The sequence below is a fragment of the Flavobacterium sp. AJR genome (genome assembly GCF_002156885.1).
GTDB lineage: Bacteria > Bacteroidota > Bacteroidia > Flavobacteriales > Flavobacteriaceae > Flavobacterium.
Genome location: NZ_NCWQ01000044.1, coordinates 1 through 57,048 on the forward strand (window position 1 = coordinate 1; position 57,048 = coordinate 57,048).

Consider the following 57,048-nt stretch of genomic DNA (forward strand, 5'->3'; position numbering starts at 1 on the left):
TTTTATCTGTGTTTTCGCTTTAGCGAATCTGTTTTATCCGCGTTCCTTTTCATCCACAGACTTAAAAAAAAGCTCCGAAATTAAATTTCAGAGCTTTTAGAATGGTATTATATAATTACATTTTTATTTGTCTATTCTAAGGAAATTTCCAAGAGTGTCAAAAATTAAATCTGTATCATTAGAAAGTTCTACTTCAGTATATGTTTTTTCATTATCAATAGATGTTATGAATAAACCTGGATAAGTGGTTGTAACATATGTATTGATTTTTGCAGGAATTAATGCAACAGGAATAGCTTTACTACCTCCGTCTATTTCTGTCCAGTTTCCATTTACATCAAAATCAATTTCAAAATTGTTTGAAAGCGAAACATCATAAACAGTACCGTTTGCATCTGGTTTATTTTGTTTTTCTACCAATCTAATTGTTGCATTTGGAAAATGCGTACTAATTAATGTTTTTGCTGTTTGTGGTAAGTCAGCTGGATTGATAACAACTTCATTGTGATTATCTCCATCATGATCTATTCTCACAAAATCGCCTTGTAGAGTAAAAACTAAATCTACATCATTAGATAATTCTACGTCGTATTTAGTTTTTTCGTTTTCGATTTGTACGATAAACAAACCAGGATAATTTGCAGTAACATAAGCATTAATTTTCTCTGGAATTAAAGCAGTAGGTATTGCTTGGTTACCTCCATCTATTTCAGTCCAGTTTCCGTTAGCATCAAAATCTATTTCGAAACCATTTGCAAGCGAAACATCATAAATAGTTCCATTTAAACTAGGTGTGTTTAATTTTACTGTTGATTTATATACAGGATTAGGAAAATAGGTTTCGGTAAATGTTTTTGCTGTAGTAGGAAGATTAGTTGGCTCGATTACAGTTTTATCCACTGCGACAAGACCGTCATTACTATCGCAAGAGGTTGTTGAAAGCAAAATTGATAAAATTGTAAAACTTGTTAAAAATGTTTTTTTCATGGTAGTAGTATTAAATTGTTATTTTATTATACAGCAATATTATAACCTGAATCTGTAAACATTTAGGAATATTCTTATTTTTTTTGCAAAAGAGATAGTAAGAGGGATTAATCTTTATTGACGATATGTTTTTAAAAAGATTATAGTGATTTATAACGGTTTAATGATTTGTGTAGATTCGTGAGATTTGTGGCGAAAAAAATAACAGCAAAGTTTTAGGAAAAGGTTCTAAGGCGCTGAGGCGCAAAGGCGCAAAGGTTTCTCTGAATGTGCTGAAAAAATCCTTTTATTCTTTTACCCCGATAGCTATCCTGAATGGGTGAATTTTTTCTCACGCAGATTTTAAAAAATTTAAGCCGATGAGCACAGATTTATTTATTACTATTTTTTTTAATTAAATCTGTCGAATCTGCGTGAAAAAAATCATTTTAATCAGTGGCTAAAGAAAGGTACTGAGTTACAAAGGTTCAAAGGTTCAAAGGTTTCCTATTGGAACGTTTATATATTTTGGGAAAACTCTATCCCATTTAAGTTAATCATAAAGTAACCACAAACTTGTCTTTCTGAGGAACGAAGGCACGAGCGATAGCGAACTGGCAAAAGCAATCTCCGCGAGTGGCTCGACAAGATTGTGTTTAGAAAGGTACTGAGTTACAAAGGTTCAAATGTTTCCTATCGATACGCTTATAAATTCGTGTAATTTGTGGCAGAAAAATTTTAAAATCTCCAGCAAAAAAAAGCCCCGAGATTAAATTTCGGAGCTTTTAGAGTATGATGCAGTTTTGTTTTTATTTATCTATTCGAAGAAAATTTCCTTCAAGATCAAAAACTAGTTCCAGATTATTAGAAAGTTCTATTTCTATAAACGTTTTTTCGTTATCGATTGATGTTACAAATTGATCAGGATAATTTGTAGTTACATACGTATTGATTTTTACAGGAATCAAAGCAACCGGAATTGCCTGATGATTTCCATCTATATCAATCCAATTTCCTTTAGCATCAAAATCAATGTCGAAATTATTACTTAGTAAAACATCATAAATTGACCCATCGGCATCAGGAATATTTTGTCTAGTTATAAGCTTATAAGTAGCATCAGGAAAATATGTAGTAACAAATGCAGTTGCCGGTTGAGGTAAATCAGTGGCACTAATTATTGTTTCATGATCATTATCATCATCGCTATCACAAGATGTTGCCGAGAATAAAAGTGTTAAGGCTATAAAACCAGATAAGATTATTTTTTTCATGATTGTTGTATTTAATGTTAATTATCAATTCTTATAAAATTGCCTTTAGAGTTAAACTCTAATTCAAGACCGTTACTTAAATTTACTTCATATCCCCAAGTTCCTTTGTCAATTTTGGTTATTGCCGTATTTGCAAAATTAGTAGTAACGTAAGATGTTATTTTTTTAGGAATTATACTACTTGGGATTGCTTGGTGATTACCATCTACTTCTTCCCAATTTCCTTTACCGTCAAATTCTATTTCTATATAATTTGTAAACTGAACTTTGTAATCTTTAGAGAAGGTTTCTTTATCCTCAATAATATTAACAGGTTCTTGTCCTGGAAAATGAGTTTTTAAAAAAGTCTGTGCATTTGCAGGTAAAGCATTTTTTGTAATTACTGTTTTTTGTGCATTTGCAGAAAGTCCAAATGCTAATCCTGCTATTAGGCATGTAGCCAAGTTTAATTTAGTTTTCATAATTGATGTTTTTAATTCTGGTACAAGTGTATAACCAGAATTTGGAAACAATTAGGAAAATAAATAAAAGACTACTTTTTTGGAAAAATAATTTTGAATTGATGATTTCCGGTGAACAAATATTCGATAGTAATCGAGTAATTATTTATGATAGATTTTACGATAGACAAACCTAAACCAGTAGATTCATTGGTTGTGGTATGGCGATAAAATCTGCCAAAAATAGCTTCAGGATTTAATGGAGAATTATTACCACTATTCGAAATGATGATATCATTCTTGTTTATTACAAAATTTACAAAACCATCGGGATGATTATGAATCAAAGCATTTTTTAATAAATTACTAATTAATGCAATGGCTAATCCTTTGTTCATCATAAAAAACAAAGTATCATTTTCGGTTACCGTGATTTTTATTTTTTTGAATTCTGCTAAGTCTGCATAATCCTCTGTTAATACTAATATGAGTTTATTAAAGTTGACGCTTTCTTCTTCAGAATATTGTTGGTTTTCTATTTTGGATAACATCAATAACGATTTATTCAATCTTGTTAATCGAGTCAGTGTATCTGTTATTTTACCTATCTCCATCATTTGTTCATCAGGGAGAACGCTATTCTCTGCAAATAATTCGAGTTTGTTAATACTAATTGCCAGAGGAGTTTGTAATTCGTGTGAAGCATTCTCTATAAATTGTTTCTGACTAGAATAAATTGTTTCATTACGATTAAGCATTTTCTCTACTTCTTTTGCCAAAATATTAAACTCATCAATAGGAGAATTGATAGGTTTTAATCGGCTGCCAGTTCCTAATTTAATCTCTTTAAGATTTTCTAAAATGATATGAAACGATTTCCAGATTCTTTTTAAGAGCAAATGGTTTACTACTAATATGCTAATAACAAGCATAACATACAAACCTATTAAAGCCAGGAATAGATCTTCGAGTAAGTCATCTTCTTCTACAACAGATGCTTTTATTATTAGTTCATACGAGTTTCCGTTATCATCATTAAAAATAGTTTTTAATGTTCTAATAGGTTCGTTATCGTTATCATATTCCATAAATTCCTCAGAGGTAGAAAATTCGTCTTTTTGAGAATAATGACCTTTGGGAAGTGGCTTTATGGTAAACTTATTGATGCCGAATTCGGGAGAATTTAATAGTTTTTTGTCGGCAAAAGCATGTCGGATAATAATGATTTTAGAGTTTTTTAAATCATCATCAATATTATCATGCACTTCATCTAAAATCAGCATATAAAAAATCCCAGCCCAAATTGGGATTACAATAAGTAGCGTAAGTGCGAGATAGCGAAGTGTATAGTTTTGTAATTTCATTAATTCATTTTATATCCAATTCCGTAAACAGCCTGAATATCAATTTCGGCATCACTGTCTTTTAGTTTCTTGCGTAAATTTTTAATCTGTGAATATACAAAATCCAGATTGTCTGCCTGATCTGTATGGTCACCCCAAACATATTCGGCTATTGCAGTTTTATTAATTAATCGGTTTGGGTTTATTATAAAATAGTAAAGTAAATCAAATTCTTTTCTGTTTAAGATTAGTTCTTTATTGTCTATAGAAACTGTTCGTTGTTCTGGGCAAAGCGTTACGTTTTTCCAAACAATTAAATTGTCTCCATTGTGATTGTTTCTCCGAAGTGCCGATTTAATTCGGGCATGTAATTCTGATAAATGAAAAGGCTTACTTAAATAATCATCGGCACCTAAGTCCAACCCTTTTACTTTATCATCAACAGCATCTTTTGCCGATATAATAATAACTGCACTTTGTTTCTTTTGATTTTTTATTTCCCTCAGTAAGTCCAAACCATTTCCGTTAGGAAGCATAATATCGATTAATATGCAATCATAATCGTATGCGCCTAGTTTGTCTAGTCCGGAAATATAATCATGTGCGGTTTCGACAATATATTTCTCTTTTTCAAGTGATTGTTGCACGACTTCACGTAAACCAGCTTCATCTTCTATTATTAAAATTTTCATGTTATCTGTTTTATGTAATTCAAATGTATGAATACGAATTCAAAATAAAACTTGGTTTCTGGAAACATTTAGGAATTAATGGAATTTGCATTAAATGATTTATTTAAAAAGGCTAAATACAAAAATGATGTATCTAGCCTTTTTTATAATTGGTTATTTTTTTAATATCAAATTGTTGTGATTTTAGAGCTTAATTATCTTCGACCTCTAAAACCTCCACCACCACCTAATCTATTTCCGCCACCTCTTTGAAAGTTTTGAAAATCTCGTGTTTGAGTTTCTCCACGTTGTCTGGCAAAATCCGAATGGTTTAGCCCTTGTATGGTATTATCATGACCTGGTTCTCTAAGAGGTCTGTCTGGCGAGCCAAGCGTTTGGTTCGGTTTCTGTATGTTATTGCGTTCAGTTTCTCCTCCAAGAGATCTGTTAGGAGAGTTAAGCGTTTGGTTTGGTTTCTGAACGTTATCACGCTGGATTTTATCTCCATTATGTTGTGTAGAACCTAGCGTACCAGCTTTAGACCATCCACCGTTGCCATTATTATAATGACTCCAGTTACCGTTATTATCTTTTTTATAAACGTGTCCATCATGTCCGGCATAAAGATTATTGTTGGTGTGTACAGTAGTTCCTCCGCCTCTATGGTGTGTGATTACACCCTCTTTACCACCAGAAGTTTGATAGCCAACTACTGTTCCTTGTCTTGTTGTTACATGACCCGATTGTACCCATTGGCGACCATTGGACGCTGCTGAATGCCCCCATTGCGCATACGCATTATGCCCTTGTTCTGTTCTTCCATAATTTCCTGTCCAAGGGTTGTAACCACCAGCTGCGGTGCGCCCGCCATACCAACCTTGTACACTAGCTGAACGACCATATCTTCCTGTTGCAGGATTGTACCAAGCTGCTGTTCCTACAGATCCGTATGGGCCATATGCAGCTCTTCCTGCTGCCCAACCTCCCGACCACGGATTATAAACTGCTCCAACACCATAAGTACATGGCCACGGGCGATATACAGGATAAATTCCGGGACCATAATAAAGATATGGAGGATAGTAAAAACCAGTTCCATAAGTAAGTACAGATCCTATTACTGCACCTACAATAAAAGCTCCAAAATAACCTGCTGTAGTACTACTCTCTACAGTTGTATCTGTAACATTTGTTTGGGTTACATAGGTAACATTATAAACAGGAGAACTAGGCGGAATAGAATAGATTTCTTTAGGTACAGAATCGGTTACTTTCCAAGGACCATTAGGAGTTGTAGACATAAACCATACTGCCTGAAAACACAGATAATATAAATCTCCAACCTTTATTACTTTTTCTTGTGTGTTGCTTGCGTATTGAAGTGATGTACCCTGAATAGGTTTAAACTGTGGAGTTCCGTCATAAGTAACTTTTGCCTTGGCTTCGGCATCGGCTTTTTTTACAATAGCAGTTGTTGGAACTTGTGATAGCATTACTGCATCCGAGGCTTCTTGTGTTCCGGGAACAGAAGCTAATACATTTGCTCGTGGAGAATCTTTAGGGATTTTTGCAAAATCGGCAGGTAACTTATCAGTTGCATAGCTCCATGGACCAGTAAGCTCTTTAGAGCGAAACCATCTGCCCGATAATAATACATAATATTGCCCGTCACCTTCATCTGCAAAAATATCATTATCAGTATTCTCAATATATATTAATTTAGTTCCGGGTATTTTAACAAATTTGGGAGTTCCGTTTATGGCAATAAGTTCAGCCGGTTTATCACTAAAGAAAACTTGTAAAGAGGTATTGTTTGCTGGTGGAGGAATCATTTTTTTTACTTCATCAAAGTTTTGTCCTGATGGTAAATTGCTCATTTCTTTAGGTAAACTGGTCGTCTTTTCCCATTTGCCTTTTAAATCTGTAGCAGTTAACCAAACATTTTCGACTAACAGATAGTATTTCTTAGCCGATTTATCAAAAAATAAATCCCAATTTGTATTTACAACATAACTCAGATTTGTTTTTTCAATCGGAACCAAAACAGGATCTCCTTGAACCATCAATAATATCGAAGGACTTGTACTATAAAAAATAGGAGGAGGGTCGTTTTTAACCGCTATACCTTTAGGTGGAGTTTTGGTTTTACTTAAATCTGCCATTACACGATCTATAGAAATAGGATCTCCTCCTTTAGGAATTAATTCTTTAAATAGTTTTTCCATTTGCGGAACTAATTTTTCATCGAGAGCAGGAAATCTGATATCGGTAACTTCTACATTTCTAAAAAACACACTTCTGGCATCTTTATCTACCAAGGTTCCAGCTTTTAGAGAAGCTACACCCAGAACCTCTTTACCATCTTTTGAAGTTAAAGCAAATGCAATTCGTGCAGTTATTTCTTTAAAATCTTTCCAGTCATCTACCTGTGGTTGGTAATAAACTAATTTGGCATCATTGTTTGTTACTTCGCGTGGCCAACCATTATCGATTGTTTTTGTAGAATCTGAAGCAGAAGGATTTTCTGCTTGAGCTTTTTTATCTTCTTTGTCTTTTTTACAAGAAAAAGAAATCAAGAGAAAACTAAAGGCTATTGCAATTAAAAATGTCTTTTTCATAATTTTAGAATATATCTCATAAAATTAAGTTTGCATCTATTACAAGCCTAATATTTAATAGTTTAGTCTGTTTCAGATTTTAAAATGATACAAAAAAAATCAACTATTTAAAGTTTGCGAATTGTTTTAAAATTAAACTGTAAAATTGACTCTCTTTTTATTAATAGATTATCTTTCTATTAAAATGCACTCAACATTTTGACGAATGGTCGTATTTCATTGACGTAATTCTCAGATTTGTGATTAAAATCAATTCATTATGCACTATTTTTATATACTTATAAACTCTTGTTAAATAAGTTTTTTTGAAATAATAAGGGGTATTAATTTTCGTTCTAAAAACACAATGAAATCATATTTTTCTTTTTTACTCCTTTTTGCTTTTCCTCTTTTTTGCAATGCGCAAATCGATACGACTTACATTAAACCTTTTGAGAATAAACTTTCACTAAGGACATATATGTCAATGAAACTTATTTCGATGGAAAAAGAAGTAGATGGAAAGGTTAAAAATTTCATGCCCAATAACCCTATGAGCTTAGGATTTGGAGTGTCTATAAATAACACAATAATTAATTTGAGTTATGGATATGGTTTGAGCTTTATGAACGATAAAGAAAAGGGAAGAACCAAAGCATTAGATTTTCAAATTCATAATTATGGGCGAAAGTTTATAATTGACCTTTTTGTACAAAAATATCATGGATTTTATACTGCTGATAATAATGATAAAAACATACAATTATATCCAGATTTAAATATTCAGCAATATGGTGCGTTTGGACAATATGTATTTAATAATAAAAAGTTCTCTTATAAAGCTGCTTTCAATCAGAACGAAAAGCAATTAAAATCGGCAGGGAGTTTTTTATTAGGAGGTGGAGTTTATTTTACAAAAATAGATTCAGATAGTTCTTTTGTGCATAAGGACAAGAATTCCTTGCGTAATTTTCAGTTTGGAGTAAGTGGAGGATATGCCTATACCTGGGCAATAAATAAAAGATGGTTTGCCAGTGGTTCTGTAACTGTAGGCGCTAATTTTGGTACGGAAAGAATAGATGACTTTGGCAAAAAAAAGATAGAGATTTATCCCACATTCTTCCCAAGAACGGCTATAGGGTATAACAAGGAGAAATGGTCCCTAGGCCTGTCCTATGTCAATAATCTGATTTTCTCTTCATTTTCAGATAATAATGATACGGGTAACGTAGGACTGTCTTCGGGAAATTTTCAAATTGCTTATATATGGAGACTTGATTCAAACCCTTTTTGGGGTAAGAAGAAAGCAAAGTAAATAATATGAGTATCTATTGCCTTCTATGTTTGAAGTACTGATTTGATTAATTTCACAGCTCAAAAGAATTATAGTATTGGTAAAATGCATTATATAATTCAATATAATTATTTTAACCATCTAAGTGATTTAAGCAGATATAAGCTTGACTAACAAATTAGCACTTAGCTTAAATGAACTTACATCACTTATATGGTTAACTTTTTGGTTGCAATCTTAGATTTATATAGCTTAATTAGTATTTAATGTTTTCAATCTTTAAGTAATATGATTTGAAGAATTATTTCCCCTTAATAAGGTATTTTGCAATAGCTTCGTAAGCAGGTAAAGAATAAGGATCATTTGCAGAGTTAGCCGCAACAGGATTAGATGCAAAACGCACAATAACCATATCCGCTTTTGGGTCTATATAAATAAGTTGCCCATGTACGCCACGAGCACAAAATGCACCATTATCATTATTAGTTATCCACCACATATTTCGGTAGCTCCATCCTTTTAATAGCGTATAGTTTGCTTTTGCAAATGCTTTTTTGTTTCCGCCCTTTTTTATATCATCAATTGCCGATTTTGGGATAATTTGTTCTCCGTTAGCTTTGCCATTATCTAAGATTAACTGACCAAAACGCGCCATATCTCTTAAACCTAGGTTATAACCTCCACCAGCAAATGGAGTACCTGCAGCATCTACAGAGTAATAACCATCTTGTTCTGTTCCTAGTTTCTTCCATATTTTTTCGGATAAAACTTCGGCAACAGTTTTTCCTGTAACTCTGGCAATAATCCATCCCAAAACATCGGAGTTTACTGTTTTATAGCCAAAGGCATCTCCATGAGTTCCTTTTTTCTTAACTGTTGGTAAGTATTCATAATAGGTTTTAGGTCCAGTATAATCTTTAGGTTTTGGTAGCGGATTACCTGCTGCCGAAAATTTCCATATTTCGGCATTAGGATCAGCATAATCTTCACTAAACTGTAAAGCGGTAGTCATATCCATTACTTGTCTTACAGTTGCATCCCCAAAAGCTGAATTTTGAAGTTCTGGTATATATTCTGAAACTAGTTTGGTAGGATCTATAAGACCTTCTTCGACCAACATAATCCCAAGTGTTCCCGTAAAAGATTTTGTTACAGACATGGCAGCATGTTGTCCATCGGTGGTTAATGCTCCAAGATATTTTTCATATACAACCTTTCCGTGGTGCATGATAATAACACCATCGGCATAGGTTTTTTGCAACGATTCTTCCCAGGAAATTGTTTTTTTCTCGTTTAGAGGTTTGAATTTAATTTGATCAATGTCACTTTTAATATTTGTTTCTAATGGAGTTGAATTTCCTAAACCACGAGAAACATTTACTGTTGGCATAAATTGGCGCATATGTGCTACGCTCCATCGTAGTGCTGGAAATTGAAAAAAACTGCCATCATCAAAACGTACAAGACGGTCAGCAGGTGGCGGAGAACCTACCATCCAGCCCATTTTTACAGGATCACTCTGTTCAGCATTTAGATATTTGGTTTTCTCTTGAGCATTACCAATGTTACTTGATAATAATATTGAACAGGAAAATAATACACTTGAATAAAAATAGGTTTGTTTCATATTGTCTTAATTGATTAGCTAATGGGTAATAGAAAATGGAATGTAGAATGAATTATTTTTCAGCTCGTTTTTGGATGTTGTTTTACTGAAAAAATAAGAATTTACGCTAAGTTAAGAACTTAATTTTGAAATGTTAAATTTTAAAGAATTATAATTTATCTAAAATGGAAATGTGATTATTATTCTAAAGAACTTTTATTGATGAAAAACCTTCTTTTTGTGCTAGAATTAATAAGATTAAAATGATTTTTTTCACGCAGATTCGACAGATTTAATTTAAAAAATCAGGCATAAATAAATCTGCGTTCATCGGCTCAAATCTTTTAAAATCTGCGTGAGAAAAAATTTAATCACTCCATATAGCTATCGGAATAAAAGGATAAAAGGAATTTCAGTGGATCTACAGAATTAGTTTCTTAGTGCCTTTTTAGAAGAATTAAAAAAATAAAAACTCATCAATGCTAAAATCCAGACTCCAAAACCTCCGTACAAAAGGATTAAGTCAAAACCATGTGCAAGCGCTTCGTGTACAATTCGACCTGATGCGTCTAATGAAGCTAGTTCAGGAAAATCTTGATTGAGAGAAGAAAAGTTTCCTGCTGCTATTTTCTCTGCTAATGAACGTAATGTTTCTCGATTTAGAGATTCAGAAAAGGCAGTTGATAAATGAGAAAAGATTCCTTCGACTAGTATAAAACCCATTAATGCAATATTTATAGATAATGAAATCATTCGTGCGCTCATGTCTATTCCCGAAGCCATTCCTGCTCGATTACTCGATACAGAACTAGTTGTAGTATTGGTTACAGGTGTGTTGGTTAAGCCTAAGCCAATACCAGCCAAAAGGGAACCAGGAAGCATGGTGAGCCAACTAGGATTTTCTGCTACGGTACCATATCTCATGATGATAAAGCCTAATCCTAATATAAACAATCCCAAAGGAATTACTATGCCTGAACGATAACGAACGGAAAGATATTCTGCTAACGGAGGTATAATTAGAGTAGGTAGGGTATAGGCAAGTAATGAGAGTCCTACTGTTACAACATCGTAACCCAAACAGCTTTGGAAATAAATAGGTAAGTAAATTATAAACGGCCAAAAACTAAAATTCATACCAATTGAGCCAAAGATAGCGCCAGAGAAATTACGAATTTTAAATACCGAGAAATCAAACATGGGATGAGGGTTTGTTTTTTCGACCTTTATAAAAAGTATTAAACTTATCACCGCAATAAGGATACTTGCTAGGGCAATAGGGCTAGAGAAACCTAAATCTGGACCTTGTGTAATAAAATAAGTAAGCCCAAAAATGGATATAGACAAGGTGAGCATTCCCCAAATGTCTAGTTTTTTGGCTTGAGGATCTTTGGATTCATTTACATTACTATAAACAAGAATAGCTGCTATAATAGCTATTGGAACGTGTATCAGGAATACCCATTCCCAAGATAATAAAGCTGTAATCGAGCCACCAATAATAGGTCCGAATCCTAACCCGACTCCAAGGATTATTCCCCAGATGCTAAAAGCCCTGCTGCGTTCTTTTCCTTCTTGAAATTGATAGGATAAAGTAGCTACTTGGCATATAAGCATTGCACCGCCACTTACTCCCTGAAAGAATCGGCTTATGATTAATACGGTTACATTTTGTGCTAAACCACAGATTAGGGATGAAATACCAAATAGAATTAAAGTGATGATAAGAATGCGTTTTCGACCATAGCGATCGGCCAGAGTTCCAGCTGCCATAAGAACTGCGGTACAACCAATAGTATAAATATTCATTATCCATTGCATATCGCGGAGGTTGGCATTTAAGACTTTTTCGAGAGTTGGGAGTATTACAGGAACACTCGAAATCTCTAGTGAAAACATTAATGTGGCTAGACAAATGGCAATTAAGGCAATTGTATTTTTGGTGAGTTTAAATTTTTGCGTCATTTTTAAGTTTTTATATTTAGCAAAAATAAACTGAGTATGGCTGATATTTCGGTACAATTTTATGATAAAGAGGTATCTTTGCAAGATGAGAAAAGAAAATATGCACCAATCTGTCGAGGTAATTTATAAGAAGGTTAATGAATGTCCTATCGGAAATTCACAATTCAGCTTTTTCCAGATGGTTTATGTTATTTCCGGAAATGGATTTCTTCATATTAACGGAAATTGTATCTCTTATCAAGCAGGTAATTTAATGTTGCTTACGCCAAATGATTATCATACGTTTGAGATCGTTACAACTACAGAGTTTTTATTGGTTAAACTTAATAGTGAATATGTAAGAGATTATAAGTCGAAAAGTATCGATCATATTGAATGTATATTACATTATGCAACTCATTTATCAGGCTGTATTTTAAATCGTAAAGAAGATGAATTCCTTGTTAAATCTATTGTAGAATCTTTGATGCAAACTATAGAGAGCAAGGATGTTTATGATGAGGATTTAATTATTCATTATGTAAATGCATTGATTGTAATTGCTGCAAGAAATATTGATAAAATAAAACCTGTTGGGATAAAGGACAATGCCGATAAAAAAATTCTGGATATCATTAATTACATTCAATCTAATATTTTGTGTCCTCAAAAATTAAAAGCTTCTGCAATAGCAGAGAAATTTGATATATCGGATACGTATTTAGGGAGTTATTTCAAGAATCATTGTGGAGAAACGATTCAGTCTTTTATCTCAAATTATAAAATTAGATTGATAGAGCACCGATTAAGTTTTAGCGATATGCGAATTAATGAGATTGTAGATGAATTTGGTTTTTCTGACGAAAGTCATCTTAATAAATTCTTTAAGAAGCACAGAAACATTAGTTTAACGGGATATCGAAAAGCTAAAGTTTTGTTGAGCCATGATTCTTAATATCTCACTTTAAGTACAGCATAAAAAAAGCCGAAGTATCTCTTCGGCTTTTGTATTTTTATTTACTTCTAAAAGAAATTAAAAAGAAGTCAATGCTTTTAAATCGGCGATTGTTGCTGTTGGGTTTTCAGCTTTAAAAACGAAACTTCCTGCTACAAGAACATCTGCTCCAGCTTCAACTAATTGTTTTGCATTTTTATTAGTTACACCACCATCAATTTCTATAATTGTAGATGCATTTTTTCTGGTAATTAAATCTTTTAGTTTTTTAACTTTTGCGTATGTATTCTCGATAAATGATTGTCCGCCAAAACCAGGATTTACACTCATGATACAAACCAAATCGATGTCGTTTATAACATCTTCTAGTAAATCTATGTTTGTATGTGGATTAATTGCTACTCCAGCTTTCATTCCTTCTGCTTTAATCGCTTGTAAGGTTCTATGAAGATGTGTACAAGCTTCATAATGTACGCTTAATATATTAGCGCCTAAGTCGGCAAAAGTTTTAATATATCTATCTGGATCAACTATCATTAAGTGAACATCGATAGTTTTTTTTGCATGTTTGTTAATTGCTTCTAAAACGGGCATTCCGAAAGAAATGTTTGGAACAAAAACGCCATCCATGATGTCTATATGAAACCAATCGGCTTGACTGTTGTTAATCATCTCGATGTCACGTTGTAAGTTTGCAAAATCGGCAGCAAGAACGGACGGTGCAATAAGTGTATTTTTCATTGTGTAGTTGTGTGTTGTGTTATTTTTGCAAAGATAATTTTTTAAGGGCAAAGTTCGTAAGGATTTATGTAAAGTTCATTAGGGTATTTTATGCTGTTTTTTTAACCGCAAAGAGCACAAGGATTTACGCAAAGTTCACAAAGCTTTGTGTTCTTTGCGGTTAAATTTCAATATAAAGCATGGAAACCTCTGACTACTAAAATGGTCTTGCGTGAGGGATTGAGCAATTGTTTGAGCTCTTTTTTAAATGATGTAACGTAGTGGAATGATTTAAAAAAAGCGAGTGCGAAAGCCTGACCTGTAGTTTTTACGGAAGGGCACGCCCAATTATAAGGTGAAATAGTTGATGGTATAAAAAAATAAAACTCCGGTAATCAGCCGGAGTTTCAATCATCAATCAAAAAACGAACAGTCAATCAAACTGTTGTTTACTGTTTAGTCGAAAGTTAAACGTCTTAAAGCCTAAACTTTTGGACTTTATAAACTTTCTAACTTTAAGGCTAGTTTTAACCTAAATAAGTTTTAAGAATTTTACTTCTTGAAGTATGTTTTAATCTACGGATTGCTTTTTCTTTAATCTGACGTACACGCTCACGAGTTAGGTCGAAAGTTTCTCCAATTTCTTCTAGTGTCATTGGGTGTTGGTCTCCAAGACCAAAATATAAACGAACTACATCTGCCTCTCTTGGAGTTAATGTTTCTAATGAACGTTCGATTTCTGTACGTAATGATTCGTGAATTAACTCTCTGTCAGGATTTGGAGATTCACCAGAACGTAATACATCGTAAAGGTTTGAATCTTCTCCTTCTACAAGAGGTGCATCCATTGATAGGTGACGACCAGAGTTTTTCATAGACTCTTTTACGTCATTTACTGTCATGTCTAGTTCCTTAGCAATTTCTTCAGCAGATGGTGGACGCTCATTAGATTGCTCTAATAATGCATACATCTTGTTGATTTTATTGATAGAACCAATTTTATTTAAAGGTAAACGAACGATACGTGATTGTTCTGCTAATGCTTGAAGAATCGATTGACGAATCCACCAAACTGCGTATGATATAAATTTGAAACCACGCGTTTCATCAAAACGTTGTGCCGCTTTAATCAAACCTAAATTTCCTTCGTTTATTAAATCGGGAAGTGTTAACCCTTGATTTTGATATTGTTTTGCTACCGAAACCACAAAACGTAAGTTGGCTTTTGTTAATTTTTCTAATGCTCTTTGATCACCAGCTTTAATTTTTTGTGCTAACTCTACTTCTTCGTCAGCGGTAATTAGGTCAACTTTTCCAATTTCTTGTAAATATTTGTCTAATGAAGCAGTCTCACGATTGGTTACCTGCTTGGTGATTTTAAGTTGTCTCATGTTTTTGTCTCCTCAATTTTTAAGTGTACAAATGATTATACGTATGAAGTTGCAAAAAAGTTACAAAAATTTAAAAATAATTATTTCACTTCGAAAGTTTCTCTCAATGATACAGGGATTCCTTCTTGTGTAAAGCCTTCTAAATTGATCTCATATTCTCCAGATACATCAGAAGTAAAAAAGGAAATTATGTTCTCTTTGTTTTCCAGCGTTAAGTCTGGTTGCCAAAGTAATTGGTATCTATAATCAGGAATTCTGTTGTATTTATCACCATCAGTATAATCTTGTTTGAAATAGATAGTTTTATTTAAAGGTCTTTGAATTTCAGATTTCAAAATATAGTTTCCAGTTTCTTTACTTACGTAATCATTTCTTTTTGTAGTGAAACTTATGATGCCATTAAATGCTTTTGGACCATAAAAATAAACTCCTGGGACAACACTGATTTTATATATATTATCTGTTTTGTAATCAAATAATTCGTTGACATTCTGGATTAATAATCCGTCGACTAATACTAACGTTGGCTCAGAAAAATATTTTAAATCATAGTTTATGTCTCTCACATTAAGGCTATATTTTTTATCTTCTTCACGGTAATAAACTTCTTTTACCACTTCAGTTATTGTTTCTTTTAAACTCGGAAAGCTTGTGTAGTCCCCAAGAATATACTCTTTCTGTAATGGATTAAAAAATGATACAGCTTTACTATTGGCTTCTACACTATCTTTTTTTATGGAGTAATAAGCGTTTTCTATTTGGTTTGCAATTGATCTTTCTTCAATGCTATTTTTATAATCTGAAGTAAGATTTAACTCATCTGCAAATTTTAACTCTGATAAAGTGTATGGTTTGGTTTTATCAATTTCTATGGTGTAATCATTTTTGTCATCTCCTATTACTTGAGCTACAACATTAGTATAGTTGGGGTTTTTATCTAAAATAAAATTGAATTTACCATTTAGATTAGTCTTAACGATTTTAAAACCAAAATCAGTCCCGGGTATAGATAATGCTACACTTTTGTCATTTATTTGTTTTGAATCTTTACTATTTGTAATTGTACCAGATATTATTTCTCCTCTAAGTTCCGGTATAAATAAGATTGTATCATTTATTGTATTTGCCCATTTATTATTTGAATTATGCTTTACAAATTCATAAGAATTTAAAGGTTTCTTAGAAGGTAAATTATCAATCTTTTTTATGGAAAGAGAATAGTTTCCTTTACTGCTAATAGCGTTTAAGGATTTAATTTTAAGTGAAAGTTGTTCTCTTTTTATTGCACTTATCTTATTTAATTCTATCGCAAAAGTTTGGTCTTTAGTAGGAGATAAGGCTAAATCTGATTTAGTTTCAGAAACCTTTGTTTCGTTTTTTTGAGAGTTGGAATCTTTGATCGAATTGCTTTTTACGCTTTTTAGATAGGGATTAATTATTACAAGATCAATTTCTGATACTTTTGAATCTTTTTTGTTTAACATCCAATTTGTATATGCGATAAGCTTGTAGTTACCAGTGTTAATAGTTGTCGGTATAAAGAAATCACCTTGTCCCTTTCCGTTATCTAAATAGATTTTATTCATGAAAATAAGATTATTTTCACTGTCAATAAGTTCTACATGAGCAATTTTGCTGATGCTGCTTAATTTATTATTTTCAGGGTTTACAGCATATAATTTGCAATGCAACGTTTCTCCAGTAATTAGAGTAGAGGTGCTTAAGTGAGCAAATATATTTTCGCTAGTTGATCTGCTTATAAATCCATTTTTATTTAATGAACTATTTTGTGCAATAGCCAATGTGTGTATTGCTATTAGCATCACTATGCTTATGATTTTTTTTAGTCTATCCAAAATAAAGGTTTAATGTTAGATGAAATTTTTGTGCAGTCGGTACAAGGAGCGGTAATAAATGCAAAGGTATCTTTATCGTTTCCATAATATAAAACATCCATTCCTGACCCTTTAACAATCGAAAGTATTTTATCTCCTCCACATCCTCTATCTTTCCAACAGTTACTGTATAAACTAATTTCACATTTGAAATAATATGGAGGATATGGGTCGTCTATAAAAATATCTCTAAAATTAAAAAATATTCTTTTTGACGAAATTGATGATACTTCAAAAAAGCCAATTATTTTTTCACTTGGATTGTCATTTGATTTTAAATTACCATAGTTAAATCCAGGCTGAACTTGCGAGAAGATGCTTTCGGAAGTAGATAAACTTTTTAATGTTTTGTAATAGGTATAAGATTCTAAGTTCTGAACATATTGGCGTACTATAATACTGTAACGCTCATTAAGAATCGGGTTTTTGATGTCTATAAAACGTATTGGTAAATTAATGCGATCTTCACTTAATCCTACAGTATTCATTAAAAGTAAATCATCAGATTTTTTTGTGGTATAACAAACTCGGGATTCTCCTTCTCTGGGTACAACCAAGAAATCAGGATGACCATCTGTAGTAAATGGTGCTACTATAAGTTTATCAGGTTTCCAATCGGGTGCTATAACCTTATAGGTTTCATCATATTCATATCTGTAATATTTTGATTTAGCATCTGGATCATAACTACTCACAACTATTTGTACTCCTTTTTCTCCCTTAATAGTTTCAATCTTTGGTTCTACCTGAATTTCACTAACAGGCGTTAAAGACTGAACAGATGAAGAGTATGATTTTCCCTCTTTTGTAGTAATGTTTAATTGATATGTTTTTCCTGGAATTGCCTGAAATTCGGTATTTGAAACATATAAGCCAGATATTTTTTCAAGACTAAATGAATAGTTGGTATTGTCACTATCGGTTACATAAACAGTAGCACCTTCTTCGATAGATGGACCATTCTCTTCGAAGCGATACGATCTGGAAATTTTTATTTCTTGTTTTTTATATTCATTTGTAATGTTTGCCTGAACAACAAGTATATTTTCGAATGTACTGGTTTTAAAGGCGTATTGTTCTGTGCAACTACTTATAGTAAAGCAAAAAAGTATAAAAAATAATGTTTTATATAAGCATCTGATATGTTGGATTCTTAATTCCATTTGCTTTGGTTGTTGAAATTTATTACTATGTGTTTTAATCTCATTTTTATTTAATGTAATAACAGCCTATAATTTGTTATCAATTTTAGAATAGTAATTATTTAGTCTCTCCAAAATAAAGGTCTAATATTAGACGAAATTTTGGTACAGTCGCCACAAGGCGCGGTCACAAAATAAAAGTTTCCTTTGGCATCAGCTCCATAATATACTTGCTCAGTTCCGGATCCGTTAACTAGAGATAGTATTTTGTTTCCTCCGCATCCTCTTTCAGTCCAGCAATTACTGTATGGAGTAATAAAACACTCGAAATAATAGGGAGGATATGGATCATCAAAAAAGATATCTCTAAAGTTAAAGAAAATTCTTTTTGATGAAATTGATGATACTTCAAAAAAACCGATTATTTTTTCACTGGGATCATCATTTGATTTTAAATTACCGTAGTTAAATCCAGGCTGAACTTGCGAGAAGATACTTTTGGAAGTTGATAGGCTTTTTAATGTTTCATAATAGGTATAAGACTCTAAGTTCTGGACATATTGGCGCACTATAATGCTGTATCGTTCATTAAGAATCGGACTTTTAATATCTATAAAACGTATAGGGTAATTAATTCGATCTTCACTTAAACCTAATGTATTCAATAAAAATAAATCATCAGATTTTTTTGTAGTGTAACAAATTCTGGTCTCTTCTGTTCTGGGAACAACCAAAAAATCTGGATGACCATCTGTTGTAAATGGAGCTACAATAAGTTTATCAGATGTCCAGCTCGGGGCAATTACCTTATAGGTTTCGTCATATTCATATCTGTAAAACTTTGATTTGGCATTTGGATCATAACTACTCACAACTATTTGTACCCCTTTTTGTCCATCAATAGTAGTAACCTTTGGTTCTACCTGAATTTCACTAGCAGCTGTTAAAGACTGCACATTTGAAGAATATGATTTTCCTTCTTTTGTGATAACGTTTAATTGATATGTTTTTTCTGGAACTGCTTGAAATTCGCTATTTGAAACATATAAACCTGATATTTTTTCAAATCCAAATTGATAGCTATTATTGTCACTATCGGTTACATAAACAGTAGCCCCTTCTTCGTTAGTTGGTCCATTTTCTTCAAAACGATAAGATCTTGAAATTTTTATTTCTTGTTTTTTGTATTCATTCGTAATGTTTGCCTGAATAACAAGTATATTTTCGAATGTACTGGTTTTAAAAGCATACTGCTCTGTACAACTACTTATAGTAAGACAAAGAAGTATAAGAACAAATGACTTGTGTAAGTATCTAATATCTAGGATTCTTAGTTTCATTTGTTTTGTTTGTTAAAATTTAATATTATAAGTTATCGTAGGAATAGGAACAGAAAAAATGGAGGTTTTGTATGCTTTAATTTCTCCATTTGCTGTTACAAAAAAGATAGAATATGGATTATTTCTTCCTAATACATTATAGATAGATATGTTCCAGAAACTATGTGTTAATTTTTTAATTTTATGATTTCCTTCTATATTAAAACCAATATCCAATCGATAATAGTCTGGTATTCTGTATTTATTTCGATCACTATATACGGTATATTCCATCCCGTTGTATATATAACTCCCGATAGGGTAGGTAATTGGTCTTCCTGATTGATATACAAAATTACTTGATACGCTATATCTCTTCGTGAACTTATAATTTAATACAGCACTTATCTCATGAGGTTTATCAAAATTTGTTGGAAAATAATCTCCGTTGTTTACTTTTTCCTCATTAAACTGAGTGTCTAATTTTATAAAAGTACGGGAATAGGTATATCCTAACCAACCATTAAGTTTTCCTGCATTTTTTTTAAGTAACAATTCAATTCCATAAGCTTTCCCTTCACCTTGTAATAATTGTGTTTCTGTGTTTTTGTTTAAGACTAAATCGGCTCCAACTTTATAATCTAGTAAATTGTTAGATTTTTTATAATATCCTTCCAAACTAAGTTCAATATTATCATTATCAAGATTTTTGTAAAAACCTAATGAGAATTGTTGAGCATCTTGTGGAGCAATGTGTAAGCCAGATAACTTCCATGCATCTGTAGGTGATTGAGTCGTATTATTGGTTAATAGGTGAATGTATTGGTACGTTTTGTCATAGCTTGCTTTTACAGAGAAATCATCAGTAAATAAATAACGTACTGCTAGTCTAGGTTCAAATCCGCCATAAGTTTTAATCACTTCATTTTTTTTGTAATATTGGGTGCCAACAACGGTATTATCATTAACAGGAGTATTATCTCCGTAAACTCTTTGTGTTGATTCTCCTAATGCCGAATATGTTGAATAACGCAGCCCCATACTAACTAATATTTTTTCGCTTAGATTATAATTGTCCGAAATGTAAACGGCAGATTCTACTGCTTTTTCGTCAGCTATAGTTATTGGAATTAATGTAGAGTTGGGATTTTTTGGGTTGAGATATCCAGGTTCAACATTATACAGTTTGCTTGAAACTCCATAATTAAAAGCGTGCTTATTATTTGGTGTATAATTACCATTTAATATAACTTGAGTTTCATTTAATTTATAACCGTAATCAAAAGAATTCATTCCTCCATTATCATAGTCGATATTAAATTTGTATTCACTATTTGTAAAAATTAAGTCAGCTTTACTTTTGTTATTAAATGCATGGTTCCATTTTAATGAAATTAGGGCATTACTATATTTATAAACAGAATCTGAAGAGATACTAAAACGATCTTTGCTGTAATACAAGGTAGATTCAATAGTATTGTTGGTATTTATTTTATGATTGTATTTTAGAATACCATCAAAAAATGCAGCTTGGCTATTATTTAAAGATTCATTATCTATTTTTTTCAAAATCCACTCAGAATAAGTAGCTCTTACACCAACTAACAAGCTAGATTTATTTTTTATAACAGGAGTTCCTATAGAAAGATTACTTGTTACAGATCCAATTCCTCCCTCTCCAGAAAATTTTTCCGGATTACCATTTTTTGTTGTAATGTCAAAAACAGAGGATAGTCTGCCTCCAAATCGAGCAGGAATACTTCCTTTATAAATATCCACTTTACTGGTAGTATAAGGATTGACTGCAGAGAAAAATCCTAAAAAATGAGATGTATTATATAAAACGGCATTATCTAAAAGGATAAGATTTTGATCATCTTTACCTCCTCTAACATTGAAACCAGCAGAACCTTCTCCGGTAGTTTTTATTCCCGGTAAAGTTGTAGCTACTCTAAAAATGTCTCTTTCTCCAAGAACTAGAGGAACATTCTTTATTCCTTCTACATCTATAGTAGAAACTCCAGCAATGACATTCTTTACGTTTTTATTTGCGTCTTTCTTTATGATAACTTCATCTAATTCATTTATGTTCTCATAAAGAGTTACGTCTAGTTTTCCATTGCCATAAATCATGACAGTCTCCGTATTTTTTTTGTGACTGATTGACTCTATTTCAATATAATTAAGACCATAGGGAACTTCAATAGTGTAGTATCCTTCATTATTGGTAACTGTGCTTGTGTTTTTATCACGTATTCTAATCGTAACGTTAGAAAGAGGTTTTTTTGTTTTTTCATTTTTTATAAAACCAGAAAGAGTATATGATTTTAATTCTCCTCCCTTTTTTTCTTTACCAATGTAAGTTATGCCAGAATTAATATTGTTGTGTATTATTGTATCATATTGTTGATGAAATATTGGTTTTGCAGAGTCTTTATTCTCAGTTTTATCTATTTGTGGAGTTGATGAAGACCCAAAATAATCGTTGGGTAGCGAATTGTGAATGATGCTGTTTTTTGTTAGAATTATTTTTTTGTCAGAAATAAAATAATTCAGATTAGTCTTCTCAAAAAGATTATCTAATATATCTTCAACCGAAGTATTTACATAATTTTTATTAATTAAGACGGCATCAACAGTATTAAGCCAATTTGTATCAAAATAAAATTTATAATCTGTAGTTTTTTCAATTTTCTCTAATGCAGTTTTTAAATCAACGTTATTAAATTCAATGGATATTTTATTTCCTTTTTCTTGACTAAATGATAACGCATGAAAAGTTAATAAAAATAGGGTTAGTATAATTTTTCTCATTTTTTAATTGAATACATTAGTTAGAGGGAGTACTGTTGATTTCTTTTATTAGATTTTCAATGAAAATTTTCTTATCCGATTCCTCTAACTGAGAATAGTTATTGTAATAATTTTTTATTTTACTTTTAGACTCGGGAAATATTTTGATAATATCACTTTTGGAACTTATTTTATAATAGTTGCCTTTGTGTTTTAGGATAAAATCATTCTTCTCAATAAATTCATCAAATGTATTTTGGTTAGCTACATCAGAAATTCTTTTATTATCAATAATCTTTCCTCTGTTTTTATGATGTTTAATATAAAGAACATCATCTGGAGAATAAATAATTTCTTGATAATAACCATTCATGTAGTCTGGACATGTAGGATTGTTGTAGTTTACATTAATAAAATTCTTATTATTAATGCTAAAACTAGCTGTTTTTTCTTTTATAACATTAATTCCTAGGTAGTCAAATTCGCCAGTGGCTTTTAAGACCAGAACATCATTATTAACATCGTATTTAAGATCAAGGTTATTATAGTCTTGACCTTCATAGTTAAGATTTCCAATACTAAAGTTATTTGAAAAATAATAACTATGGCTGTTATCTATTGTTCTGTAATAGTTCACATGGCGTGAGCCATTGTATATTGCTAAATTTTCTTTACCTATGGCTTTATCAAACAAATTATGTATAGAAGTTTCTTTGTTTGTTTGAGAATGTAAAGCATTAATGCTTATGATAACGCCAAGTAATAGTAATGTTAGTTTGTTTTGGGAATTTTTCAACTGTATCTTTTGATATAAAGTTAATTTCTTGCTTAATTTCAAAAGTATTAAAAAAATGTTATAAATATCACGTAAATGTGTTAAATAGTAATAAAATAACTACTCCAAAAACTAAAAAAAATGATTATTCCTTTAAAACAGTAGGTCTACCTGAGAATTTATTTTCTCGACATAATAATCTATTTTTCGATTGGCTCGATTGTAGAATGAATTTTGCTCTTTGATTCCCGAAGCGCCTAAAGACTTTGAGTTGATAATTTGCTGCTTAAAGAATTGATGTACGTTTTTGCAACTATCTACATTATCAGTAATAAAATAACCGAGTAAGGTATAAGGAACAAACATGGTTAGTTTTTCTTCGGTTTCTATGAGCATATTATTGTTTAATAATATTAACTCGTTGTAGTATATAGTGAAATTAGAATTTGGTTTATTGCCTTTTTCCTGAATAGAATTAATGATCCTTTTTAAGTCTTTACATAGTGCATTTGCATTTTTAAGATTAAGTAAACCAGCTTCATAAAAATATAAAATTTGCTGCAGACTACTGTTTATCGTGGTGTCATTCCATATCTCATTTACAATAGCATTTTCATAAACATTTTTCAATTTTTGCATGTATTCGGTAAAGGATTCTTCGATTACAAAATTTTCAAAAGTAACTTTCTTCTGTTTAGTATTTAAAAGATTCAGCCATACAAAAGCTTTGAATTTTGATAAGATAGTTCCTTCCATAAAATAGAATAACGGAATATCCTTGGCGGAATAAAAAAGAGTAGTTTTTGGATTTTTGGTTAAAAATTCAATTTGTTCTGCCGAAGTTTTGAAATACTGAAGCATATCTTTTAATGTCTCTATTTCAATTGTTTTTTCAACAATAACTTTTTCTTTTTTTGAAAATAAATTATCTAACGAAATATTAAAATGATCTGCAAGTTTGATGGTTTCGTCTATCGAAAATTTACTTTTTTCGGATATTCTTCGGTGCGATGCATCATAGCTAATCTCTAAAACAGAGGCGACTTCATCTATTAAAGAGGCTGACTTAGAAACTTTACTTCTAATTGCTTTTAGAAATGATTCTTGATATTTCATAATTTGCGATAATCACAAATATAAGAAATAGTTTTATTGATTTAAGCAAATTTATATGTGATTATTGCGATAGGTTTGTCCTGTAATTTTAAAATAATGATTTATGAAAACATCAATTTTGGTATCCTTATTATTTGGTTTTGGAGGAATATATGCTCAGGATACAATTAGAATTCAGACTATTGATTCTATTGCGCAGCACTCGAAAATTTTTAGCCTATCTCCAATTTCTAAAAAAGTAAATAAAGTAAACGGATTAGCTCTTGGGGTTGGACATGTTGAAAATAGACATATAAAGTCTCAAACAATTAATGGGATAAATATAGAAGCAAACCCAGCGCCAGCTGCTGGAGCTTTATATGCTTTTATGTGTTTAATGTATATTGATAAAGTAATCGAAAATCATAAAAAAGAAGATGCTTTAAAATCTACTGAAGAAGATTATAAAATTAAAAACATGAATTATACGCCTTATTTAAAATTGAATGGTTTGAATGTTAGTTCCGGATGTTTTTTTACAACCACCAGTATGAATGGATTAAATATTTCTGCAGGAAACAAATTCAATAATTTTAACGGACTTTCGGTTACTGTTTTGGGTACAATTGCAGATAATCAGAATGGAATTTCAATAGGATTGTATAGTGCAAATAATAATTTAGCAGGTTCTGCGATTGGCGTTTACAACAAATCATATCAGTTGAACGGATTGCATGTTGGAGTTTTTAATAAGGCTAAAATTAATAAAGGGTTACAGATAGGTGTTTTTAATAAATCAAATTCTAAAGGTTTTCAGTTAGGGCTTTGGAATGTGAATGATAAAAGGACAATGCCTTTTTTAAATTGGTAGAATCATGAAAAAAGTTCGTTTTTTGCTTATTATGACTCGATTAATGTTGGGTTTTGTAATGATTGCAATAGCAAACAATTATTTTGCTTATGTTAGATTGGTTTTAGTCTTGTTGATGATATTGGGCTTGTTGACAGATATTTTTGATGGTATAATTGCTCGTAAAGTGGGTGTTTCGTCAGAAAAATTACGCCGCATGGATAGTCAGGTAGATTTAGTTTTTTGGCTCTGTGTGGGTTGGTGTACTTGGTTATTAAATCCAGAAATAATCCGTGACCATAAATATGCTATTATTTCAATTTTTGTAATGGAAGGTTTAACGTATGTTTTTAGTATTCTAAAATTCGGAAAAGAAACATGTACACATGCTATTTTATCTAAATTATGGGGAGTAACATTATTAGTTGCATTTGTCTCTATGATTGGTTTTGGTCATGCTGGAATTCCTTTTTTTCTTGCAGTATTTTTTGGGATAGTAGGGCATATTGATGTTTACCTGATCATTTATTTTTTACCTAAATGGACGCATGATGTTCCGAGTTCTTATCATGCTTATTTAATTCGGGAAGGAAAAACAATTAAAAGGCACAGATGGTTTAATGGGTAATTGTTTAAAATGGATTGCAGGATGAGTTTTGTGTAATATTTAGATGTGTTAAATTAAAACGAAAAACCCCAATTCAAGCAAATGAATTGGGGTTTTCTATGAATAAACCTTTAGTAAACTAAGATCTGATTACTCTTTTTTCTCCTCACGTGGAGGTCTTGGAAGAAGTGCTTTTCTTGACACTTTTTCTTTTCTTGTTTTAGGATCAAGTCCAAGGTATTTAACTTGAAAAACGTCTCCCATGTTAACTACATCAGTAACATTTTCAGTACGTTCCCAAGCTAGCTCTGATACGTGAAGTAAAACTTCGTTTCCTGGTGCAGCAGTATATTCTACTACAGCTCCAAAATCAAGCATTTTAATTACTTTAACTTCGTAAGCTTCGCCCATTTGAGGTTTGAAAGTAATAGATTGAATTTTAGCTAAAACAGCTTCAATTCCTGCAGGATCTGTACCTAAGATTTCGATAACACCTTGTTCATCAACTTCATTGATTACAATAGTTGTTCCAGTAGCTTTTTGTAATTCTTGAATTACTTTTCCTCCAGGTCCAATTAATGCTCCAATAAAGTTTCCAGGAATAGTTCTAGTGATGATTTTTGGAGAATGCGCTTTAACGTCTGCTCTTGGAGCAGCAATAGTTTCAGTTAGTTTTCCTAAAATGTGTAAACGTCCTTCACGTGCTTGCCCTAAAGCTTGCTCCATGATATCATAACGTAAACCATCAATTTTAATATCCATCTGGCAAGCTGTAATACCGTCAGCAGTTCCAGTTACTTTAAAGTCCATGTCTCCTAAGTGATCTTCATCACCTAAAATGTCAGACAATACAGCAAATTTATCACCGTCAGTAATTAATCCCATAGCAATTCCAGAAACTGGTTTTACCATTTGAACTCCAGCATCCATCAAAGCCATTGTTCCAGCACAAACTGTAGCCATAGAAGAAGAACCGTTAGATTCTAAAACCTCAGATACAATACGGATAGTGTAAGGACAATCAGCAGGGATCATGTTTTTTAAAGCTCTTTGAGCTAAGTTACCGTGACCAACTTCTCTTCTTGAAGTTCCTCTTAGAGGTTTTGCTTCACCAGTCGAGAAAGGAGGGAAGTTATAGTGTAAGTAGAATTTCTCTTCACCTTGTTCAGATGGAGAATCAATTTGGTTAGCTTCTCTAGAAGTTCCTAAAGTTACTGTAGCCAATGCTTGAGTTTCTCCACGTGTAAATAAAGAAGAACCGTGAACTCTTGGTAAATAATCAATTTCACACCAGATTGGTCTGATATCTGTAGTTTTTCTACCATCTAAACGAACACCTAATTCTAATACTACGTTACGAACAGCTTCTTTGTTTGTTTTGTAGAAATATTTAGAAACTAAATCTCCATCAGCAGCTAATTCTTCTTCAGTAAATAAAGCTTTTACTTCTTCTTTTACTTCAGCAAATGCAGCAGTTCTTTCGTGTTTAGCCGAACCAACTTTTGCAATAGCATAAATTTTATCGTATGCTGCGGCTTTTACTTTTTTATAAATTTCTTCGTTTTCTTTCTCACCTTCGTAAGTACGAATTTCTTTTTTACCAAAAGCAGCTTGCAAACGTAATTGTGCTTGGATTTGAACTTTAATAGCTTCGTGAGCAAATTTAATTGCTTCTACCATTTCAGCTTCTGAAATTTCTTTCATCTCTCCTTCAACCATCGCAACTGAGTCCATAGAAGCTCCAATCATCATGTCGATGTCAGATTTTGCTAAGTCTTCTCTACTTGGGTTAATTACAAATTTTCCGTCAATACGTGCAACACGTACTTCAGAAATTAAGTTGTAAAAAGGAATATCTGAAACTGCTAATGCTGCAGATGCAGCTAAACCAGCTAAAGCATCAGGCATAACAGTTTCGTCATGAGACATTAATTGAATCATAACTTGTGTTTCAGCATGGTAATCATCTGGGAAAAGCGGACGTAAAACACGGTCAACTAATCTCATTGTTAATACCTCGCTATCGCTTGGACGAGCTTCTCTCTTGAAGAAACCTCCTGGGAAACGACCAGCTGCTGCAAATTTTTCGCGATAATCTACCGTTAATGGTAAAAAATCAACATTTGGGTTAGCGCTACGTGCAGATACTGCTGTTGCAAGTATCATCGTATCGCCCATTCTTACTACTACAGAACCATCAGCTTGTTTAGCTAAACGTCCTGTCTCGATTGTGATGCTTCTGCCATCACCTAAATCGATTTTTTCTACAAATAATTGTGGAATCATAAATTTTTCCTTATTGGTTATACAATGGGTTTTAGTTGTGTTGTAGTTGTTGTTGTGCGTAGTTAATGCCTAAAACCCAATGAAAAACCAAACTTTTTTTCTTTGTTTGTGTAAAAACAAAAAGAGGCACTCTCGCACCTCTTTTTTATATTGATTATTTTCTGATATTCAATACTTTGATAATCTCACGATATCTGTTGATTTCTTTTTTCTTCAAGTAATCTAACAAAGCTCTTCTTTTACCTACTAAAAGTACAAGTGAACGCTCAGTGTTATAATCGTGACGATTTTTTTTCAAGTGTTCAGTTAAGTGTGAAATTCTGTAAGTGAACAATGCGATTTGACCTTCAGCTTTTCCAGTGTTTGTAACATCACCGTGTTGTGCAAAAATCTCTTCCTTTTTTTCTTTAGTTAAATACATTCCAATATTATTTAATGATTTTTATGTATGTCATACAACTTTTGTAAGACGGGTGCAAAAATAGTACTTTTTTCTCTAAAAATAAATTTTATTGAGTATTTTTTCTAATTGTTATAGGTAATGTGTACAGAACTCTTATGGGAATTCCTCTTTTAGTCCCCGGATTCCAATTTTTAGCGTGTTTAATCACGCTAATTGCGTTTTCGTCTAATCCGTAACCAATTCCTTTTAGGATTCGAGGTTCAACTAATTTTCCTTCTTTGTCTACTATAAAGGATAAATATATTTTTCCCGAAACTTTATTTCTAGCTTCATTAGGGATGTACATTGCTTTTGCAACATAACTATAAAAAGAATTAATTCCTTTTTTAGGTGCTGGAGCTTGAAATATAATAGTGTATGGATGTTCAATGTTTAAAGAGTCAGTACTTACTCCCGAAATTAATTTACCATTTTCATAGTTCTCGACAAAAGTATATTTGCTTTTTTTACTTTTCCCTTTCCAGGTTCCATCAGGGAATCCATTTTTTACTTTTCCGCTTTCTTCATTTCCATTGTCGTCGATATCTTCATAATCGCCATTTCCTTCTGATACTTTTTGTTCTTTTTGAAGATTCCAATAGTTGTTAATTTTAAACTCAACAATTTTTTCTTTGTTTTCGAAATATTCGATTTCAGATTTTAAATTTCCGTTATCGTACCAATTGTATTCTTTTCCAGTTTTTTTTCCATCAGAATAGCTAACAGATGTTTCTCTGTTTCCATTTTCATAATAATAAACAGATTGTCCTTCTTTTCTTATTATGTCTTTATCAGATGAAGTACTAATCATCTTTATAGCTTTCGATTTATAGAAATCCTTAAAAATATAAGCTTTTTTATCCGAATAATATTCTTCAATAAGTCTTACATATTTGTGGTTTCCTTCTGAGGTTTCTGCCCACATAGAATCTAAGTAAACTAATTTGCTTACTGGTGTTGGAGCTTGAGCTAATAGTTTTGTAGTTACTAATAAGAATAATGCAATCGTAAAATAATAATAGGAAAGACCAGATTTCATTTGTATTTGGTTTTTAAGAATAAAAAACAAATATAATAGTATTTTTAATACAATTTCGCAACTTCCAAATTTACAAACTCTAAAAATATTTCGTCAGCTTCTGTAAAAGGGTCAATAACATGACTATCAATATCAATTTGACCAATATTTACTCCGTCAACAAATAAAGGAACCACGATTTCAGATTTTACGGTAAAACTACAAGCAATATAATTGTCTTGAGCGGCAACATCTGGAACTACAAAATTAGCATTGCTTTCAGCAACTTGTCCGCAGATTCCTTTTCCAAAAGGAATTACAGTATGATCAGTTTCAGCTCCTACGTACGGTCCTAAATGCAATGTTTTATTTTCGTGATTGGCAAAATAAAATCCAACCCAGTTATAATAGTCAACATTGTCGCTTAATAATTGACAAATGTTTAATAGTTTTTCGTCTCTAGACTGATTTGTATCTGCTACAATTGCAGTTATTTTTGGTTGTAATTCCTGAAAAGTCATCTTATTTAGTTTTTATACAAAAGTATTTAAAGCCAAATTCAAAAAATACATAAATTTGTTAAAAATTTCTCTTGAAAAAATATTTAATCCAGTACAAGCCTTTTCTTCTTTTTATAGGTACATTTTTTGGGACTTATATTCTATTGACATTAGTTTATCAATTCTATTTGGGTAGTTTTGAGAATGATAAAATAGATGGAATAACAAAATTAGTAGGCAAGCATACCGAGTGGTTATTACAATTATTTAATAATGATGCTAGGGTTGATGAAATTCCCTCAGAGCCATATTTACAGATATTCTACAATCGGGAAGTAGTTGCTGTAATTGTAGAAGGTTGTAATGCGATTAGCGTGATTATTTTGTTTGTCGCTTTTATAGTCGCTTTTTCAGGTAAATTAAAGCCGACATTGTTTTATATTCTGGGAGGAAGTTTTTTTATTTATATTCTTAATATTTGCCGAATCGCTTCATTAGCAGGATTGTTATATTATTTTCCAGAGAAAACACATCTCTTACATGGTGTGCTTTTTCCATTGGTTATTTATGGAGTAGTTTTTATTTTGTGGATTATTTGGGTAAGTAAATTTTCAAAATATGCTAAATAATATTCTTCAAAATAAATCAAGAATTTTTCTCTTAATTGTGTTTGTGTTTCTTCTGGCAGGCATAAGAGCATACGAAAATCAATTATTTTATGATCCTTTTCTCGTTTATTTCGAGAGGGATTATAAAGAACTTCCTTTGCCTGAATTCAATTCGATTCAATTGTTTTTGGGATTGTTATTTAGGTATTTCTTAAATACGATTATATCATTAGGAATAATTTATGTTATTTTTAGAGAAACAGAACTGGTTAAGTTTGCTTCGGTTTTATATGTTCTGTTTTTTCTTATCCTCATTATTGCTTTCTATTGTATTATTTATTTTTATGGCAACCATAATAATTTGATTCTTTTTTATGTACGTCGTTTTTTAATTCAACCTATTCTTATACTGTTGTTTATTCCTGGATTTTATTATCAAAAAATAAATAAATAGCCCTTTTTTCGTACCTTTATTAGTCGATTTGTATTTGTTTAATTTTCAAATCAAAAAATAAATGAAAGTTGTAAAAAAATCAGGAGATACTGTTGTTTTTGATAGAAAGAAATTAGAGAAATCTCTTTTGAATTCTGGTGCAAATCAATCAGTTGTTCAGGATGTTTTACAAATGATAGAGAAAGAAATGTACGAGGGGATTTCGACCAAGAGAATCTATAAGATGGCTTTTAAGTTGTTAAGAAAAATATCCCATTCGCATGCGGCACGTTATAACCTAAAAGAAGCCATTCAGTTATTAGGACCTGCTGGTTTTTACTTCGAAAAATATATTGCCAGACTTTTTTCTAAAGAAAATTATGAAACAAAGACTAATTTGACTTTGCAAGGTAAATGTGTTACTCATGAAATAGATGTCCTGATAAAAAAGAATGATGTCATTGCAATGGTAGAATGTAAGTTTCATATGGGAAAAGAAGCATCTACAGATGTAAAAGTGCCAATGTATATTCTATCCCGATTTAATGATATTAAAGAAAGGAAACATCCTGTTTTTACAGACAAAGATGTTATCTCAGAGTGTTGGATAGTTACCAATAATCGATTTACATTGGATGCGATGACTTTTGGAGCGTGTTCAGGATTAAATTTATTAAGTTGGGATTATCCTGCGAACAATAACTTGAGAACAAAGAATGAGAATAATAATCTATATCCTATAACTTGTTTAACCACACTTGCCTTGGCCGAAAAGGATAAATTATTGGCTTTGGATGTGATTTTGGTTAAAGAATTGTTGAATAACCGCAGTTGTTTAGAAGAAATTGGATTGAGTTCTCAAAGAATAAAAAGTGTTACAAAAGAGGCCTCAGAATTATGTAGGTATTCTTGAAAGTATTGCTTTTTGTTGTCGGTGTAATTTAAATTCAAATAAAATGAAAGTCAAATTCATTGGAGGTGCGGGAACAGTAACAGGTTCAAAAACGTTGATTGAGAGTAATGGGGTTAGAATTTTAATTGATTGTGGGCAGTTTCAGGGGATAAAACCTTTGCGGGAACTCAACTGGGAACCTTTGCCTATTTTACCTTCAACTATAGATTTTGTGTTGCTTACACATGGGCATTTAGATCATTGTGGTTGGTTGCCGAGATTGGTATACCAGGGATTTAAAGGGAAAATATATTGTTCTGGTCCTACAAAAGAAATAGCCAAGCTTATTCTTCTGGATAGTGCTAAGATTCAGGAAGAAGAAGCTAATAAAGCTAACGAAGAGCAATATTCTAAACATGAAATAGCAGAACCACTTTATACAGTGGAACAAGCCAGGAAAGTCTTCCCGCTTTTTAGAGTGGTAACAGTAAATGAACCATTTCTTTTAGAAGCAGATATTTCAGCAGTTTTTTTTACTGCGGGACATATTATGGGAGCTTGTAGCATTGCATTAATAGTTGAGAAAAAAACACTAGTTTTTTCGGGAGATATCGGTCGTGATAATGATGTACTGTTATATCCTCCAGAAAAACCTAAAACTGCTGATTATATATTTTTAGAAAGTACTTACGGAAACCGATTGCATCCAGATATCGATGCTAAAGATGAACTGGAAAAATACATCAATGCTACATTTCAGAAAAAGGGAACAGTTATCATTCCTAGTTTTGCTGTAGAGCGAGCACAAAGTGTAATGTATTTGTTGTGGCAGCTTAAGAAAGAAGGTAGGATCCCGAATATTCCTTATATTATTGATACACCAATGGGAATTAGTGCCTTAGAAATCTTTATGAATAATAGAGAATGGCATAAATTAACGATGGAAGAATGTACAGGTATGGCCAAAATGTTTTCTCTAGTTTCGGATTATCAGGAAACGATGGATATTATTTATAATAAAAGTACAAAGGTTATTATTGCGGCAAGCGGAATGGCAACAGGAGGAAGGGTTCTAAATTATTTTGAACATTATATCGGATTGCGTGAAACAACGGTAATTATTGTTGGTTATCAAGCCGAAGGAACTCGTGGTAGAAAGTTATTAGAAGGTGATAATGAAATTAAAATTAGAGGTAAATATTTCCCAGTTAAAGCTAAGATTTTAGAAATAGCGGGACTTTCTGCTCATGGCGATCAGGATGATTTGCTCCTTTGGCTTTCGGCATTAGAAAATAAGCCTAAAAAAGTTTTTCTGGTTCATGGAGAAAATGTTCCTGCAGATGCGCTTCGTATAAAAATTAAAGAGAAATACGGTTTTAATTGCTCTATTCCTTTAATGGGGCAGGAGTTTGACTTGTAAAAGGTACTTTTTGAAATTTTTAACAAGAATTTGATTTTAAGAATTGATTATAATGCTAATTTTGCAGACGATATGAATATAAAAAAATGCACTAGTTTATTTTTAGCATTTCTACTATTGGTTTGCAATGTAGGGCTAGCTTTTGATGTGCATTATTGTGGCGACAAATTAGCTTCAATTTCATTAAACAAAACTGTAGAGGCTCCACCAACAAAAACATGTTGTGGAATTACTTCCGAAAAAAAATCATCCTGCTGTAAAGATAAAGTAGTCCATTTTGAGAAAAAGTCAGATACAGCTACGATTAAAACATTCTTGTTTCAGTTTGATTTTCCTTTTACACTACAAGAATTTAAAACTGTTGCTTTTTTCTCTATTCCGAGTTTTAAAAACAAACAGATAATTGCATATTATAGCGATGCTCATGCACCTCCGCTATTTAAACTCTATCACCAATATATATTTTACGCCTGATTTTAATGTTTTTTAAAGTCAAATCATTCAGTATGGTTTGAATCTACTTTTTTTAAACATTAAAATTATTCTCATGAAAAAAAATATAGCACTTTTTGCTATGCTTTTGCTTTGTATTCCTGTTTTTGCGCAAGAAAAATTGGAAGAAGTTAAGATTACTAAAAAGCAAAAAGGAATTAAAAAATCATATACACTTACAGGAAATACTTCGCTTATAACAAGTAAAGAATTGCTTAAAGCAGCTTGTTGTAATCTTGCCGAAAGTTTTGAAACTAATCCATCTATTGATGTTAACTTTTCGGATGCATTAACGGGAACGAAGCAAATTAAAATGTTGGGGCTTACGAGTCCATATTTAATGATTACTGAAGAGAATGTTCCATCAGTTCGTGGAGCTTCTCAAGCCTATGGAATGTCATTTACACCAGGAACTTGGGTCGAAAGTATTCAGATAACCAAAGGAGCTGGAAGTGTTGTAAATGGTTACGAAAGTATTTCCGGACAAATAAACACAGAGTTGTTAAAGCCGATGAGTGATATCCCGTTCTTCCTGAATGCTTATGGCTCTACCGATTCACGATTTGAATTAAATACGCATTTTACTAAGCAACTTTCGGATAAATGGGCAACAAGTTTGTTGGTTCATGGTAACGCGCGTGTTGCAAAAACCGATATGAATGATGATGGATTTATGGATAATCCATTAGCGAAGCAAATCAATATTCTAAATCGTTATCAATATACTAATGCCGAGAAAGGTTGGGTTGGTTTTGTTAATCTTAGGTATATGAATGACAAAAAGCAAACGGGCGAACTTGACTTTGATAAAGATCGAGATAAAGGCACAACTAATTATTGGGGATCTGAAATAAATACAGAGCGAATTGATGTTTCGACCAAAATAGGTTATATTTTTCCAGATATGCCTTTTCAGAGTATTGGTTTTCAGAACGCATTTAATAGTCATAATCAGAAATCATACTATGGTTTAAATGATTATAATATCAAGCAGAATAGTTATTATTCTAATTTGATTTTTAATTCTATTATCGATAATACAAAGAATAAATTCGCAGCAGGATTAAACTTTACATACGATCAATACCAGGAGTTTGTGAATGTAACTGATTATAGCCGAATCGATAATTCTGTTGGAGCTTTCTTTGAATATACATATGACAACACGGATAACTTCAGTATTATTTTAGGTGGAAGAATAGATAACCATAATCGGTTGGGAACTTTTGTAACACCACGTTTGCATGTAAGGTACAACCCTTGGGAAAAAGCAGTTTTGAGATTCTCAGCAGGAAGAGGAAAACGTTCGGCTAACATTTTTGCCGAGAATCAGCAACTCTTTGCTAGTTCAAGAGTATTCTCGATTCTTGATAATAGCGGTAAAATTTACGGAATGAATCCTGAGATCGCTTGGAATTATGGGTTGAGCTTTTCACAAAGATTTTCTCTTTTTGATAGACATGCCGAAGTTGTTTTTGATTTATACAGAACCGATTTTCAAAATCAGGTTGTTGTAGATGTAATGCAAAGTCCACAGGAAGTTTTATTCTATAATTTAAACGGAAAATCATATGCTAATAGTTTGCAAGTTGAGTTTAATTATGAATTATTAAAGAATTTTAATTTCCGTTCGGCTTATAAATATTATGATATTCGAACAGATTATTTATCTGGAAATTACGCAAGACCGTTGCAAGCAAAACATCGTTTTTTTGGTAATCTGGAATATGAAACAAATCTTGTTGACGGAAAGCAATGGAAAATGGACTATACTTTTAATTGGATTGGACAACAGCAATTACCCAACACAGCTTCAAATCCAGAAAAGGATAGATTGCCTGAGTTTTCACCTTCATACTCTTTGATGAATGCACAAGTAACAAGAGTTTTTTCGGATACTTTTGAAGTGTATGTAGGAGGGGAGAATATTGGAAATTACCGACAAGACAAGGCTATCTTAGGTAGTGATAATCCGTTTGGGCCAGATTTTGATGCGTCGATTGTCTATGCTCCGGTTTTTGGACAAATGTATTATGCAGGATTACGATTTAAAATAAAATAAAAACAACTTAAATATAATTTAATAAACCCTTAAAAATAAAACAAAATGAAATCGAAGATTTATGAACTCCCAAAAAATAATAGAAAAATGATGAGTAATAATGTAATAATAGTTTTACTGGTGACACTTTTCTCATTTGCTGCTCAGGCACAAGAGAAAAAGAATAAGAATGCAAAATACGAGACAGAAGTAAGTGGTAATTGCGAGGATTGTAAAAAGCGAATAGAAAAAGCAGCTTTTAGTGTTTCGGGAGTGAAATCGGCAACATGGGATATTAGTACCCATAAATTAAATTTAATCTTGAATGAAGAGAAAACTTCACTTGTAGATGTAAAAAATGCTATTGCCAAAGTAGGTCATGATACTGATGCTGCGAAGACTACGCAAGATGTTTATGATGGACTTCCGACGTGTTGCCAATATGAAAGAAAATAATATTAGAGAGCAAGTGTGAATTTGACTTTTTATAGCGTTAATAAAACTTTAAAATATGCCAATTTATTGTGGCTAAACTAATTTATTATTACTTTCACCAACTTATAAATTTAACGAATAAATCGCTTATATGAATAATTTTGATTGGACTCAATTAATCAATCCTGAGTTTTATATTACCCTTACCATTGGTGGATTTCAAATTGGTTTATACATTGTTATATTTATAGTTTTTGCCGAAACAGGACTTTTTGCAGGTTTCTTTTTACCAGGTGATAGCTTACTTTTTTTAGCAGGAATTTATAGCCGTGATTTAATCCAGAATATGGTTTATATCGAAAGCGACTTTATAAATGTTTTTTTGCTCTCTTTAATGGTGGCTATTTCTGGAATTTTTGGTAATATGACTGGATATTGGTTTGGAGCCAAAAGCGGTTATTATTTATTTAAAAAAGAAGATACATTTTGGTTTAAGAAAAAATACTTGTTACAATCAAAAGATTTCTTTGAAAAATACGGAGGTAAAGCTATAATCTATGCTCGTTTTTTACCAATTTTTAGAACATTTGCTCCTATAGTTGCAGGAATTGTATCTATGGACAAAAAGAAATTTATGTTCTACAATATTTTAAGTTCATTTTTATGGGCTTTCATTCTGATATTTTCAGGACACTATCTTTACGGTGTGTTTTTGAAACAAGGAGTTGACTTAAAGCAGCATATTGAATACATCATTATAATTATTGTTATCATAACGACTTTTCCAGTTTTAATGAAACTACTAAAGAAAAGACCAGCAGATAAAATACAATAGATATTAAAACTAAGAAATCCGAAGCTTAAACTTCGGATTTTTTTATTTATGATTGTTATCATAACAACTTTTTAGCTTTAATAAATTGCTAAAGAAGAGATAGTAGAAAAAATACGATAGGTATTAAAACAAAAAATCCGAAGCTATAAACTTCGGATTTTTTTATTTCGGGACTTTTGTAAGTCAGAAAGGATATTACATCATTCCTGGCATACCTCCACCCATTGGGTTTCCGCCTCCATTATCTTCTTTAATATCGATCAAAGCACATTCAGTAGTTAAGATCATACCTGCTACAGAAGCAGCATTTTCTAAAGCTACACGAGTTACTTTTTTAGGATCGATAATCCCTGCTTTAAGCATATCTACATACTCGTCAGTTTTAGCATTGTATCCAAAATCACCAGAACCTTCGGCAACTTTAGCAACAACTACAGAACCTTCAAGACCTGCGTTTTCAACGATAGTTCTTAACGGAGCTTCTACAGCACGAGACACGATTTGAATACCTGTAGCTTCATCAGCATTGTCAGCTTTGATTTCGCTTAAAGCGTTTTTAGCTCTTAACAAAGCAACTCCACCACCAGCAACAATTCCTTCTTCAACAGCAGCACGAGTAGCATGTAATGCATCATCAACTCTGTCTTTTTTCTCTTTCATTTCTACTTCAGATGCAGCACCAACATAAAGAACAGCAACACCACCAGCTAATTTAGCTAAACGTTCCTGTAATTTTTCTTTGTCATAATCAGAAGTTGTAGCTTCCATTTGACCTTTAATTTGGTTTACACGATTTTTGATCATGTCAGCTTCGCCAGCACCACTTACAATTGTGGTGTTATCTTTATCGATAGTTACTTTTTTAGAAGTACCTAACATTTCGATTGTAGTGTTTTCTAAAGTATAACCTCTTTCTTCAGAGATTACAGTTCCGCCAGTTAAGATAGCGATATCTTCTAGCATTGCTTTTCTTCTGTCTCCAAAACCAGGTGCTTTTACAGCAGCAATTTTAAGAGCTCCACGTAATTTGTTAACTACAAGAGTTGATAAAGCTTCTCCGTCAACATCTTCAGCAATAATTAATAATGGTTTTCCTGATTGAGCTACTGGCTCTAAAACTGGTAAAAGTTCTTTTAAAGAAGAAACTTTTTTGTCGTATAAAAGGATATATGGGTTCTCTAATTCTACTTCCATTTTTTCAGGATTTGTAACGAAATATGGAGAAAGGTATCCTCTGTCAAATTGCATTCCTTCTACAACATCTACGAAAGTATCTGTTCCTTTTGCTTCTTCAACAGTAATAACACCTTCTTTTCCAACTTTTGCGAAAGCAGTAGCGATTAACTCACCAATTACTTCGTCGTTATTTGCAGAAATAGATGCAATTTGTTTTATTTTTTCAGAATCACTTCCAACTACTTTAGCTTGTTTAGCTAAGTCGGCAACGATAGCTTCAACAGCTTTGTCGATACCACGTTTTAAATCCATTGGGTTAGCTCCGGCAGCTACGTTTTTCAAACCTTCTTTTACAATTGCTTGAGCTAAAACTGTAGCAGTTGTAGTACCATCTCCAGCTAAATCATTAGTTTTTGACGCTACTTCTTTAACCATCTGAGCTCCCATATTTTCTAATGGGTCTTTTAATTCGATTTCTTTAGCAACTGTAACACCATCTTTAGTTACGTTTGGTCCACCAAAAGATTTTCCGATGATTACGTTACGACCTTTTGGTCCTAAAGTTACTTTTACTGCATTTGCCAATGCATCAACACCACGTTTTAATCCGTCACGTGCTTCAATATCAAATTTTATATCTTTTGCCATTTTTGTTTTTAGATTTAGGCAGTATGCTTTAGGCTTTAAGCTAGGCTCATACTGCTGATTAATTTTGTTTTTTATTTAAATAGAATTGATTAAAGCTTTTTTTAAATTATAAATTTTGCTTTTAATTATATTTATCTCTTTTTCAAGGGGTTCATATAATTCAATACTAATGTAATTTAAATCTTTTGAGAGTAATAGTAAATATTCTGTTTCATTGGCAGAACCCAAAGCAATATTGAGAAACTGATTAAATTCTTTGTCGCTATTTCTTCCACATCCTTCACTAATATTTGTAGGTATTGACGAGGATGCTCTTCGAATCTGACTTGTTAATCCATACAATTCTTCTTTTGGGTATATAGAAGTAATTTTATATAGTTTTAAAGTAAAAGAATGACTTAACTGCCAGACATCATATTTCTTAAAATCTCTCATTTTTTTTTCGCATTAAGCTTTAGGTAATATATTTTAAGCAACTGAGGAAGCTTAAAGCCTACAGCTTATAGCGTAAAGCCTTTAGATTATCGCTAAGATATCATCTTCACGCATAATCAAATAATCAATTCCTTCATGTTTTAATTCGGTTCCTGCATATTTACCATAAAGAACAGTATCTCCAATTTTCACAGTCATAGTATGGTCTTTAGTACCATTACCTACGGCTACAACAGTTCCTTTTTGTGGTTTTTCTTTGGCAGTATCTGGAATAAAAATCCCTGACGCAGTTTTAGTTTCAGCAGCAACTGGCTCAATAAGTACGCGATCTGAAAGCGGTTTAATGTTTAAAGTCATGATTTTATAATTATGTTATGTTTATAATTTTGTTTGCTTATAAACTTTCAGAAACTATGCCACCTTAAAAAAACTGACATTATTTCTTATAAAAAATGCCAGCTTTGACAGGCTGGCATTTCTATATTTTATAAAGAATGTATTATTTTGCTGGGTTTGTCGCAGCAGGTGCTTCTTGTGCTGGAGCTGCAGGCGTAGTGACTGGAGCAGTAGTTGTAGATTTCTCGATAATTTTAGATTCTACATCGCTTAATGAACCAGTAAAACTTAAACTAGAAAGTAAGATTAATGCAATTAAAATTGTAGCCAAAGTCCAAGTACTTTTGTCTAAAAAGTCAGTTGTTTTTTGAACTCCACCTAACATTTGAGATCCACTTATTGTTGAAGATAATCCACCACCTTTAGGGTTTTGAACCATGATTACTACGATCAATAGAAAACATACTATTGTGATTAAAACTAAAAAAATTGAAAATGTGCTCATTGTTTAATTATTATTGTTATTTTGTTGTAATGTCTTAATATCCGAAATACGGTCTGCAAAGAAACTAATTTTTTCTGGATATTTCAAAATTAATATTTCATATGCTTGTATTGCTTTTGTATATTTCTTTTGTTCTAAATATACTCTGGCTAAAGTCTCTGTCATTAAATAGGTATTATCGTCCTTGTTAATGTCTATCTGTATGTTTGCTGCAACTGTTGTGGTTTGTTTTACAGGAGAGATTTTTGGGCTTGTTTCAATAAATTTATCTATTAACTCAGCTTTTTTCTTTTTCTCTTCGTCAATTTCGATTATAGAAGAATCAATTTCAACTGGTTTTACTTGTTTCTCTTCTTCCTTTTCTTCTTTTTCTTCGATTTTTACTTCAATTTTTTCTTCTTTCTTTTCCTCTTTTCGCTCAATAGGCTCCGTTCTGGAAAGTTGAAGCCACTCTTGAAAAGAATGTTTTTCGCTTTTTGAAAAATCTAAAGGTTTTCCTATTTCCAGGTTCTCTTCAGCAGTTTCTATAGCTTCAGTGCTTTCTATAGTTTCTAAGGTTTCTATAGTTTCTTCAGGAGTATTTACATTCTCCTCAATATTGGGTATAGATGCTTCCTTTATAGAAGTAAGAATAGAGCGCTCAATAGGATCTATTAATTTAGGTTCTACCTTTTCTATAAAATCTTCCAGAGCAACGACTTCAGGTAAAAGATGTTCGCTATCAACAACATTTATGTCTAAAAGAGCCAAAGCTTTTTTGTCATAATACTCTTTTTGAATGATCGAAAAAGTTTCGGATGTTATAAAATCAAATAAAATAGCTCTATCTGTTGTATGTGCAGCGGTAACTTTTAAGGCATAATTATACTTAAAACTGTTTTGACTGTAAAGCCCTTTTAATCGTAATGCTCTTGCACTCTGAAAATATGGAAATTCATTCAATACATTGCCTAATGCTTCCGTTTGCTTTTCTGTAATAGCATCGGGTCTGTTTATTAGGTATGTATAATCGTTAACATTCATTATATTCTGTTGTTTAATCGTTGAGTTGTTTATTTGTTTAATTGACTGTTTGTTTAATCGCTTTTATCAGTTGAACGATTAAACGATTCAACAGTTAAACACAAAATTACCATTTTGCCAACGACTCATTAAATATATCTTGGGTAATACGGTCGAAAATTTCTTTAAGAGCAGTGTCTAATACAGATCCTACAAGTTGATCTTGTGCAGGGTAATCATAATAGAATTCAAAAGATTTTTCGAAATCGTCAGTTTCTTTCTTTTTATTAGTGAATCGTACGTTTACACGAATTTTTAATCTGTTTTGAGACGCTTGTTGATCTGCTGTTGCAGTCATCGGGCTAATTCTGTAATCGGTAATTTCTCCTTCATATACTAAATCTCCACCTGTACTTACTAAATTCAGGTTAGTTTGATTTTGGATAAGATCCTGTAATTGTAAAGTGAAAGTACGATCCAGTCCTGGCTGAATTAAATCAGCATTATTCTGGAAGTAATTAACTTGAAATGTTTTTGCATCAATTTTTCCTGTTCCTGTAAAGTTGTAAACGGAACAACTACTAAAGGTGAAAAGAATTGCAATTATAATTAGGTACTGTATGTTTTTCATTTTATTTTTTAAAAGAACCAAAGGTATTTATTTTAGTTAATCAATTTTACTCCATTTGTTTTTTTACAAATCAAATTGTTTTATTTTTCGATATAAAGTTCGCTCCGAAATTCCTAATTCATCTGCAGCCGCTTTTCGTTTTCCTTTATTTTTTTCTAATGATTTTTTAATCATTTCGATTTCTTTTTGCTCTAACCGTAAAACCTCTTCTTCTTCGATTGTTTCTGCAAATAAATAATTGTCATCGTTTGACTGGTATTGTTCCTCACGATTAGGAGTTGTCATAACAGCTGTTCTTGGTTCTTCTTCAAAATCAATTTCGCTATCATTTTCTTGGGAACCATATATTTTTTTGATCAAATTTTTATTGGTTTCCTGCACATTTGCGCTACCATTTTGCATTAATTCCAGAGTAAGTTTCTTTAAATCATGTAAATCACTTTTCATGTCAAAAAGAACTTTGTATAAAATCTCTCTCTCCGTATTAAAGTCGCTATCATTCTTCTTATCATTAATAACAGAAGGTAAATTTGGACCTTCGGCTGGTAAGTAAGATTGTAGTGTTGCAAGAGTAATATCGCGATTTGTTTCCAGAACCGAAATTTGTTCGGCTACATTTCGTAACTGACGAATGTTACCGTTCCATCTAAATTTTTGCAATAGTTGTACTGCATCATCATCTAGTTTTAATGGAGGCATTTTGTATTTATGAGCAAAATCAGATACGAATTTTCTAAATAATAAATGAATATCTTCTTTTCGCTCACGCAATGGGGGTAAAGTAATTTCAACAGTGCTTAAACGATAGTATAAATCTTCACGAAATTTACCTTTTTCGATTGCATTAAATAAATTAACGTTGGTTGCTGCAACAATCCTCACATTTGTTTTCTGTACTTGTGATGAACCTACTTTTATAAATTCGCCATTTTCTAGTACACGAAGTAGTCTTACCTGTGTGGTAAGTGGTAATTCTCCAACTTCATCCAGGAAAATAGTTCCTCCATCAGCAACTTCAAAATAACCTTCACGTGTACTTGTAGCACCAGTAAAAGCTCCTTTTTCGTGACCAAATAATTCACTATCTATAGTTCCTTCTGGAATTGCACCGCAGTTTACAGCTATGTATTTTCCGTGTTTTCTATGTGAAAGCGAGTGTATGATTTTTGGGATACTTTCTTTACCAACACCACTTTCTCCAGTTACCATTACCGAAATATCGGTTGGCGCAACCTGAATTGCTTTTTCGATGGCGCGATTAAGCTTAGGATCATTTCCAATAATTTCAAAACGTTGTTTTATAGCTTGAACTGTCTCCATTTGTATATTTTATCTTTTGCCACGAATTTCACAAATTTCACAAATTTTTGAAATCGGGTCAATGAATAACTTTTTTTGAGTAATGACTAATATGATTATTATTAAATTAACCACAAATTACGCAAATTAGCGCAAATTTATTTTATGAATTTATTAATCGTTTATGTATTAATGATTTGTTTTGAAAGTTTGCGATTATCCCAACGGGAGTATCAGCTAGTTTCATATAATTTAATGTCTGTGCAAGATGATCATTGCATATTTCTTTTACAGATTTCACTTCTAGTATTATGTCATCATAAACTATGAAATCCGCATAAAATTTATGAGGCAAAATAACTCCTTTATATTCAATTGAAAATTCCTTTTCTCGTTGATAAGGAATTCTATGATTTTTGAATTCGATTTCTAATGCGTCCTTATATACAATTTCAAGTAAACCAGGCCCTAATAATCGATGTACTTCCATACAGATTCCTACTATTTGGTAGTTCTCATCTTTTTTGTAATAATATTCGGTTGTACTAGTCATGAAGGATTAATTTGTGAAAATTTGTGAAATTTGCGGTTAAAAGCCTAATTCATTTCAGAATATCCAACAGCCTGACCTTTTAAAGTTCCACTAGTACAACTTGTAATTTTTACATTTACAAAATCTCCTATCTTATAATCTTCTTTTGGGAAAACCACGGTAATACTTTGTGAATTTCTTCCTGAGAATTCTTCAGTCGATTTTTTTGAAACTTTCTCAACCAGAACTTCTACAGTTTGTCCGATAAACTCTTCAGAGCGTAACCAAGCATGTTTTTGTTGTAAATCGACAATTTCTTGTAATCTTCTTGCTTTGGTTTCGTCGGTAACATCATCGTCCATTTTTCTTCCGGCCAAAGTCCCAGGACGTTCTGAATAGGAATACATATAGCCAAAGTTATATTTTACGTATTCCATTAAGCTCATAGTGTCTTGGTGGTCTTGCTCGGTTTCTGTTGGGAAACCTGCAATCATATCTTGTGAGATAGAACTGTTCGGGATTATGGTTTTGATTTTATCAATCAAAGTCATGTATTCCTCACGTGTATGTAAACGGTTCATTTCTTTTAGGATTCTATTGCTTCCAGACTGAACCGGTAAATGTATGTGTTTACAAATATTTGGATATTTTGCAATAATATGCAAAACACTTTCGTGCATATCTTGAGGATTCGAAGTTGAGAAACGAATACGCATTTTAGGAAAAGTAACGGCTACCATTTCTAGTAATTGGTCAAAGTTTACAGCAGTAGCTTTTTGCATATCTGTAGCATTATCAAAATCCTTTTTTAATCCGCCACCATACCATAAATAACTATCTACGTTCTGACCTAAAAGTGTGATTTCTTTAAAGCCTTTGTCCCATAAATCCTGAATCTCATTCATAATACTTTGAGGCTCACGACTACGTTCACGTCCGCGGGTAAAAGGTACTACGCAAAACGTACACATGTTATCGCAACCACGAGTAATAGAAACCAAAGCGGTAATTCCGTTGCTCATCAATCGTACGGGTGAGATATCACCATAGGTTTCATCTTTGGATAAAATCACGTTTATAGCATCACGACCTTCTTCAACTTCACTTAATAAATTAGGCAAATCTTTGTAGGCATCTGGACCAACAACAAGGTCAACGATTTTTTCTTCTTCTAGAAACTGACTTTTCAAACGTTCTGCCATACAGCCCAAAACACCAACTTTCATTTTTGGATTAATACGTTTTACAGCATTGTATTTTTCTAAACGTTTACGTATAGTTTGTTCTGCTTTATCACGGATAGAACAGGTGTTTACCAAAACTAAATCGGCTTCTTCAAGCTTTTGAGTTGTGTTGAAACCATTTGCTGATAAAATTGAAGCAACGATTTCGCTATCCGAAAAATTCATCGCACAGCCGTAGCTTTCTATAAAGAGTTTTTTTGTATTCTCAGGTTTATGTTCTAAAACAAGACTTTCACCTTGTTTGCTTTCTTCAATAATCTTTTCCATAAGTCACTTTCAAAAGTGTATTTTAATAAGGTCGCAAAGGTACGATTATTTGTATGATTGTGACAAGATGTCAGATGAAGATTTAACATTGTTTTTTATTTTAAAATTTGAATAAAAAAAGCTCTCTTTTGAGGATAAAGAGAGCTTTGATTAACAAATTAAAATCTATGCAGAGATTAGAATAAATTGACGTCTAATTGTACTCTTGCAATTTTATTAGCAGGATTCCACATTGCAGTTGCTGATACAGGTAATTTATAGTTAAATACGGAAATATCTTTGGAGACTTTTATACCTGTGTTTACAATGCCAAAAGCGCTTTCTTCCTGATTTGTGTACAAATATTTTTTCCCGTCGATTGCAAAAGCTCCTCCCATAAAAACATTTAGATTTACTTTTTGATTTCGGATAACTGGGTAGCTTAATTCTACGTAAGTTGAATATCTACTTCTGTAATCATTATTGTTGTCTAATTCTCTATCATTTAAGCCGCTGTAAAGTAAGATATCAGCTTCTATTCGAATGGGGAATGACTCGGGAAAACGATACGAAGTTCTTAAATCAATAAGGTGAGTAGTGGTTAGTTTATTGTAATTAAAAACTTCAGGGTTTTCAATTCCTGTAGTGTTAAATAAATCCCATAGTCCGATTGATAAGTTATTTTTTTGATATTGAATATAATAGTTTATCTCACGATATTTTCCATCAAATCCAGCACCTCCCCAAATTCCAACGGTAAAATTTCGTCCTTCATTTAATGCATAATGGATGTTTCCGGTTGCGGTCATGCCATCATTTATAACGAGTCCTCTCCATAAATGGCTAGTTTCTAAACCTACGTTAAAGTCTAAACGAGATGGTTTTGTGTCTTCTATTGGAGTAGAAATGCTATCTTGAGCTGTTCTTTTTTGAGCGTATCCAGCTAGCCCTATAATCGAGATTATAGAGAAAAATAATATTTTTTTCATGATTTTTTGATTTATAAAGCCATACTAGAGCATTGCTATATATAAGAGTGCTGCTAAACATGCTCCTATAATTGGACCAAGAATTGGGATCCAGGCATAGCTCCAGTCGCTGCTTCCTTTAAGAAGAAGAGTGTGCATAATACGCGGGCCTAAGTCTCTTGCGGGATTAATAGCGTAACCTGTAGTGCCACCTAAAGACAATCCGATCGCCCATACCAAAATAGCAACGGGTAAAGCACCAATAGATCCAAGTCCAATTTTAGCGTCAGAAGCAGTGCTGATACTGAGTTCAGGACCTGCTATATAAAAGATTACGAAAATAAGAACGAAAGCCCCGATAATCTCACTAATCAAATTAGAAAAGGTATTTCTGATTGCTGGGATTGTGCTAAAACAAGCAAGTTTTCCACCTTCGTCCTCAGTAATGGCAAAATGATCTTTATGGAATAACCAGACTAAGAATGCTCCTAACATGGCTCCGATTATTTGAGCAATAATGTAATAAGATACTTGGCTCCAGGCAAATTTTCCAATAAGAGCTAGTCCGATTGTTACGGCAGGGTTTAAGTGCGCACCACTAATTGGCCCTGCAACTGTTACGCCTACAAAAACGGCAAATGCCCAACCGGTAGTAATTACAATCCATCCCGAGTTATTTCCTTTTGTTCCTTTAAGAACTACGTTTGCAACAACGCCATTACCAAGTAAGATAACTAGCATTGTTCCTATGATTTCAGCAGTAAATGGCGACATCTTTTAAGTTTTAATGATTCATATTTTAGTCCTCAATCCAGTTTTTAGTACGTCCAACGGCTTTATCCCAGTTTTTTACAAGTTTGTCAACTTCTGCCTTAGGCATTTCTGGAGTAAAGGTTTTGTCGATATGCCATTGTTCTTGTAATTCGCTTATGTTTTTCCAGTATCCTACGGCTAATCCTGCCAGGTATGCCGCGCCTAATGCTGTTGTTTCTAGTGTTTTAGGTCTAACTACATTAAAGCCAAATATATCTGATTGAAATTGCATCATTAAGTTATTAATGGCAGCTCCACCATCTACTCTTAGTTCTTTTCCTTTTCTTCCAAAATCTGCTTCCATTGATGTTGCTAAATCTAGTACTTGGTAAGCGATTCCTTCTAAAGTAGCACGTGCTATATGTGCGTTTGTAGTTCCTCTTGTAATTCCTAAAATTGCACCTCTGGCATATTGGTCCCAATGTGGTGCGCCTAAACCTGTTAAAGCAGGAACAAAATATACACCGCCATTGTCTGGTACGCTTGCTGCTAAGGTTTCGATTTCTTGGGCTGAGTTGATCATTTTTGCACCGTCTCGCAACCATTGTACAGCAGCTCCACCTACAAATACACTTCCTTCTAAGGCATACGTTGTTTCGCCATTTATTTTCCAAGCAACTGTGGTAAGTAAATTATTTTTAGAATAAACAGCCTTATTTCCTGTATTCATTAACATAAAGCAACCTGTTCCGTAAGTATTTTTTACCATTCCGGGATCTGTACATAATTGTCCAAAAAGAGCTGCTTGCTGGTCACCAGCTACACCTGAGATTGGAATTTTTGTAGAAAATAATGTTGTGCTGGTTTCTCCGTATATTTCGCTACTTTGTTTTACTTCGGGTAGCATTGCTCTTGGGATGTTGAACAATTCTAGTAATTCAGTATCCCATTCTAATGTGTGAATGTTTAATAATAAAGTTCTGCTTGCGTTAGAGACATCGGTCATGAATATTTTACCTCGAGTAAGTTTCCAGATTAGCCATGTGTCTACAGTTCCGAAACATAGTTTTCCTTGTTCTGCTTTTTCACGTGCCCCTTCGACATTGTCTAAAATCCATTTAATTTTAGTTCCCGAAAAATAGGCATCTAATAATAATCCAGTCTTTTTCTTGATCATTTCAGCATGGCCTTTTGCTTTTAATTCGTCACAATATTTTGCTGTTCTGCGATCTTGCCAGACGATAGCGTTGTATAAAGGTTCGCTGGTTTCTCTGTCCCAGACAATTGTTGTCTCGCGTTGATTGGTGATTCCAATTGCGGCTATTTCTTTTCCAGAAATTCCCACTTTTGCAATAACTTCGGCAGCGACGCTAATTTGAGATGACCAAATTTCGTTAGGGTCATGTTCTACCCATCCTGGTTTTGGAAATATCTGTTCAAAAGGTCTTTGAGAAATACTTACTATTTCTCCGTCATGATTAAATACGATGGCTCTGGAAGAAGTTGTTCCTTGGTCTAGTGTTAAGATTAATTTGTCCTGCATGATATATGTATGTTGTTACTGATGATTTTTTTGAAAATCTGATAAGATGAATCCGTTAGCGATTGTTTTGAAATGCGATATTTGGGTTTGTGCCCATGTTTCGTCATGACCAAGTTCTTTTGCTAATAAATGTCCTACTTTTTCGCATGAAGCAATGGCTGCATGAGCATCTAGAAATAATAAACGTACTCTTCTAGCTAAAATATCGTCTATCGTTCTTGCCATTTCATGACGAATTGCCCAGGCTACTTCTGCCATAGTGTAGTCGTAATTAGGATGTAGCTTTTCTTTTAATTCAGGCTCTTGATTTTGTAATTCTAGTATTTTAGGAATGTCAGTTCCGTATATGTATAAATGGTTTTGACGGGTTGTAGAATTTGTTTCAGTACTTCCGTGAATTGCGATATGTTCCGTTTTACATTCCTTTTTTGGTAAGCGGTGTACAACTATTGCTTTGTCAATGATGTCTTCAGCAATTTTTCTATAAGTAGTCCATTTTCCACCAGTTATAGTTATTAATCCGGTTTCGGAAACAATTATTTTATGACTTCTTGAAACTTCTTTAGTGCTTGTTCCTTCTTTCTCTGGCGCTGCCAATGGTCTTAATCCTGCAAAAACAGATAAAACATCAGCACGAGTAGGTTTTTTTGCAAGGAATCTTTGTGCTGTTTCTAAAACAAATTCAATTTCTGATTCTAATGCAATAGGTTCTAGACTATGCTTTTTAATTAGGGTATCAGTTGTTCCTACTACTATTTTATCATGCCAAGGCACTGCAAATAATACTCTTCCATCGCTAGTTTTTGGAATCATTAAGGCGTGGTCGCTTGGTAGGAAAGATTTATCGAATACAAGATGAATTCCCTGACTTGGTACGATGTATTTTTTATATACAGCGTCGTTTAGTTTCATTATTGCATTAGTAAAAACACCTGTAGCATTAATAACTGCTTTACCTTTTATATCATACCACTCGCCTGATTCGTGATCTACTATTTGTACACCGATAACTTTATGGTTGTCGTCTTTTAATAGATTCATAACTTTAGCGTAGTTTAAAATACATGCGCCTTTTTCTGCTGCAGTCTGTGCAATATTTATAGCCAAGCGAGAATCGTCAAATTGCCCGTCTTGATAAATAACACCACTTACTAAGCCTTTTTGTTCTATTGTAGGAAGTAGTTCAATAGTTTTTTTCTTCGAAATATACTTGGATCTACCTAAGCTTAGTCTTCCGGCTAGTAAGTCATATATAGTAAGTCCGATAGTGTAAAAATAGCCACCCCACCAGTTGTAATTTGGTATAACAAAAGATTGGTTTTTTACTAGATGGGCTGCATTTTGAGCCATTAAACCTCTTTCTTTTAAAGCTTCTCTTACCAGAGAGATATCTCCTTGTTCCAGGTAACGAACACCGCCATGAACTAATTTTGTACTTCTGCTTGATGTTCCTTTTGCAAAATCTATTGCTTCGACTAAAACTGTTTTGTAGCCTCTACTAGCTGCATCGAGTGCGGTACCTAGCCCGCTAGCTCCGCCACCAATAACGATTACATCCCATTCAGGTGTTTGTTTTAGTTTTGTTAATTGTTCGAGTCGTTTCATTATATGTCTTATTTGTTGTGTTTTATGTCGTTTTACTTTCGAATAACAAACTTAACGAAATTAAATGAAACTAAATAAAACAAAATGAAATTTATTTTTTTATTTAATTGTTGTATCTTTCGATTGTGGAAAATCTTAATACTAAAGAGGAATTATGACTATAATCAATAGGAGGCAAGAGGATATACTTAAAGAATTAAATCAAAAGGGATATGTAAATGTGGTTGATTTATGCGAAACACTTAATGTTTCAAGCGTAACCATACGAAAGGACTTAACTTTTTTAGAGAATCAAAAACTGTTGCATCGTACACATGGAGGAGCGAGCAAGCAGCCTATTTATGCTTTTGAAAGAGATGTTAATGATAAAGAAGGGTTGCAAGTAGAGCAAAAAAAACAAATAGCAGAAGAGGCAGTAAAATATATAAGTAATCACGATTATATTATATTAGGGTCGGGATCGAATATTCATTATTTATCTCGGGTTATAAAAGGATTTCAAAAACTAACGGTACTTACGCCTTCGTTAAAAGTGTCTTTAGAGCTTAGTAAGGAAACTAATATTGATACAATACAATTAGGAGGAGATATCCGAAACAGTTCAACTTCGGCTGTGGGGCCTATTGCAGAAGCAACTTTGAGTCAGTTTTCTTGCAATAAATTATTCTTAGGAACAGATGGTGTTCATTTAGATTTTGGTTTAAGTACATCAAATGCTTTGGAGGCGCATTTAAATCAAGCGATGATAGAGGTTGCAGAGAAGGTTATTGTCTTAGCCGATTCGACAAAAATGAATGTTCGGGGTTTTGGTAAAATTTGTGATTTAAGTAAAATTGATGTACTAATTACAGATGCCGGCATTGATGCTGAAACTAAAATGAAACTCGAAGAAATGGGTATTGATGTAGTTGTTGCTGGTAAAATTTAGTTTTGATTTTGTAAATCAGGCTTTTTTAATGTAGTTATTTATTGGATAGGCTTTTGTAATAAAGTTTTTGATTTTTATTTTGTTTTGAAGGAAAGGAATACATAATAACGAGAATATTTTTGTTATATATTAAGGTATAAAATAGCAGCTGCGAAAATAGATTTTTCTCAAAAAACGATTTGGGTGCACTCTCATTTAAAAAAAACTTCTACTTTTGTTCCAGAAAAATAGAGTAATGGCAAAGAATTTAGTAATAGTTGAGTCACCTGCAAAGGCAAAAACGATAGAGAAATTTTTGGGAAGTGATTTTCAAGTAGAGTCAAGTTATGGGCATATTGCCGACTTGCCTTCAAAAGAAATCGGTGTGGATGTAGAGAATGGTTTTAAACCTAAATATGAAGTTTCTCCGGATAAAAAAGCTTTAGTTAGTAAACTAAAAACATTATCTAAGAATGCCGAAATGGTTTGGTTAGCAAGTGATGAGGACCGCGAGGGGGAGGCTATTTCATGGCATCTTGCGGAAGAATTAAAACTTGATGTTAAAAAGACTAAGCGAATTGTTTTTCACGAAATCACAAAATCAGCAATCCTAAAAGCGATTGAAAATCCTAGAGAGATAGATTATAATTTGGTTAACGCACAACAAGCGCGTCGTGTATTAGACAGGTTGGTTGGTTACGAATTATCTCCTGTATTATGGAGAAAAATTAAAGGAGGTTTATCTGCAGGACGTGTTCAGTCAGTTTCAGTTCGTTTAATTGTTGAGAGAGAAAGAGAAATTCAGAATTTTAATGCAATAGCATCGTATTCTGTTGTAGCTGAGTTTACAAATGAAAGCGGAAAAACATTTAAGGCTAAACTGCCTAAAAATTTTAATACAAAAAAAGAAGCCGAAGATTTTTTAAATAAAAATATTGGTTCTTCATATAAGGTATCGGATTTAGAAACGAAACCTACCAAAAAATCACCAACAGCACCATTTACAACTTCTACATTGCAACAAGAAGCAGCAAGAAAGTTGTATTTACCAGTTGGAATCACAATGCAACTAGCACAACGACTATACGAAGCAGGACTTATTACTTATATGAGAACTGATAGTGTTAATCTTTCTAAAGATGCAATGGATGCTGCGCAAGCTGAAATTATAAAATCGTACGGGAAAGAATTCTCAAAACCAAGAACTTTTACAAACAAAAGCAAAGGAGCGCAAGAAGCGCACGAAGCTATTCGTCCTACTGATATGTCACGTCACACAGTGAACATCGACAGAGATCAAGCTCGTTTGTATGATTTGATTTGGAAAAGAACATTGGCTTCGCAAATGAGTGATGCACAATTAGAAAGAACTAATGTGAAGATTGAAGCTAATAATCATAGCGAAATTTTTACAGCATCTGGAGAAGTTTTACTTTTTGAAGGATTCTTAAAAGTCTATCTTGAAGGTCATGATGATGACGAAGAAGAGCAAGAAGGAATGTTGCCTGCAATGAAAGTGAATGAGAAATTATTAAATAATTATATCACAGCAACCGAAAGATATTCAAGACCGCCGGCACGTTATACAGAAGCTTCTTTGGTGAAGAAATTAGAGGAACTTGGTATTGGTCGTCCTTCGACTTATGCACCAACGATTTCTACAATCATCAACAGAAATTATGTAGAAAAAGGTAATCTTGATGGTCAGGAACGTAATTATACTCAACTTACTTTGCAATCAAACAAAGTAGGAGAGAAGTTGCTTAAAGAAAATACAGGTTCGGATAAAGGGAAGTTGGTTCCAACTGATATCGGAACAATTGTTACAGACTTCCTGGTTAAGAATTTTGGGACAATATTAGATTACAACTTTACAGCAAAAGTAGAACAGGATTTTGATGAAATTGCTGAAGGAAATATCGACTGGGCACAAATGATGAAGGAGTTTTATGATAAATTCCATCCAAATGTAAAAGATGTCGAAGCTAATGCTGAGAGAGAAAGTGGAGAAAGAATCTTAGGAAAAGATCCAGTTTCGGGAAGACCAGTTTCTGTTCGTTTAGGAAAGTTTGGACCAATGGCACAAATTGGAGAGCCGGATGATGAAGATAAAAAATTCGCCAGTTTAATGGCAGATCAGAATATCGGAAATATAACGCTGGAAGAAGCTTTGAATTTGTTTTTATTGCCTAAAAACTTAGGAGAATACAAAGGAGAAGAAGTAGAGGTAAGTAATGGTCGTTATGGACCATATGTTCGTCACGGAAGTGTTTTTATCTCATTGCCAAAAGGAGAAGATCCTCTGGATGTAACAATTACAAGAGCTCAGGAGTTAATAGATGAAAAAGCACTTGCTGATGCGCCTATTGCTGTATATAAAGGAGAAGGAGTGCAAAAAGGAGTAGGTCGTTTTGGACCTTTTATCAAATGGAATGGATTGTTTATTAACGTAAGCAAAAAATACAATTTTGATAATTTATCACAATCAGATATTGAAGCGTTGATAGAAGATAAGCTTCAAAAAAATATTGATAAAGTACTTCATAACTGGGAAGAAGAAGGTATTCTTGTTGAAAAAGCACGTTGGGGACGTTCGGTTATTACTAAAGGTAAAATTAAAATTGAACTTAGTAAAGATGTTGATGCTACAAAATTAACGTTGGCCGAAGTTCAGGAAATGATTGCTAAGAAAACCCCAGTAAAAAAGACAGCTGCAAAGAAAGCACCTGCTGCTAAGAAAGCAGTGGCTAAAAAACCAGTAGCTAAAAAGAAATAAAGAATGGAATTTGATTTTCTACAACCAGTTGCCGAAGAAATTCTAAACTACATTGATACATTGTCTTCTCAAGAATTGGGAAGTAAAATAGTTTTACATACAAAAGAACAGTTTCCAGATTTAGCAAAAGTAAATATTGCTATAATTGGTGTTTTAGATAATCGAGGAGATACTTCTGCGATTAGCGATGTAAACTTAAATCCTTTTCGTAAAAAGCTATATAGTATGTTTCCTGGAAATTGGGATATGACTATTGCTGATTTAGGGGATATTTTACCAGGAAATTCAATAGATGATACCTACTATCTTTTAAAAAAAATAACTGCAGCCTTAATAAAAAATAGAGTTGTACCTATAGTTATAGGTGGATCTCAGGATTTAACCTATGCTTTGTATCGTGCTTACGATGATTTAGAGCAAATGGTTAATTTGGTTGCTGTAGATAATAAATTTGATTTTGGAAAAGAAAGTGAAGATTCTTCTGCAACTTCATATTTAACCAAGATTATAGTTGATGAGCCAAACAATCTATTTAATTATTGTAACATAGGTTATCAAACTTATTACAACTCACAAGAAGAGATTGATTTAATCGAAAAATTGTTTTTTGATGCGTATCGATTAGGAGAGGTTTCGAATAAAATTGCGCTTGCTGAGCCAGTTTTTAGAGATGCTGATTTAGTGAGTTTCGATTTAAATTCAATAAAATCTGCCGATTCAGGAAACATCATCACTTTTGAGCCTAATGGGTTTAATGGGAAAGAGATTTGTTCTCTTGCTCGATATGCAGGTATTAGTGATAAAGTGTCTGCTTTTGGACTTTTTAATCATAATAATACATCGCAAGAAGCTCCTTTAATGGCACAGATCGTTTGGTATTTTATCGAAGGGTATCATTATCGTTCTAACGAGTATCCATATGGTAGTCGAAAAAACTATTTAAAATACATAGTTCCATTAGAAGAAGAAGAGCTTGTTTTTTATAAAAGCGACAAAACTGACCGTTGGTGGATAGAAATTCCTTTTATTTCTGACGGAAGTAATAAATTGAAGAGAAATACGTTGTTATCATGTTCGTATGACGAATATTTGACTGCTTGTAATCAGGAATTGCCTGAAAGGTGGTGGAAAGCACAACGTAAAAATACTGTGTAATCGTTTTCGTAATAAGGTGCCAGTATTTAAGGGTTTTTTGAAATGATTGTTTCTGATTTTATTAGTAGGAATAAATTTATAAATACTAAAATTTAACGTTTTATGTCGATTTTTAATGACAGTTTATCGACTAAATATTTTTTTTTTATTTTTTTTAACTTTATTTTTGAACCGTGAAATAAATTACACAAAAAGCTATTGTTTTTTAAGAAAATAATAAATAGGTTTACGGACTTATAATAATGAATAGATAATCCAAATATATATGAAGAAGTTTATTGCATTTGCGGCATTTTTAACACTAATGATTAGTTGTGGTAGGTCAAGTGACAAAGGAGAATTGGTAGGTGTTAAAGGTGGGAAATGGTATCCTGAAAAGCCTTATGGAATGACTTTAGTTCCAGGTGGGTCGTTCATTATGGGTAAGTCAGATGATGACTTAGCTCAAGTAGAAGATGCACCAACAAAAACGGTTACCGTTCGTTCTTTTTATATGGATGAAACAGAGATAACAAATAGTGAATACCGTCAATTTGTGGAGTGGGTAAAAGACTCAACAATGAGAGTTCGTTTGGCAATTATGGCAGATGAAATGGGACAAAAACCAGGTGGCGGAACAGATGCTAAAGGTAAAAAAGGTGGAAGCATAGGAGATTATGCTTTTAACGATTCTGATCCAGAAAAAATGACAGCTTACGATAAATATATGTATGACAATTACTATAGTATCGGTACTGCTGATGATCCTTATGCAGGAAGAAAATTAAACAGAAAAGTAAAGTTAGCTAAAGGTACTCAAGCATATCCAGATGAGTATTATACAGAGGTAATGGATTCTATGTATATTCCTATAGAAGAGTCATATAATGGTTTAAGAACTATTGATGTTAATAAATTGAAATTTAGATATTCTTGGATGGATATTCAGGCTGCAGCTAAAGCTAAAGTTGGAAAGAGAAAAGATTTCGTTAAGACAGAAGAGGTTAAGGTTTACCCAGATACAACAGTTTGGATTAAAGATTTTACTTACTCATATAATGAGCCAATGCATAATGACTATTTCTGGCATAAGGCGTACGGAGATTATCCAGTTGTAGGAGTACAATGGACTCAGGCAAAAGCATTCTGTGCTTGGAGAACATTAAACAAAAATACTTACATAAAATCTAAAAAGAAAGGTCATGATTTAGTGAACTCTTTCAGATTGCCTACAGAGGCAGAATGGGAGTATGCTGCTAGAGGAGGTCTGGAGTCTGCTACTTACCCTTGGGGAGGTCCTTATATCATGAGTGATAGGGGTTGTTTTATGGCTAACTTTAAGCCAAGTAGAGGAGATTATGCTGCAGATAATGCTTTGTACACTGTAGAAGCAAAATCATACGATCCAAACGGATACAATTTATACAATATGGCAGGTAACGTTGCAGAGTGGACAGATTCTTCATATAGCCCAAATGCTTACGAATATGTTTCTACTATGAATCCTAACGTTCAAGATGGTTCAAACAAGCGTAAAGTAGTTCGTGGAGGTTCATGGAAAGATGTTGCTTATTTCCTACAAGTAAGTACCAGAGATTTTGAATATGCAGATTCAGCAAGAAGTTTTATTGGTTTTAGAACAGTTCAAGATTACATGGGAACGCAAGTGACCGGGAATAAAAAGAGTAAATTATAATTAGAGAGTACAATTAAAACAATAACCAAATCCTTATTTTTAAAACCTAAAACAAACAAACAAAATTATGGCATTATTAAGTAAAAAAGCGATGAACTTCGCTTACGGTATGGGAGCAGCAGTAGTAATTATTGGAGCTTTATTCAAAATTACCCACTTTGAAATCGGACCGTTAACAGGAACCTTGATGCTTTCAATCGGATTAGTAACAGAGGCATTAATCTTTGCTTTATCTGCTTTTGAACCAGTTGACGAAGAATTAGACTGGACTTTAGTTTATCCAGAATTGGCTAATGGTCAAGCAAAAACTAAAGCTGCAAAAGTTGAAACCCCATCTGATGCACAAGGTCTATTATCTCAAAAATTAGACGTTATGCTTAAAGAAGCTAAAATTGACGGTGAGTTAATGTCAAGCTTAGGTAACAGTATCAAAAACTTTGAATCTGCTGCTAAAGGAATTGCTCCAACTGTTGATTCAATCGCTTCTACTAAAAAATACAGCGAAGAGTTATCTACTGCAGCTGCACAAATGG

General features: G+C 32.7%; 50 protein-coding genes. 17 read left to right on the top strand and 33 right to left on the bottom strand.

What is annotated here, in order from left to right:
* Nucleotides 1–123: 123 nt before the first annotated feature.
* The 6 genes from B8T70_RS12755 to B8T70_RS12780 form a co-directional block, all read right to left on the bottom strand.
* Nucleotides 124–987, bottom strand: coding sequence for a PepSY-like domain-containing protein (locus tag B8T70_RS12755; protein ID WP_086895096.1), 864 nt, complete (start codon nucleotides 985–987; stop codon nucleotides 124–126).
* A 788-nt stretch (nucleotides 988–1,775) separates the two neighbouring features.
* Nucleotides 1,776–2,240: a PepSY-like domain-containing protein gene (locus tag B8T70_RS12760; RefSeq protein WP_039119433.1), complete on the bottom strand. Its 465-nt coding sequence runs from the start codon at nucleotides 2,238–2,240 to the stop codon at nucleotides 1,776–1,778.
* A 17-nt stretch (nucleotides 2,241–2,257) separates the two neighbouring features.
* Complete coding sequence (locus B8T70_RS12765) at nucleotides 2,258–2,701, bottom strand: PepSY-like domain-containing protein (protein WP_039119443.1); 444 nt, start codon at nucleotides 2,699–2,701, stop codon at nucleotides 2,258–2,260.
* Between the two features lie 71 nt (nucleotides 2,702–2,772).
* The gene (locus tag B8T70_RS12770; protein WP_039119431.1) at nucleotides 2,773–4,044 is read right to left on the bottom strand and encodes a cell wall metabolism sensor histidine kinase WalK; all 1,272 of its coding nucleotides are present in this window, start codon (nucleotides 4,042–4,044) and stop codon (nucleotides 2,773–2,775) included.
* Nucleotides 4,044–4,715 carry a response regulator transcription factor gene (locus B8T70_RS12775; protein ID WP_086895097.1) on the bottom strand — a complete coding sequence of 224 codons (672 nt, stop codon included), beginning with the start codon at nucleotides 4,713–4,715 and terminating at the stop codon, nucleotides 4,044–4,046. Before B8T70_RS12775 ends, B8T70_RS12770 begins: the two co-directional genes overlap by 1 nt.
* Nucleotides 4,716–4,909: 194 nt before the next feature.
* Nucleotides 4,910–7,312 carry a hypothetical protein gene (locus B8T70_RS12780; RefSeq protein ID WP_086895098.1) on the bottom strand — a complete coding sequence of 801 codons (2,403 nt, stop codon included), beginning with the start codon at nucleotides 7,310–7,312 and terminating at the stop codon, nucleotides 4,910–4,912.
* A gap of 346 nt (nucleotides 7,313–7,658) precedes the next feature.
* On the opposite strand from B8T70_RS12780, the gene B8T70_RS12785 reads away from it, so the two are divergent.
* On the top strand, nucleotides 7,659–8,606 hold the full coding sequence (locus B8T70_RS12785; RefSeq protein ID WP_086895099.1) for a DUF4421 family protein: 948 nt from the start codon (nucleotides 7,659–7,661) through the stop codon (nucleotides 8,604–8,606).
* Nucleotides 8,607–8,886: 280 nt separating this feature from the next.
* On the opposite strand, the gene B8T70_RS12790 is transcribed toward B8T70_RS12785, so the two are convergent.
* Together B8T70_RS12790 and B8T70_RS12795 are read right to left on the bottom strand one after the other, a co-directional pair.
* A complete protein-coding gene (locus B8T70_RS12790; RefSeq protein WP_086895100.1) occupies nucleotides 8,887–10,212 on the bottom strand; it encodes a serine hydrolase in 1,326 nt (441 codons plus the stop codon).
* A gap of 408 nt (nucleotides 10,213–10,620) precedes the next feature.
* Nucleotides 10,621–12,156 (bottom strand): MFS transporter, encoded by a 1,536-nt coding sequence (locus B8T70_RS12795; protein ID WP_086895101.1) that lies wholly within the window; start codon nucleotides 12,154–12,156, stop codon nucleotides 10,621–10,623.
* Between the two features lie 85 nt (nucleotides 12,157–12,241).
* On the opposite strand from B8T70_RS12795, the gene B8T70_RS12800 reads away from it, so the two are divergent.
* Nucleotides 12,242–13,090 (top strand): AraC family transcriptional regulator, encoded by an 849-nt coding sequence (locus tag B8T70_RS12800; protein ID WP_207621535.1) that lies wholly within the window; start codon nucleotides 12,242–12,244, stop codon nucleotides 13,088–13,090.
* 78 nt (nucleotides 13,091–13,168) lie between these two features.
* Here the strand turns inward: B8T70_RS12800 and rpe are convergent, their stop codons facing one another.
* The 8 genes from rpe to B8T70_RS12840 form a co-directional block, all read right to left on the bottom strand.
* Nucleotides 13,169–13,831, bottom strand: coding sequence for a ribulose-phosphate 3-epimerase (gene rpe / locus B8T70_RS12805; protein ID WP_039111521.1), 663 nt, complete (start codon nucleotides 13,829–13,831; stop codon nucleotides 13,169–13,171).
* A gap of 506 nt (nucleotides 13,832–14,337) precedes the next feature.
* Nucleotides 14,338–15,201 carry an RNA polymerase sigma factor RpoD/SigA gene (locus B8T70_RS12810; protein ID WP_026707723.1) on the bottom strand — a complete coding sequence of 288 codons (864 nt, stop codon included), beginning with the start codon at nucleotides 15,199–15,201 and terminating at the stop codon, nucleotides 14,338–14,340.
* An 80-nt stretch (nucleotides 15,202–15,281) separates the two neighbouring features.
* Entirely contained in the window at nucleotides 15,282–17,024 is a 1,743-nt protein-coding gene (locus B8T70_RS12815) for a hypothetical protein (RefSeq protein WP_086895102.1), read from the bottom strand.
* A 20-nt stretch (nucleotides 17,025–17,044) separates the two neighbouring features.
* On the bottom strand, nucleotides 17,045–18,259 hold the full coding sequence (locus B8T70_RS12820) for a DUF4249 domain-containing protein (RefSeq protein WP_086895103.1): 1,215 nt from the start codon (nucleotides 18,257–18,259) through the stop codon (nucleotides 17,045–17,047).
* Nucleotides 18,260–18,360: 101 nt separating this feature from the next.
* Complete coding sequence (locus B8T70_RS12825) at nucleotides 18,361–19,578, bottom strand: DUF4249 domain-containing protein (protein WP_086895104.1); 1,218 nt, start codon at nucleotides 19,576–19,578, stop codon at nucleotides 18,361–18,363.
* 12 nt (nucleotides 19,579–19,590) lie between these two features.
* Nucleotides 19,591–22,371: a TonB-dependent receptor domain-containing protein gene (locus B8T70_RS12830; RefSeq protein ID WP_086895105.1), complete on the bottom strand. Its 2,781-nt coding sequence runs from the start codon at nucleotides 22,369–22,371 to the stop codon at nucleotides 19,591–19,593.
* 16 nt (nucleotides 22,372–22,387) lie between these two features.
* On the bottom strand, nucleotides 22,388–23,146 hold the full coding sequence (locus B8T70_RS12835) for a hypothetical protein (protein WP_123912109.1): 759 nt from the start codon (nucleotides 23,144–23,146) through the stop codon (nucleotides 22,388–22,390).
* A 132-nt stretch (nucleotides 23,147–23,278) separates the two neighbouring features.
* Nucleotides 23,279–24,241 (bottom strand): hypothetical protein, encoded by a 963-nt coding sequence (locus tag B8T70_RS12840; RefSeq protein WP_039111517.1) that lies wholly within the window; start codon nucleotides 24,239–24,241, stop codon nucleotides 23,279–23,281.
* Nucleotides 24,242–24,344: 103 nt separating this feature from the next.
* Here B8T70_RS12840 and B8T70_RS12845 point away from each other — a divergent pair, with 103 nt between their 5' ends.
* Nucleotides 24,345–25,091 carry an LA_2272 family surface repeat-containing protein gene (locus B8T70_RS12845; RefSeq protein WP_086895107.1) on the top strand — a complete coding sequence of 249 codons (747 nt, stop codon included), beginning with the start codon at nucleotides 24,345–24,347 and terminating at the stop codon, nucleotides 25,089–25,091.
* A gap of 4 nt (nucleotides 25,092–25,095) precedes the next feature.
* Nucleotides 25,096–25,698 carry a CDP-alcohol phosphatidyltransferase family protein gene (locus B8T70_RS12850; RefSeq protein ID WP_123912110.1) on the top strand — a complete coding sequence of 201 codons (603 nt, stop codon included), beginning with the start codon at nucleotides 25,096–25,098 and terminating at the stop codon, nucleotides 25,696–25,698.
* 129 nt (nucleotides 25,699–25,827) lie between these two features.
* Here B8T70_RS12850 and B8T70_RS12855 read toward each other — a convergent pair whose 3' ends face one another.
* From B8T70_RS12855 to B8T70_RS12870, 4 genes are all read right to left on the bottom strand, one after another.
* Nucleotides 25,828–27,963: a polyribonucleotide nucleotidyltransferase gene (locus B8T70_RS12855; RefSeq protein ID WP_039111514.1), complete on the bottom strand. Its 2,136-nt coding sequence runs from the start codon at nucleotides 27,961–27,963 to the stop codon at nucleotides 25,828–25,830.
* 154 nt (nucleotides 27,964–28,117) lie between these two features.
* A complete protein-coding gene (gene rpsO / locus B8T70_RS12860) occupies nucleotides 28,118–28,384 on the bottom strand; it encodes a 30S ribosomal protein S15 (protein ID WP_039111513.1) in 267 nt (88 codons plus the stop codon).
* Between the two features lie 88 nt (nucleotides 28,385–28,472).
* Entirely contained in the window at nucleotides 28,473–29,444 is a 972-nt protein-coding gene (locus tag B8T70_RS12865; RefSeq protein WP_086895109.1) for an energy transducer TonB, read from the bottom strand.
* 44 nt (nucleotides 29,445–29,488) lie between these two features.
* A complete protein-coding gene (locus B8T70_RS12870; RefSeq protein ID WP_086895110.1) occupies nucleotides 29,489–29,944 on the bottom strand; it encodes a GAF domain-containing protein in 456 nt (151 codons plus the stop codon).
* 71 nt (nucleotides 29,945–30,015) lie between these two features.
* On the opposite strand from B8T70_RS12870, the gene xrtF reads away from it, so the two are divergent.
* From xrtF to B8T70_RS12910, 8 genes are all read left to right on the top strand, one after another.
* On the top strand, nucleotides 30,016–30,552 hold the full coding sequence (gene xrtF / locus B8T70_RS12875; RefSeq protein ID WP_086895111.1) for an exosortase family protein XrtF: 537 nt from the start codon (nucleotides 30,016–30,018) through the stop codon (nucleotides 30,550–30,552).
* The gene (locus tag B8T70_RS12880; protein ID WP_039111509.1) at nucleotides 30,542–30,985 is read left to right on the top strand and encodes an exosortase F system-associated protein; all 444 of its coding nucleotides are present in this window, start codon (nucleotides 30,542–30,544) and stop codon (nucleotides 30,983–30,985) included. Before xrtF ends, B8T70_RS12880 begins: the two co-directional genes overlap by 11 nt.
* A gap of 61 nt (nucleotides 30,986–31,046) precedes the next feature.
* Complete coding sequence (locus tag B8T70_RS12885) at nucleotides 31,047–31,877, top strand: ATP cone domain-containing protein (RefSeq protein WP_086895112.1); 831 nt, start codon at nucleotides 31,047–31,049, stop codon at nucleotides 31,875–31,877.
* Between the two features lie 43 nt (nucleotides 31,878–31,920).
* Nucleotides 31,921–33,276, top strand: a complete 1,356-nt coding sequence (locus B8T70_RS12890; protein ID WP_086895113.1) for an MBL fold metallo-hydrolase RNA specificity domain-containing protein — start codon at nucleotides 31,921–31,923, stop codon at nucleotides 33,274–33,276.
* A 30-nt stretch (nucleotides 33,277–33,306) separates the two neighbouring features.
* Nucleotides 33,307–33,750, top strand: coding sequence for a hypothetical protein (locus tag B8T70_RS12895; RefSeq protein ID WP_242667472.1), 444 nt, complete (start codon nucleotides 33,307–33,309; stop codon nucleotides 33,748–33,750).
* Between the two features lie 73 nt (nucleotides 33,751–33,823).
* Nucleotides 33,824–35,830 carry a TonB-dependent siderophore receptor gene (locus tag B8T70_RS12900; protein ID WP_086895114.1) on the top strand — a complete coding sequence of 669 codons (2,007 nt, stop codon included), beginning with the start codon at nucleotides 33,824–33,826 and terminating at the stop codon, nucleotides 35,828–35,830.
* Nucleotides 35,831–35,875: 45 nt separating this feature from the next.
* Nucleotides 35,876–36,265 (top strand): heavy-metal-associated domain-containing protein, encoded by a 390-nt coding sequence (locus B8T70_RS12905; protein WP_240474645.1) that lies wholly within the window; start codon nucleotides 35,876–35,878, stop codon nucleotides 36,263–36,265.
* Between the two features lie 130 nt (nucleotides 36,266–36,395).
* Nucleotides 36,396–37,079: a DedA family protein gene (locus B8T70_RS12910; RefSeq protein WP_039111505.1), complete on the top strand. Its 684-nt coding sequence runs from the start codon at nucleotides 36,396–36,398 to the stop codon at nucleotides 37,077–37,079.
* Nucleotides 37,080–37,274: 195 nt separating this feature from the next.
* Here B8T70_RS12910 and groL read toward each other — a convergent pair whose 3' ends face one another.
* The 13 genes from groL to B8T70_RS12975 form a co-directional block, all read right to left on the bottom strand.
* A complete protein-coding gene (gene groL / locus B8T70_RS12915) occupies nucleotides 37,275–38,903 on the bottom strand; it encodes a chaperonin GroEL (RefSeq protein WP_039111504.1) in 1,629 nt (542 codons plus the stop codon).
* A gap of 75 nt (nucleotides 38,904–38,978) precedes the next feature.
* Nucleotides 38,979–39,338 carry a four helix bundle protein gene (locus B8T70_RS12920; protein WP_086895115.1) on the bottom strand — a complete coding sequence of 120 codons (360 nt, stop codon included), beginning with the start codon at nucleotides 39,336–39,338 and terminating at the stop codon, nucleotides 38,979–38,981.
* 81 nt (nucleotides 39,339–39,419) lie between these two features.
* Nucleotides 39,420–39,695 (bottom strand): co-chaperone GroES, encoded by a 276-nt coding sequence (gene groES, locus B8T70_RS12925; RefSeq protein WP_035623321.1) that lies wholly within the window; start codon nucleotides 39,693–39,695, stop codon nucleotides 39,420–39,422.
* Between the two features lie 142 nt (nucleotides 39,696–39,837).
* Nucleotides 39,838–40,179 (bottom strand): preprotein translocase subunit SecG, encoded by a 342-nt coding sequence (gene secG / locus B8T70_RS12930; protein WP_039111503.1) that lies wholly within the window; start codon nucleotides 40,177–40,179, stop codon nucleotides 39,838–39,840.
* A gap of 3 nt (nucleotides 40,180–40,182) precedes the next feature.
* The gene (locus B8T70_RS12935) at nucleotides 40,183–41,202 is read right to left on the bottom strand and encodes a tetratricopeptide repeat protein (protein WP_086895116.1); all 1,020 of its coding nucleotides are present in this window, start codon (nucleotides 41,200–41,202) and stop codon (nucleotides 40,183–40,185) included.
* Nucleotides 41,203–41,308: 106 nt separating this feature from the next.
* Nucleotides 41,309–41,812 (bottom strand): LptE family protein, encoded by a 504-nt coding sequence (locus tag B8T70_RS12940; RefSeq protein WP_086895117.1) that lies wholly within the window; start codon nucleotides 41,810–41,812, stop codon nucleotides 41,309–41,311.
* Between the two features lie 63 nt (nucleotides 41,813–41,875).
* Entirely contained in the window at nucleotides 41,876–43,132 is a 1,257-nt protein-coding gene (locus B8T70_RS12945; RefSeq protein ID WP_039111500.1) for a sigma-54-dependent Fis family transcriptional regulator, read from the bottom strand.
* Nucleotides 43,133–43,274: 142 nt separating this feature from the next.
* A complete protein-coding gene (locus B8T70_RS12950; RefSeq protein WP_086895118.1) occupies nucleotides 43,275–43,664 on the bottom strand; it encodes a GxxExxY protein in 390 nt (129 codons plus the stop codon).
* A gap of 44 nt (nucleotides 43,665–43,708) precedes the next feature.
* The gene (gene miaB, locus B8T70_RS12955; protein WP_086895119.1) at nucleotides 43,709–45,154 is read right to left on the bottom strand and encodes a tRNA (N6-isopentenyl adenosine(37)-C2)-methylthiotransferase MiaB; all 1,446 of its coding nucleotides are present in this window, start codon (nucleotides 45,152–45,154) and stop codon (nucleotides 43,709–43,711) included.
* A gap of 176 nt (nucleotides 45,155–45,330) precedes the next feature.
* Nucleotides 45,331–46,122: a hypothetical protein gene (locus B8T70_RS12960; protein WP_039118723.1), complete on the bottom strand. Its 792-nt coding sequence runs from the start codon at nucleotides 46,120–46,122 to the stop codon at nucleotides 45,331–45,333.
* A 24-nt stretch (nucleotides 46,123–46,146) separates the two neighbouring features.
* The gene (locus B8T70_RS12965) at nucleotides 46,147–46,875 is read right to left on the bottom strand and encodes an MIP/aquaporin family protein (RefSeq protein WP_039118725.1); all 729 of its coding nucleotides are present in this window, start codon (nucleotides 46,873–46,875) and stop codon (nucleotides 46,147–46,149) included.
* A gap of 25 nt (nucleotides 46,876–46,900) precedes the next feature.
* The gene (gene glpK / locus B8T70_RS12970) at nucleotides 46,901–48,397 is read right to left on the bottom strand and encodes a glycerol kinase GlpK (RefSeq protein ID WP_039118726.1); all 1,497 of its coding nucleotides are present in this window, start codon (nucleotides 48,395–48,397) and stop codon (nucleotides 46,901–46,903) included.
* Nucleotides 48,398–48,412: 15 nt separating this feature from the next.
* The gene (locus tag B8T70_RS12975; RefSeq protein ID WP_039111494.1) at nucleotides 48,413–50,002 is read right to left on the bottom strand and encodes a glycerol-3-phosphate dehydrogenase/oxidase; all 1,590 of its coding nucleotides are present in this window, start codon (nucleotides 50,000–50,002) and stop codon (nucleotides 48,413–48,415) included.
* Nucleotides 50,003–50,156: 154 nt separating this feature from the next.
* Here B8T70_RS12975 and B8T70_RS12980 point away from each other — a divergent pair, with 154 nt between their 5' ends.
* From B8T70_RS12980 to gldL, 5 genes are all read left to right on the top strand, one after another.
* Nucleotides 50,157–50,930: a DeoR/GlpR family DNA-binding transcription regulator gene (locus tag B8T70_RS12980; RefSeq protein ID WP_086895120.1), complete on the top strand. Its 774-nt coding sequence runs from the start codon at nucleotides 50,157–50,159 to the stop codon at nucleotides 50,928–50,930.
* Between the two features lie 235 nt (nucleotides 50,931–51,165).
* Nucleotides 51,166–53,685, top strand: a complete 2,520-nt coding sequence (gene topA, locus B8T70_RS12985) for a type I DNA topoisomerase (RefSeq protein ID WP_039111492.1) — start codon at nucleotides 51,166–51,168, stop codon at nucleotides 53,683–53,685.
* A gap of 3 nt (nucleotides 53,686–53,688) precedes the next feature.
* Nucleotides 53,689–54,840, top strand: coding sequence for a formimidoylglutamase (locus B8T70_RS12990; protein WP_039111491.1), 1,152 nt, complete (start codon nucleotides 53,689–53,691; stop codon nucleotides 54,838–54,840).
* 265 nt (nucleotides 54,841–55,105) lie between these two features.
* Complete coding sequence (gene gldK / locus B8T70_RS12995; RefSeq protein WP_039111490.1) at nucleotides 55,106–56,515, top strand: gliding motility lipoprotein GldK; 1,410 nt, start codon at nucleotides 55,106–55,108, stop codon at nucleotides 56,513–56,515.
* Between the two features lie 67 nt (nucleotides 56,516–56,582).
* The coding region (gene gldL / locus B8T70_RS13000) for a gliding motility protein GldL (protein ID WP_086895121.1) at nucleotides 56,583–57,048 on the top strand (466 nt) is incomplete at its 3' end.

Excerpts from the sequence above, each read along its gene's own strand:
- B8T70_RS12755 (WP_086895096.1), bottom strand. The coding sequence starts at position 987 with ATGAAAAAAACATTTTTAACAAGTTTTACAATTTTATCAATTTTGCTT.
- rpsO (WP_039111513.1), bottom strand. The coding sequence starts at position 28,384 with ATGTATTTAACTAAAGAAAAAAAGGAAGAGATTTTTGCACAACACGGT.
- B8T70_RS12880 (WP_039111509.1), top strand. The coding sequence starts at position 30,542 with ATGCTAAATAATATTCTTCAAAATAAATCAAGAATTTTTCTCTTAATT.
- secG (WP_039111503.1), bottom strand. The coding sequence starts at position 40,179 with ATGAGCACATTTTCAATTTTTTTAGTTTTAATCACAATAGTATGTTTT.
- B8T70_RS12965 (WP_039118725.1), bottom strand. The coding sequence starts at position 46,875 with ATGTCGCCATTTACTGCTGAAATCATAGGAACAATGCTAGTTATCTTA.
- B8T70_RS12920 (WP_086895115.1), bottom strand. The coding sequence starts at position 39,338 with ATGAGAGATTTTAAGAAATATGATGTCTGGCAGTTAAGTCATTCTTTT.
- B8T70_RS12960 (WP_039118723.1), bottom strand. The coding sequence starts at position 46,122 with ATGAAAAAAATATTATTTTTCTCTATAATCTCGATTATAGGGCTAGCT.
- B8T70_RS12905 (WP_240474645.1), top strand. The coding sequence starts at position 35,876 with ATGAAATCGAAGATTTATGAACTCCCAAAAAATAATAGAAAAATGATG.
- B8T70_RS12840 (WP_039111517.1), bottom strand. The coding sequence starts at position 24,241 with ATGAAATATCAAGAATCATTTCTAAAAGCAATTAGAAGTAAAGTTTCT.
- glpK (WP_039118726.1), bottom strand. The coding sequence starts at position 48,397 with ATGCAGGACAAATTAATCTTAACACTAGACCAAGGAACAACTTCTTCC.
- B8T70_RS12950 (WP_086895118.1), bottom strand. The coding sequence starts at position 43,664 with ATGACTAGTACAACCGAATATTATTACAAAAAAGATGAGAACTACCAA.
- B8T70_RS12815 (WP_086895102.1), bottom strand. The coding sequence starts at position 17,024 with ATGCTAATAGCAATACACACATTGGCTATTGCACAAAATAGTTCATTA.
- B8T70_RS12795 (WP_086895101.1), bottom strand. The coding sequence starts at position 12,156 with ATGACGCAAAAATTTAAACTCACCAAAAATACAATTGCCTTAATTGCC.
- topA (WP_039111492.1), top strand. The coding sequence starts at position 51,166 with ATGGCAAAGAATTTAGTAATAGTTGAGTCACCTGCAAAGGCAAAAACG.
- B8T70_RS12810 (WP_026707723.1), bottom strand. The coding sequence starts at position 15,201 with ATGAGACAACTTAAAATCACCAAGCAGGTAACCAATCGTGAGACTGCT.
- B8T70_RS12785 (WP_086895099.1), top strand. The coding sequence starts at position 7,659 with ATGAAATCATATTTTTCTTTTTTACTCCTTTTTGCTTTTCCTCTTTTT.
- B8T70_RS12820 (WP_086895103.1), bottom strand. The coding sequence starts at position 18,259 with ATGGAATTAAGAATCCAACATATCAGATGCTTATATAAAACATTATTT.
- B8T70_RS12850 (WP_123912110.1), top strand. The coding sequence starts at position 25,096 with ATGAAAAAAGTTCGTTTTTTGCTTATTATGACTCGATTAATGTTGGGT.
- B8T70_RS12940 (WP_086895117.1), bottom strand. The coding sequence starts at position 41,812 with ATGAAAAACATACAGTACCTAATTATAATTGCAATTCTTTTCACCTTT.
- B8T70_RS12800 (WP_207621535.1), top strand. The coding sequence starts at position 12,242 with ATGAGAAAAGAAAATATGCACCAATCTGTCGAGGTAATTTATAAGAAG.
- B8T70_RS12855 (WP_039111514.1), bottom strand. The coding sequence starts at position 27,963 with ATGATTCCACAATTATTTGTAGAAAAAATCGATTTAGGTGATGGCAGA.
- miaB (WP_086895119.1), bottom strand. The coding sequence starts at position 45,154 with ATGGAAAAGATTATTGAAGAAAGCAAACAAGGTGAAAGTCTTGTTTTA.
- B8T70_RS12770 (WP_039119431.1), bottom strand. The coding sequence starts at position 4,044 with ATGAAATTACAAAACTATACACTTCGCTATCTCGCACTTACGCTACTT.
- B8T70_RS12780 (WP_086895098.1), bottom strand. The coding sequence starts at position 7,312 with ATGAAAAAGACATTTTTAATTGCAATAGCCTTTAGTTTTCTCTTGATT.
- rpe (WP_039111521.1), bottom strand. The coding sequence starts at position 13,831 with ATGAAAAATACACTTATTGCACCGTCCGTTCTTGCTGCCGATTTTGCA.
- B8T70_RS12935 (WP_086895116.1), bottom strand. The coding sequence starts at position 41,202 with ATGAATGTTAACGATTATACATACCTAATAAACAGACCCGATGCTATT.
- B8T70_RS12760 (WP_039119433.1), bottom strand. The coding sequence starts at position 2,240 with ATGAAAAAAATAATCTTATCTGGTTTTATAGCCTTAACACTTTTATTC.
- gldK (WP_039111490.1), top strand. The coding sequence starts at position 55,106 with ATGAAGAAGTTTATTGCATTTGCGGCATTTTTAACACTAATGATTAGT.
- B8T70_RS12825 (WP_086895104.1), bottom strand. The coding sequence starts at position 19,578 with ATGAAACTAAGAATCCTAGATATTAGATACTTACACAAGTCATTTGTT.
- B8T70_RS12865 (WP_086895109.1), bottom strand. The coding sequence starts at position 29,444 with ATGAAATCTGGTCTTTCCTATTATTATTTTACGATTGCATTATTCTTA.
- B8T70_RS12900 (WP_086895114.1), top strand. The coding sequence starts at position 33,824 with ATGAAAAAAAATATAGCACTTTTTGCTATGCTTTTGCTTTGTATTCCT.
- groES (WP_035623321.1), bottom strand. The coding sequence starts at position 39,695 with ATGACTTTAAACATTAAACCGCTTTCAGATCGCGTACTTATTGAGCCA.
- groL (WP_039111504.1), bottom strand. The coding sequence starts at position 38,903 with ATGGCAAAAGATATAAAATTTGATATTGAAGCACGTGACGGATTAAAA.
- B8T70_RS12790 (WP_086895100.1), bottom strand. The coding sequence starts at position 10,212 with ATGAAACAAACCTATTTTTATTCAAGTGTATTATTTTCCTGTTCAATA.
- B8T70_RS12765 (WP_039119443.1), bottom strand. The coding sequence starts at position 2,701 with ATGAAAACTAAATTAAACTTGGCTACATGCCTAATAGCAGGATTAGCA.
- B8T70_RS12990 (WP_039111491.1), top strand. The coding sequence starts at position 53,689 with ATGGAATTTGATTTTCTACAACCAGTTGCCGAAGAAATTCTAAACTAC.
- B8T70_RS12775 (WP_086895097.1), bottom strand. The coding sequence starts at position 4,715 with ATGAAAATTTTAATAATAGAAGATGAAGCTGGTTTACGTGAAGTCGTG.
- B8T70_RS12980 (WP_086895120.1), top strand. The coding sequence starts at position 50,157 with ATGACTATAATCAATAGGAGGCAAGAGGATATACTTAAAGAATTAAAT.
- B8T70_RS12845 (WP_086895107.1), top strand. The coding sequence starts at position 24,345 with ATGAAAACATCAATTTTGGTATCCTTATTATTTGGTTTTGGAGGAATA.
- B8T70_RS12890 (WP_086895113.1), top strand. The coding sequence starts at position 31,921 with ATGAAAGTCAAATTCATTGGAGGTGCGGGAACAGTAACAGGTTCAAAA.
- B8T70_RS12885 (WP_086895112.1), top strand. The coding sequence starts at position 31,047 with ATGAAAGTTGTAAAAAAATCAGGAGATACTGTTGTTTTTGATAGAAAG.
- B8T70_RS12870 (WP_086895110.1), bottom strand. The coding sequence starts at position 29,944 with ATGACTTTTCAGGAATTACAACCAAAAATAACTGCAATTGTAGCAGAT.
- B8T70_RS12945 (WP_039111500.1), bottom strand. The coding sequence starts at position 43,132 with ATGGAGACAGTTCAAGCTATAAAACAACGTTTTGAAATTATTGGAAAT.
- B8T70_RS12910 (WP_039111505.1), top strand. The coding sequence starts at position 36,396 with ATGAATAATTTTGATTGGACTCAATTAATCAATCCTGAGTTTTATATT.
- B8T70_RS12975 (WP_039111494.1), bottom strand. The coding sequence starts at position 50,002 with ATGAAACGACTCGAACAATTAACAAAACTAAAACAAACACCTGAATGG.
- B8T70_RS12830 (WP_086895105.1), bottom strand. The coding sequence starts at position 22,371 with ATGAGAAAAATTATACTAACCCTATTTTTATTAACTTTTCATGCGTTA.